Below are 43887 nucleotides of genomic sequence, written 5' to 3' on the forward strand. Positions count from 1 at the left end.
AATGGCGTTGATCAGCAGGTTGGTTATCGCCCGCTGAAACAACATCTTATCGGCGGTGAGGCTGCCCTGCGCATTCAGCTCGATCGCCATTTCACGCTCTTCCGCCAGCGGTTCGAGAAAATCGACCACCATCTCCAGCGCCTCACTGAGCGAGAAGGTTTCCTGATTGAGCCTGATATTGCGATGCGTGGCGCGCGCAAGGAAGAGAATGTTTTCCGTCAGCCGTGACAGCGCTTCCAGCTCCTCAATATTCCCTTCGAGCAGCGCCTGGTACTCGGCAACGGAACGCTGATGGCCCAGCGCCACCTGATTCTGGCCTAACATAACGTTGATCGGGGTGCGGATCTCATGGGCCAGATCGTCGGCAAACTGGGTGAGGCGGATAAAGTCTGTCGACAGGCTCTGGCGCATGGCGTTAAGCGCCTTGCCAAGGGGGAGCAACTCCTGCGGGATCGCCTGCAACGGCACCGGCTGATTTAACCGGTCACTGGCGGTCTCGGCCACAATCTGGCTTAGGCGGCCAATGGCCCGCAGCCCACGGCGAATCAGCAACGGGCTAAGGGCGGCGCAGAGCAGAATGGCCGCCAGTGACACCAGAATGCTTTGCTGGCGGTAGCGCTCAAGCATCATGGCCCGCTCGCGTGCCACACGGGCAAGCGTGACGGTGACCGGCCCGTGCGGGGAGTTGGCCTGCAGGCTGAGCGCCGAGGCGTCCATATCATCCGTGCTGCGCCAGCGGTGCAGCTGCTGCGCGCTGGGCGGGGTGTTAACCGGGGTTGGTGCGATATCCGGCAACGCGATGCCGGTATGGTTAATGGTGACGTTTTGCGCCTGCTGCGGGCGGATGCTGAGAATATCCTGGCGAATATCGACCATCCGGTTGAAGTAGAGCGGCAGCGACTCCGGCTGAGCGCCATCTTCCAGCAGTTGGCGCAGTTGCGCGGCGCGGTTGAGCAGCGTCTGGTCGTCGCGCCACACCAGCTCACTGCGCAAGGCGTTATAGAGGATCAGGCTGATGCCGCCGCAGGCCAGCGCCATGATCAGCGTAAAAATCGCCGTCAACCTGAGGGTCAGAGAGGGGCTATACATCGCCTGGCTCCTGCACGGAGAGGCAGTAACCCATGCCCCGGACGGTGGTGATCAACTTTTGCGCAAACGGGTCATCGACTTTGCGGCGCAGGCGGCGAATGGCGACATCAACAATGTTGGTTTCGCTGTCGAAATTGACACCCCAAATCTCACTTGCCAGCAGCGTGCGCGGCAGGATCTCACCGTGACGGCTGGCGAGCAGCCATAGCAGCATAAACTCTTTGCGCGTCAGCGCGATGGGCATGCCATCTCGTGTCACCTGAAAACGCGCCGAATCCATCACCAGATCGGCGACGCGCAGCGTAGTGCTGTGCGGCTGGTGCTGACGAAGCTGATTCTTGACGCGCGCCAGCAGTTCCGCAAAGGAGAAGGGTTTGACCAGGTAATCGTTCGCACCCAGCTCCAGCCCTTTGACCCGATCCTCTACCGAGTCGCGGGCGGTAAGGCAGATCACCGGCACCGGGCTTGCGGTACGCAGGGTTTTCAGCACCTGCCAGCCATCCATGCCCGGCAGCATAATATCGAGGATCATCAGGCTATACGGGTGCGCCAGCGCCAGATGCAGGCCATCGCGCCCGTCCGCTGCGTAATCGACGATATAGCCCGCCTCTTCAAGCCCTTTGCGCACCCAGGCGCTGACTTTCAGGTTGTCTTCAATCAGTAACAGTTTCATCGGCGCAGTGTGCCACGAAATTTTGAGCCGCCCCAGCCTTTCAGCGCCAGATGACAATATGGTCATCTTTCTGACAGGCAATTGCGGCAAGCGTGGAGGTATAAAAGCCGGGTCATCAACACAGGAGAATCCAACATGAAAAAGTCTATCGCTGCGTTAACCCTGGCTGCACTGCTTGCCGCGCCCGCTTTCACTTTCGCGGCCGATAAAAACCCGCTGAGCGTCCATGTGCTGAATCAGCAAACCGGGCTGCCAGCCGCCAATGTTACGGTGACGCTTGAGCAGAAGCAGGGGGATAACTGGACGGTGCTCAACACCGCCAGCACCAATCAGGACGGGCGCATCAGTGCTCTGTGGCCGGAAAAGCCGTTTGCTGCGGGCGACTATCGGGTGATCTTCAAAACCGGTAAATATTTTGCTGACCAGAAACAGCAAAGCTTCTTCCCGGAAATTCCGGTGGAGTTCCATATCGATAATACAAAGTCCACCTATCACGTTCCGCTGCTGCTGAGCCAGTATGGCTACTCCACCTACCGCGGGAGCTAAGGGCAGATGAAACGTCTTATGCTCGCGCTGCTGCTGGCAGCAGGACCCGCGACGACGCTGGCTGCGACGCCCGCCACTGTTTATGAGATGACGCAGGCGCTCGCTACGCAGCTGGCAACCGAAGCGTTATCGGTTTGTCATGATATGCATCGTCAGGGCGTGGTGGCGGTGGTCGATCGCGGCGGCAACCTGGTGACGCTGATGCGCGATGACAACGTCGGGCCGCACAATACGCAGGCCGCCTGGCGCAAAGCGTTTACGGCGCTGTCGACCAAAACGCCGACCCGGCAGTTTGCGAAGCAAGCGCAGGCTTCGCCAGAGACCGCCAACCTCAATACGGTGCATGAGTTATTGCTGCTCGGCGGTGGCGTGCCGGTGAAATATCACGGTCAGTGGATCGGTGCTATCGGCATGGCGGGCACCGGCGGTGCAGAGTCCGACGAACGTTGTGGGATGGAAGCGATCAATAAGCTTCCCGATCTCAGTGCCGCATTGGCAACGACTAAAACAGCCTCAGATGAAGGGACAGGAAAAATGCAGAGCCGTTGAAGTCGTCTGATGGCCGGATCGGCTCATGGCTGATTTAGTCGCCGCAAGCAGGAAACTAACTGTGGTTTTTACATACTGATTAAATGTCTGGCGAACGTCCCGGTCGCCAGACAGATTTTATTATTTTCGCCGCGCGTCAGATTTATTTATTCAGAATCTCGCGGCGAATAATATCCGCGCCTGCGCTTAAAGCATTAAGCTTGCCGGTGGCGACCTGACGCGACAACGGAGCCATTCCGCAGTTGGTGGAGGGATAGAGCTTATCGGCATCGACGAACTGCAGCGCCTTACGCAGCGTCTCAGCAACCTCCTCTGGGGTTTCAACCGTACTGGTCGCCACATCAATGGCCCCGACCATCACTTTTTTGCCACGGATCAGTTCAAGGAGATCCATCGGTACACGGGAGTTATGGCACTCCAGCGAGATAATATCGATACCGGAGGTTTGCAGTTTCGGGAACGCCTGTTCGTACTGACGCCATTCTGAACCCAGCGTCTTTTTCCAGTCAGTGTTGGCTTTGATCCCGTAGCCATAGCAGATGTGCACGGCGGTTTCGCACTTAAGCCCTTCGATAGCTCTTTCCAGAGCGGCAATACCCCAGTCGTTGACCTCATCGAAAAAGACATTAAACGCCGGTTCGTCAAACTGGATAATATCCACGCCTGCCGCCTCTAATTCACGGGCTTCTTGATTGAGAATTTTAGCAAACTCCCAGGCGAGCTTTTCACGGCTTTTATAGTGATTATCGTAAAGCGTATCGATCATCGTCATCGGTCCCGGTAGCGCCCATTTGATTGGCTGCTTCGTCAACTGACGTAAATAGCGGGCATCTTCAACAAATACCGGTTTCTGACGCTCCACGGCACCCACAACGGTCGGGACGCTGGCATCGTAACGGTTACGAATTCTCACGGTTTCGCGTTTCTCGAAATCGACGCCGCTCAGATGTTCGATAAAAGTGGTGACAAAGTGCTGACGGGTTTGCTCACCGTCGCTGACAATATCAATTCCGACCCGTAACTGTTCGTCGAGGGACAAGCGCAGCGCATCCTGTTTCCCGGCGATAAGTTCTGCGTCCTGCAGTTTCCATGGCGACCAGAGCGTTTCGGGCTGGGCCAGCCAGGATGGTTTAGGCAAGCTACCGGCGGTAGAAGTGGGGAGCAATGTTTTCATAGCAGGTGACCTTATATTTAATAAATCAAAGCGGATAGCGGGCAGACCATTGCTCAAGAATATCCCTGTAGGGTTCGATAAAATGTTTTTCCGTAAACTTCCCCTGCTCAATCGCCAGCTGGCTACGCTCTTCGCGATCGTAAATAATTTTGGTTAATGAGTGATCCTGATTATTCAGGTCGGGCTGATAATGCAGGCCCGCTGCGGCATTTGCGTTGTAAATCTCCGGGCGATAAATCTTCTGGAACGTCTCCATGGTGCTGATAGTACTAATAAGTTCCAGATTGCTGTAATCACTCAGCAGATCGCCAATAAAAAAGAAGGCGAACGGCGCAACGCTACCTGACGGCATGAAGTACCGGACCTGCAGGCCCATTTTTTTGAAATAGGTTTCAGTCAGCGATGTGCCATCCTGCTGGTATTCGAATCCTAAAACAGGGTGCTGATTGCCGGTGCGATAATAGGCGTTTTTATTGGACACACTCAGGCAGATCACCGGTGGTTTTTTAAACGCATTTTTGTATTCATCGGAGCGGACAAAATGCTTGAAAATATTGCCGTGCAGTTCGCCAAAATCATCCGGAATAGTGAATGCTGACTGGTTTTTATTGTGATCCAACAGACGCACGCTAAAGTCATAATCGCGCACGTATGAGGAGAAATTATTACCGGTAATTCCTGCGATGCGTCGATCGGTTTTTCTATCGATGATCGTGGTGTTTAATATTTCTATTGCCGGAAAGGTATTACCGCTGCCGTCGATATTCATCGTCACAGAAATAATATCCAGTTCAACGGCATAACGATCGCCTTGAGGATTATCCCAGCAGGCTAAGCTGTTGAAACGATTGTTGATCATCGCCAGAGTATTACGCAGATTCTGCTGGCGGTTCTGACCTCTTGCCAGATTGGCAAAGTTAGTGGTGATACGCGTACTTTCGGAGGGGTTATAATGTTCGTCAAAACGCCCGCTCTTAATCGTGAAGGTAAATTGTGTAGTCATAGAAACCGCATCCGACGTCTGATATAAAATTTTATCGCCTCTGTACTCTAAATAATTCGAGTTGCGCAAAGGCGGCAAGTAAGCGGATCCCCGGAGCGTACAGGAGTACGTGACCGGAGGGGAGCGAGCGCTGCTACTGCATGTGCAACCTGAAGTGTTACCGTTACAGTTCCGCTATAGTTTTGCCAGAAACGCGGAGCAAGAGGAAGTGACCATATCTCACGGTAATATGAATCCCTTTCATGATCGGATGCAGAGCAGGCCAGACGCTGAGGTCTATCCATGTCGAACATAATCTGATGAGCACTCTGGGCATGTTGTATGCGGCTGCGGATGAGACAGAAACCCCCCAGACTTTTCGCTACCCTGTGCCGCTTAATGGCGACTGTCTGACGGTAATCGGACAGCGGTCGATATCCGCTTTTCGCTCAAAGCGGATCTTCTTTGAGTTGTTATCTGCTTTCATTGCGTAAATCCTGCACCCGTTGTTTATGCGGGAAAATTACACCTCTTCTTCCGTGGCGCGCCGAGCGTCGTAAACCTCCTGTGCCTGCTCAATCGCCACACCGTATTGCCTTGCCCAGCTTACCAGCGCCACAAAAGGGTCCTGTAAAGAGCGGCCCAGCGGCGTGATGGAGTATTCGACCGCCACGGGTGATGAGGCGATAACACGGCGGTTAACCAGCCCGTTGCGCTCAAGGCGGCGCAGCGCCTCGGTCAGGGCTTTATGGGTGATAGGATCGAGCCGCCTTTTAATGGCGTTAAAGCGCGAGGGTTCGCTGCACAAAACGGTGAGGATCAACACCGACCATTTGTTGGCGACCTGTTCAAGGATCGGGCGTGTGCTGTTGATTTCAGCCAGCAGGGCAGGGATATCGGTCGACATAAGGTTACCTTCTCTATATCTGGTGTATATCAGGTGCGTAATTGACGGTAAATATACGAAATGTATCATCAGGCGTCCATCCCACGTTCTGGAGTAGCCATGTTGAAACTTGAAGGTAAGACCGCCCTGGTAACCGGCGGTAACAGCGGTATTGGCCTTGCGATTGCTCAGCGGTTTGCACAAGAGGGCGCGCATGTTTTCATCACCGGTCGACGCGAAGCGCAGCTGGCAGAAGCGGTGACGCTTATTGGCGGTAACGTTGAAGCGATTGCGGGCGATATCACTAATACCCAGGATCGTACCCGGTTGTTTGACACCATTCATACCAGGGCAGGAAAGCTCGACATCCTTGTCTATTCGTCAGGTATTTCCGAACCGGCGAGCCTTGAGGAGAGTACGGAAGAGCATATAGACCGCGCTTTTGGCCTGAACGTGCGCGCAATGGTGCTCACGGTGCAGCAGGCCATCACGCAGATGGGCGAGGGCGGCACCATCGTGCTGCTCGGCTCGATTGCCGGCAGCATGGCGGTTTCCGGGTATGGCACTTACGCGGCCAGTAAAGCCGCAGTGCGATCTTATGCACGAACCTGGACCAGCGAGCTGGCTCCGCGCGGCATCCGGGTCAACACCCTCAGCCCAGGGCCCACGGATACGCCGATGTTCAGCCAGGCGAGTGATGACGTCAGGCAGACGCTGAGCGCGCAGATTCCGGCGAAGCGGCTGGGACATCCCGACGAAGTGGCATCTGCGGCGCTGTTTCTCGCCTCCGACGAAAGCAGTTACGTCAGCGGAGCCGAACTGGTGATTGATGGCGGCATGTCTGCATAAGCAGGGCTTTTGATATCACCCGGCGCTGGCTTTACTGGCGTCCGGGTGCACGCGTCATAACAACTCATTGCGTGGTGAATTATTTCAGATGTGACATTGCAGTTCTGAATGAGTGGCACTATAGTAGCAACTTGTACAAGTTTGCATGGGTAAGTTGTACAACTTACCTCGCTACCAGGCTGCCGGCCCAACCATGCGTAATCCGGGCCCATTTAATGAGTGATAAAAATGAATAATCCGACCGCAACACTCCCGCAGACCCTTCAGTCAGTTTTTTCGGTCTTTGAGGCGGAAAAAGAGATCATTGATGAAGTGACACGCGAGCTTCAGGCCGTGAAAGCGACCGTGGCGAATAAAGACATCATGCTGGCGCTGATCGCCCGCGTAGAGACTGAAACGGATGTGATCCGTAAAGATGTCCTGCGTAACGCCCTTGAACTGGTAGTGCTTCGCACGCTGGACGTTTAATGTTTTACCCGCGCCTCTGCTCTGCCTGAGGCGCGGATGCTTCTGAAAAACCTGCGTTTATAACTGTGCAAATAATAGATCCAGAAAGGCACGCACGGCGGGATTCGCGCGGCGGCTCTCAGGCCACAGCACGGTGAGATTGTGCTTTTCAACGGCAAAATCTGCCAGTACAGGGACAAGCGCGCCCCGCTCAACCCATGACGCCGCCATAAAGCTTGCTGCCATGCCAATCCCTGCGCCCGCTGCTATTGTAGTCAACACGCCTTCGCTGGCGTCAACGACAATCGCAGCGGGGAGCACTAACTCCATCTCCCGCTCTCCTACGTTAAACGGCCAGCGAAACAGCTGCCCGCTGCTTTTATAGCGCAGGTTCACCGTCTCATGATCCACCAGCTCGTCCGGATGTTGCGGCATGCCGTGCTTGCTCAGGTAGTCAGGCGAGGCGTAACAACAGAGACGATAGGGCGAGAGGCGGCGCGACAACAGCCGCGAATCGGGCAGATCGCCAATGCGCAGCGCGACATCAATCCCCTCATCTATTATATTCACCCGTTCGTCGCCCAAGCGCAGATCGATGCGCACCTCGGGCTGACGCTGGCGAAATTGCGCCAGCAGGGGGGCGAGCATATAGAGCCCGACCGGCAGCGAGGCGGCAACCCGCACGGTGCCGCTGGATTCTGCGCGGGCTCTCTTTGCCGCCTGCTCAATCTCTTGCGCATCCTGTAACAGCCGCAGAACCCGCTCATGCAGATCGCGCCCTTCCGGCGTTAAAGCCAGCGAGCGCGTGGTGCGCGTGAAAAGCACCAGCCCCAGATGCTGCTCCAGCCGCTGAATGCTTTTACTGACCGCCGAAGGTGAAACCGACAGTGCCCGCGCGGCAGCGGTATAGCTGCCAAGGGATCCGGCGCGCGCGAAAGCAATCAGCCCCGTCAGGCTTTCAAAACCGATTTGTTCTTTCATGGCACAAGTAAAGCGAAAGGCAGGCCCATTATCAACCTGAAGTCGCTGTCATATTCTGCTGCTACTGAATACCAGGCAGAGGAAATAAGATGAGTGCAATGATGAAAGCTGTGCAACTGCATGAATTTGGCGGGCCGCAGGTATTGCGTTACGAAGATGCGCCGCGGCCAGTGCCGTGTGCTGGCGAGGTATTGGTGCGGGTGCAGGCGGCAAGCATTAACCCGCCCGATCTCTATCTGCGCGATGGCTACCGCACGTTACCGCCGCAATGGCAGCCCAACCCTGTTTTTCCGCTTATTCCCGGAACCGATATCGCCGGTGTTGCCGAGGCTATTGGTGAGGGTGCACAGGGTTTTCGCGCGGGTGATGATGTTTTTTCCATGGTGAGATTTCCGCAGGATGTGATGAAAGGCAGCGGAGCCTATGCCGAGTACATCGCGGTGCCTGCCGACGAACTGGCGTTAATGCCGCAGGGCATTGATTATTTGCAGGCCGCCGCAGCTCCGATGTCACTGCTGACGGCCTGGCAGTTCCTGATCGATCCCGGCCATCATGCAGCTAACCCTTTCCAGCCTTTTCCACATATCCCTGTTTCGCTTAAGGGCAAAACGGTTCTGGTTAACGGCGCTGGCGGCGGCGTAGGGCACTTCGCTGTACAACTTGCCCACTGGCAGGGCGCGCGGGTGATTGCCGTCGCTTCCGGTAAACATGAAGCGCTGCTGCGAGAACTGGGGGCGAGCGAGTTTATTGATTACACCCGACAAGCCGCAGAAACGGTCGCGCAGCCGGTTGATCTGGTGATGGATGCCGTGGGGGGCGTGAAAATGGAGCGCTTTCTGCCGCTGATTAAACCCGGTGGAGCGCTCTATCTGGTCAATCCGCTCGGCTTTGCCGGGCAACAAGAGGCTGCGCGCCGGGGGATCACGCTCTCTTCGACCCAGGTTCGCTCCAGCGGTCAGCAGCTTCAGCAAGCAGGCCAACTGCTGGCAAGCGGTGAAGTGCGCATCGTGACGGACAGCATTTATCCTCTTCGTGACGCCGCCGCCGCGCATCAGCGCGCTTCGCAGGGCGGTATTCAGGGCAAAATTGTGCTGCGCGTCAATTGAGGCGATTCATATTGCCAGCGCTTTTATGCTGACAGCGTTCGCCGGGCGCTTTATTGTGAACGCCGATAACTCAGGGCGGCGATGCGCATCCCGCTTTAATAAAAGGAATACCGATGATTACATTGCGCCCCATGCGTGAGGATGAATACCCGGCTTATCTGGACTATTTCATTGCGGACTATGCGCAAGAGATTGCCGCAAACTATCGCCTTTCTGAGGCAGAGGCGCAGGCCAGAGCCACCCAGGAGATCGCAGACGATCTCCCGGAAGGCGTTAATACGCCGGGCCACGTTCTGCTCTGCCTGTTGGCGGAGGGCGAGAAGCATGTCGGCTACCTCTGGTATAAACCCGATGCTTCGATGCAAACCGTTTTTATTTATGATTTTCATATCTTCGACGCCTGCCAGGGGCAGGGACTTGGCAAAGGCGCACTGCGAGCCTTTGAGGATGAGATGCGTGCGAAGGGCGTTGAGCAGATCCGCCTTCGCGTGGCGGGTGATAACGCGCGGGCGCGCCATGTTTATGAGGCCATCGGCTTTGGCGTAACCGGCATCAATATGAGTAAGAACTTAAAAGACGAGTAGGGGACGGTGCGTCAGCCGAAGGCAAAGAAAATCCACGCAAGCGCGTGGATTTTTAGAGAGTGGCTTTTCTTCTATTTACTCAGGTTTATCAGTCGGTTACTGTCACCACTGACGTGTTAGTTGTCACCTGGTTAGTCGTTACCGAGGAGTCCACTGCCCCAACTTGCCCTTTGATCACGCAGCGATACTGCCCCGCATCGCCCGAGGCGACGGCATCTTTACTGTATGTCGCCTTGTTCGCACCGGAGATATTGCTCCAGCTGGTGCCGTTGGTCGATTTCTGCCACTGATAGCTGGCGGCATCATTGGCTTCCACGGTCAGGTTCAGCGTAGCGCCTGTGGCGACAGAAACGGTTGCCGCCGGCTGTGTCTTAATCTGCGGCGTAAAGGCGTAGTAAGGCATCGCATACTCAATGCCGTTGATATTTACCCGCATCCACTGGCGCGGTTTGGATTGCTCAACCGGTACGCTGGATGAGGCCTGCGAACGGGTGCTGATTGCCACGACATCACTTTGCGCACCGAAGCCCGCTTTGCCGTTGTGCATCGAGGCGCGGGGTTCGGCGTCCACGCCGTTCGGTGCCTCAGCCTGCACCTGACCATCCGGCTTAAAGAGGGCCCATTCCCCTCTCTCCTGGCTGGTTTCACCGGTGCCGCGGACGTGCACCGCATACTCCCCAATGGTTGCCGGAAGTTTGATCCACAAGCCCGGCAGCAGCTTGTTGGAATCCTGAGCAATATACTTCACCTCGGTAATGCCCGGCGCACCTTCCATCCAGTAGGTTATGGCCGGAACGTCCGCAGCACCGCGCGCAACGTGAATATGCAGCGTTCCCGCAGAGCGATCGTTATTTACCGGCATCGGACCGCTTCCGCCCAGGCTGTAGTAAGTGCTGCGGCAATCGACCTCAATCTTCCAGTGCGTGCCCGTTTGCGGCATCTGGAACGAACCGATATTCAGCCACAGTTTTTTGCTGTCGATGGTGCCGCGCAGTATGCCACTCAACCACTTAGCGCGTAGCGGATTGTCCAGATAAGTAATGTTATTTTGAAACAGCGACATGCCCATTTCATAGCCGGAAACCATCGCGGTGATCGCACTGCCGTCCGGGTTTTTCGGGTAGCTGAACCACTTATCGCTGCCAGGCGCGGTGGTGCGGTCATAATTGACGCCGGTTGGGTTTGACCATTGCGACATGACAACGCGCGAGTTAAAGAACACGGCGTCATAAGTGGATGACTCAATGCTCAGCGCCTCAATCAGCCACTGGCCGTTGTTGATATCCATCGGCACCGCGCTGTGCTCGATCCAGCCGTTGCGGATCAGACCCTGGCCGTGACGCGGGATCCAGATTGCCGGGGCATAGCAGTACTGGAAGTTGAATTCAGAAAGCTCAATCGCCGTGGAGTGATCCCAGGAGCCTACTGGGCGGTTACTCCAGCCCACTTTGATCACCGGCCCCGCCACCTTGCTGCAGTAGATCTGGTTAAATTTACTGTCGAGGCTGTCGAGATAGTAAATCGTCGCCTCGCCGGTATTGCTGGCCTTGAAGTAGGAGACGTTAGCAAAGGTACCGCCCACGCATTCGTTGGTCAGAAACGGCTGCTTGTTGGAGGCGGTATCGTTGAACACCCCAAGCGTGGCGCCAATCAGCAGGTTACTCTTTTTATCCTGCTCGACGGTTTGCTGCCCCTCCCACTCAATGCCGTAAATGGAGAAATAGCGGTGGTTCAGCGCCAGCACGGCTGAATTCGATTTATCTGAGACAATGCGGGTCGCAATCTGTTTACCGAAACTGGTGGTCACACCGCGCAGGACAAAGTCACCCGCGGCAAAGTAACCGCTTGGGTTATAACGCAGTTCAGCGTCGTCGGCAGCGATCTTGTTGCCGTAACGGCGCATGTCGAGCGGCTTAATCAGATAGGTGCCTGCACCGAAACGGACGCCAACTTTGCTGGAGAGATTGTTGGTTGCGCCACGCGCAAAGGTACCGTTCATAAATTCATACATCGCTTTGACGGCAGGGGCGCAGTCAACGGTGCCGCCCGGTACAGCACCGAAATCGTGAACGGTGAGTGCGTCAATATCCGTATCGCGTCGCCAGTGGTATGCCCCACCGTTGCTGGCGATAAAACCGCCATCGTCACTGCCCGCCACCAGGTTCCCGATAAACCATCCGTCGCCATAATTGATGGAGCGATCGGAGGCTGACCGCGCATTCCATGAGGTCAGAAAAACACGTTCACCCTCAGCTGCAGGCTTACGTGCACGCAGTGCTGCAAATGAGGCGACTTCCGTAATGGCGGTGCTGTTTTCATTAGTAGCCATGATATGTGATGTCCTTTAAGTGATGTTTGATACTGTATTTATATACAGTGTTTTTACTGTACGCCGACAATCCAGGCTTTTCAATAGCGATTTTTACTTTTAAATCAGTTGCATTTTTGTAGTGGTTCGTACTAAGGAGATCGCGCTCCGCTCTATAAAACATAAGAAAAATTAATCTATTTTTTGTTAATGGAGAAAGGTAAACGAAGCGGGTGTTAACGCTTGAGAGAGGCAGAAACGCGCCAACGGAACCGTGCGCGCGATACAAAAAATGGCAACGTTAGCTCACCGAAGTGACATTGAATTTGTCACTGAAAGGGCGGGTATTCATAAGGCTGTCTCGTGATAGCTTTTTGCGAAAAGGTCGAGAAAGGGAGTGATAAAAAAGAGAATGGGTAGCGAATTTTTATCCCTCGTTAGATTCAGAGGGTGAGGAAGGAGAAGATAAATGCCTGGCGCAGCGGCATAACGTCCCTGTCCGCCAGCCAGGCAATCTACTTATTTTTCAGCGTAATCAATACGGTATCCACTCCCATCCCGGAGAATGCGGGCAAACCCTGCCTGATTTAAATGCATGCCTGCAATGAGCAGTTTCTCGCTGACCGCTTGTTCCATTATTTTTTTCCGGGTTTCCTCGGCCTGCGCGGGATCGACGTCGAACAGAATAGAAACAGCCGGTTGTGCTGACTGAATATGCGGGTAATGGACAATATCGCCCCATATTAATAAGCATTCATTCCCGGCATCGATGCGAAAACCGGTATGCCCGGGAGTATGGCCCGGTAGCCATACTGGCAGAATGTCTTCAGCTATCTTCTCGCCGTTGAAAAAACGGACTTTCGGGGCATAAGCCTCTAAGGTTTGCCGCGCCAGCAAAAAATTACGCTGCCCGCGCTCAGTCGCCATTTCGCGTTTTTTATCATCCCGCCAGTGCTGCGCTTCGAGAGGATGCAGAATAATTTCAGCACGTTTAAAAAGCGGCTCTTTATCAGCGTCGAGCAGGCCGCCAATATGATCCGGATGGCAGTGCGTTAATAAAACGGTATCGACGTCGTCAGGGCTGACGCCCGCTGCGGCAAGATTGGCGGTGAGTAGCCCCGGCGCGCCTGCGCCAGCGTCGACCAGAATAACCCGCCCCCGGCCGCGAATAAGGTAACAGTTGATATGGATATCGCCGGGCTTATCAATTCCGGCACTGCTTTGAATAACGTCTGCATCAGCTGTTGCTATGCCTGATAACAGCTCCAGACTGGCTGACATTGTGCCGTCACTCAACGCGGTTATCTGGAAATCGCCAATCTGGCGGAACGGAAAAGCGTGGCTCATCACGACCTCGGGGTTAGTTGCGGGCGAAAAGGTGTTCTGCTGGCGATCCAAAGCAGCGGATACGGGCCGTCAGACCAGAGGCCTGTTGCGTGGCAACATCCACTTCACGCATAAACTTCTCCATCACTTCGGGGATTCGTAATGGAGTGAGACGGTAAAAGAGCTCGGCATAGACCGGTTGCCCGCAGCCCGGCTTTACATCGATAAAAATGATATGCACATTTTTACGTTCTGCGCCGAGGATGTCACAGCACAGGGCGCTGCATTTGTCGGTAAAATCGTAGAGATTTTTGAACTTGTCAGCGTGATTTTCAGAAATATAAAAAGTCAGATTAGGCATGACGTTATGGCGTCCCTTTTTTAGTGCTCTGCAACTGCGGTGTAAGAGCCCCGTAGAGCCAGACACCGGGCATATCTGTAAAGGGCGAAGCAATTTCAGCAGGCAGAAAATAGGCAACGCGCCGGGCAGGGCTTTTATCCAGCGCCACCGCAGCCATTTTCAGTCCTTGATATCCCAGTTCTGATTCTAAAAAGCCGATTTGTGTTGCGCTCAATAGCAGAACTTCATTGGCAGAGAGCGCTGGCGCAAGACCCTCGCCGGCATAGAGGTTACGGTGCCAGTCAGTAATGCAGGCCTGCCAACGGGAGAAATTACCGCCTCCTTTTAAACGGTACTCCTCACTGCTGAGCACATCCGCATCATCGACAGTGTGAATGGCAAGATAAGTCGGGCAGCCAGATTGAAGAGCACGAAAGCGTTGAGAGGTGGTAAAGCCAGTAACAGATATTAATGCGGGTAGCTTTTGATGGCTGTAAAACGCATTCCATTCAGCCTCGCTTTCAGCATCGGTATACGAGCACTCCACGGTATAAAACATCAGCCCATCTCCACATGAGTCATAAACGCAAGCAAACAGGTTTGCTCAATGATTTTTCATCATGCTACAAGCTGGTTTAACCGCTTAAAATCGATACTATGTCATGCATCAGTGACATTTAGTCATTGAAGGTGAGAGCAAGGAGCCTCTTCTATGCGCAGAAAAATACCCAGCAGTGCATCGCTTCAGGCTTTTGATGCCGCAGCGCGGCACGGAAATTTTGCCCGGGCGGCAGAGGAGCTATCGTTAACGGAAGGGGCGATTAGCCGTCAGATTGCGCGCCTTGAAGCGCTGCTGAACTGTAAACTCTTTGACCGTGTGGGAAGCCGGGTAAAGCTTAATCCGCTTGGCGTGCGCTACGCACATCACGTGCGTGAAACCCTCGATCGGCTGGAAAGAGATACGCAATACATAATGGGCATGCCGCAAGGGAGTCAAAGCCTGGATATCGCTGTCCTGCCGACCTTTTCCAGCCGCTGGCTGATTCCCCGCCTGAACAGCTTTAACGCGTTCTTTCCAGATATCACTTTAAATATCGCCGCCAGAACGGATCCGTTTATTTTGCCGGGCAGCGGTTTTGACGCCGTTATTCATTTTGAACACTCCGCGTGGGCAGGCATGCGTATGCAATTTCTGTTTCAGGAAAATCTGCTGCCTGTTTGCCATCCTGCACTGTTAACCCATGATGACGTCAATCAGCAGTTAAACGCACTTCCGCGCATTCATCGCCGACAGAATCCCGATGCATGGCATCGCTATGCGCAGGAGAGCGGAATAGACCTCGATAACCCGGCGCAGGGCGCACGCTACGATCTGCATGAAATGGCCATCGCGGCCGTGATGGCGGGGCAGGGCGTCGCATTGGTTCCGCGTATGTATATCGAGAATGAGTTGCGCTGCGGCACGCTTGTTTCACCGTGGCCTGCATCAGAAAGCCTGAGCAAAAGATTCTGTTTAGTAAAACCGACGGAGACGGGAATCAATGAAGCCGCGCTGGAGAGCTTTGAAGGCTGGTTGCTGGCGGAAATGAATACGCTCGGCAGCAGCGATTGAGAGTGAGCTAAAACGTTACGTTTGTTGTTTTACTGAAATTAATTGCACTTTTGATTACCGGCGAAGATCCAACTGCCGAAACTCTGGAGAAGAGTATGCGCGAAGTTTTATCTGTTTTAGTGGGGCTGATTCCCCTCATTCTGCTTTTAACTCTGATGAGATATTTCTATAGATCGCTACGTCATCCGAAAAAAATCATTACGGAGAGCAACGGGCTAAAGAAAATTTCCACGCCACCGTCATTGTTCGGTTTATTCGCATCTCGCACGCTCTATTACTACGATGATGAGTTTTTTTATCAGATTAAGGAAACGGTGAAGCTTAAAGTTCCGCTTGCAAAAATAGTACGGGTGAAGCCGGGCTACATGAGGGTCAATAACAGACGAAACTGGGTGGTGACATGGCAGAGCGATGGCGCGGAAAAACAGGTCAGTTTTTATCACAACATTACCCTCTTCAACCATAATTTCGCTGATTTTTTACGCGCGGTTAAAGAAGCGAATCCGCAGGCAGAAGTGAAAGAAATCTCCTCTTCTTCTCTCTGAATAAATATCCGCTTTCTCTGTTCCTGGCGGGCATTACGCCCGCTTTGCTTGAGGCCCGACAGATTATTGCTTTGCAATGTTTGGTTCGGTTTCAGCCAGGTATTTCGCCAGCCCTGCCATTACCTCTGGGAAGTCGGCGCTGATGCCTTCGCCGAAAGCCTGCGCGTCCGGGCCTTCTGTGCTGATGGCATAGACCACTCTGCTCTGGTCGCTGCTTAAGGGTTCAATGCGGTGTTCCACAACGACGCGGGTTTGATCCACCCAGGTCTCATCAATAAAGTATTTTCCGTCGCAGACATCCACGAGCTGGCTGCGGATGCTGTCACCGTCCGGCAGCTCCATCGTGAACCAGGTTCCTGTTACAAATGGCCCCTCGGCGTGAATGGCTTTCACGCCTGCATTCCAGCGCTTCCAGTTCGCTGTGTCGGTAAATGCCTGCCATATCGCTTGCGGGCTGCTGTCGATGGTGAGCGTATAGGCGTGATTCCAGACGTTTTCGGCGCTCATATTTTTCTCGTTAGATTTAGGAAGTGAATAGTACCCGCTATACCTATAATCCAGTGCCGCTCACCAGGTCAAACCACCTGTCGCTGTTAGGCGCTATTACTACAAAAATCACCGCAGCGGAGTGAGGCTTTATGCCCGTCACGCTGCTGCGGTGTACGCCATTTATTCAGCAAACTTCAGCAGTGCGTCGCCATCAAGGCGGTAGCGTACCCATTCAGATTGCGGCAGCGCGCCGATGCTCAGGTAAAAATCAATGGCCGGCTGGTTCCAGTCGAGCACGCTCCACTCAAGGCGGCCGCAGCGGCGCTGCACGGCATATTGCGCAATCTGTTTCAGCATCGCTCTGCCCGCGCCCTGGCCGCGATAATCCGGGGAGATATAGAGATCTTCCATATAGATACCGTTGCGGCCAAGCCAGGTGGAGTAGCTGGTGAAGAAGACGGCATAACCGACGGTTTTACCCGCGATTTCACAGATTAACGCTTCGGTATTGCTGCCCGCGCCAAAAAGCGTCTCGCGGATCTCATCGGGGGTGGTGACCACCTCTTGCGGCGCTTTTTCATACACGGCCAGTTCATAAATCATGTCGTAAATAGCGGATGCGTCTTCCGGGCAGGCCGGGCGAATAGTGAGGCTCATCGGTTTTCCTGTTCGTTCAGTCAAGAGGTGAGATTGCTGGCGCTAAGCATAAGGGGTATTGTCTGAAGAATTAAGTGCAATGAAATCACACAATGATGAATATTATGCATCCGGCGCTGCGGCGTCTTGATCTCAATCTGCTGCCGGTTTTTGATGCTGTATACCGTTACCGCTCGGTGCGCCTTGCGGCTGATGAACTGGCGATGAGCACCTCGGCGCTGAGCCATGCGCTCTCACGGCTGCGGACCGCGCTCAACGATCCGCTCTTTTACCGGGAAGGGCACCGGATGTGCCCCAGCGTCTATGCCACCCAGCTCGCGCCTTCGATCGCCTCGGCACTGAAATTCCTCAACCAGGAGCTGACGCCGCAGCCGGAGTTCTCACCCGCTACCACGACGGAGCGTTTGCAGATCGCCATCACCGATTTCACCGCTTTTTGCATCTTCCCCGCGCTGATGGAGAAACTGCAATACGACGCGCCCGGTCTCGGTTTTGATCTGGTTTACTTGCCGCACAGCCCGGCGCTCACTGAATTACTGGCCGGCGAGATCGATCTGGCGCTGGGCTTCAGTACGCCGGATGAGGTTCGCCATCCGGAGCTGGATGAGATCGACTGGTTCAGGGATGAGTATGTCGTTATCAGCAACAAGAGCCGCTCCGCGCTGACGCTTGAGGATTATCTTGCTGCGCGGCATCTGGTGGTGACGCCGTGGAATGAGAAGCAGGGGGTGATTGATTTACAGCTTGAGCAGATGGGGTACACGCGGCAGATAGCAATCAAAACGCCGTCGATGCTGAGCGCGCCATTTATCGTCGCCCGGAGCGACTTGCTGATGGCGATCCCGCGTTTTGCCGCCGAGAAAGTGATGCCAGCCGTGGATATCACGCTCTTTGCCCTACCTTTCGACATCGCGCCGTTTGAAGTGAAGATTTACTCCCATAAACGCAGCGGCAAGCGAGGCGCGACAAGCTGGTTGCAGGCGACGCTGCAAACCCTGGCGCAGGAGATAAAAAGCGGGCGGTGAAACAGGGGGAGGAGAGGACGCCGCCTGGCGATGCGGGCGGCGTCGGAGTCGATTGCCCAGAACGGGTTCATTCTGAGCAGCAGCGGGTTACTGTGTTTTGAAGACGGCAACCAGCTGGCGCAGGCGCGCCGCGCGCTCGGCGAGATCGTCTGCCGAAGAGGCTGACTGCTGAACCAGCCCGGCGTTCTGCTGGGTCACCTGATCCATCTGGCTGACCGCGATATTAATCTGCGACACCCCGGAGCTCTGCTCGGCAGAGGAGGCGGAGACTTCGTTGATCAGCATTGAGGTCTGCTCGATTGCGCTGACGCTCTGCTTCACTTTGTCACCGGCGTTTTCCGCCATCTTAATGCCCGACTGCGCGTCGCTTACCGAGTTTTCAATCAACTCTTTGATCTCTTTCGCTGCCACAGCCGAACGCTGTGCCAGGGCTCTCACCTCAGAGGCGACAACGGCAAACCCTTTACCGTGCTCGCCCGCGCGGGCCGCTTCAACTGCGGCGTTCAGCGCCAGGATATTGGTCTGGAAGGCGATGCCATCAATCACCGCGATGATCTCTTCAATCTGACCGGCGCTGTTGCTGATCTTGTGCATCGAGGCCAGCACAGACTCCATCGCTTCACCGCCGAGCAGCGCGGCACTGGTTGCCGAGCCTGCCATCGACGCGGCATGGCGGGTATTGTCCGCATTCTGCTGAATAATTGAGGCGAGTTGCTCCATACTGGCGGCAGTCTGCGCCAGCGAAGCGGCCTGTTCCTCGGTGCGCGAGGAGAGATCGCTGTTGCCGTTGGCGATCTCTTCAGAGGAGGTCGCAATGGTCACGGCGTTGTTTTTAATATCATTCACCAGCGATGAGAGGTGTTCGCTCATCTTCATCAGGGACTGCAACAGCGCGCTCATCTCATTACTGCCGGTGACGGCAATACGGGAGGTGAGATCGCCAGTTGCCACTTCCTGCGCGATGCGCGCCGCTTCATTAACCGGGCCGGTAATCGAGCGAATGATAAATACCGTCAGGGTAATACCCAGCAGTGCGCTGAAGATCAGCACCGCCAGCAGGGTGATCTGTGCGCTACGCTGCGCCGAAATCTGTTTAGTTAACTGCTGCGAGAGCTCATCGCTCATGCCGTTACCCAGCACGGTGAAGTTGTTAATGGCTTCGGTAAAGATCGCCACATACTCCGTCGGTGCCATCGGCGGGCGCGAGTGGGTGATAAAGATCTCTCGGGCCGTAGAGAGCGCCTGCGTTGCGCCCTGAACAGCACCTTCCGTTTTACGACCAAACAGATTGCGGATCTCTTCGTTGCCGCCCAGATATTTCTTCATACCGACGTCAAACAGCTGCAGCGCTTTTTCGCCGTTGCCGATCTGAAACTCCATGCGGGCATTGTCGGTCTCGCTGATGCCATCTTTCTTCGCCAGCAGGGAGGTGCCGCTGGCGCGGATTTGGCCCAGGGTCTCGGTCAGCTCAGGCAGGTGAAAGAGCGCCGCCGTAATCAGTTGCGAGGTATCTAAATCGGGATCCAGCGACAGGCCATAAAAATCCAGCACGTCGATATTAAAGTCCAGCAGGCTGCGGATAAGCGCAGCATGGGAGACCAGGCTTTCCGGCGCGGTCAGGCTGCGGCTGTCGATCTGGTTTTGCAGCGCCTGCCACTGCTGATTAACCTTGTCGAGCTGCTGTAAAGGGTGCGCATCCGGGTTTTCAGCTACGATATCTTTTCTGATCTCATCAGCCAGTACGTTGATCTGATCGCGCAGCGCAATGCGCGGCGGATATGCAGGGTTACCTTGCGTAACAGCAATAGCGGATTCGGCGCGGTGGCGCTGAATCAGGTTAAGCAGCTTTAACAGCTTTTTCTCAACCGGAATCGCTTTCAGTTCAACCTGTTTGGCCTGCACTTTTTGGCTGCTTTCATTAACAAATAAAGCAGTCGGCAGTGCAAAGAGGAGAAGTGAAATGATACCCAGCACCATAAACTTCGTGGAGAGGTTAATTTTATTTAATAGGTTTTTCATTTTTACCCTGGTGATTGTAATGTTTTAAATGGCATCAATAAAATGGTTAATGCGCTCATGATAAAAATTACCCCCCCTGGATTCAGGAGGTTTTAATTTAAATAAAGCTGGCGACAAAAGAATTATAGATACGCATGGTGAATTGTCCATGAAGTAAATTGTTTAAATTTTCTAATTAAAATTTATAATTAATATTCATGTAAATCAATGATTTGTATTTGTTGCCTGGTAAGAGTGGGCCGAAATGGGTTACTTCGCTTAATGGTTTAAATTTATTTGGAAAAAAGCATAAAGTTTTAATTATTAGCGCCGATAACCACCCATTTAATTTAATTTTTCTGGATTTTAATAATTGAATAATAAGCCGGGTGGTTATTATATTTATGATAATGATTCGCAATTAGAAAATAAGCTTACGCAAAGTAATGCTATTTAATAATAGTTACTAAATTAATTTCTATATTAGCCACAATTGATTATTAACCCGTTATTAATGTGGTTATAGGATGTGGGCCAGGTTTTATAGCAGTAATTGAAGTAAACGCCGCGCGATGCGGCGTCTTTTAAATACGCTCAATAACTTCAAACTCTTCCGCCACCAGCTCCATCTCTTCAGAGAAGATCCCGGCTGCGGTAAAAAAGCGCTGATGCTCTTTGCGCCAGTAGTCGAGGCTTAAGTCGCCTTCACCCTCTTTACGGGCAAACGCGTCGGTGACATCACAAAAACGCGTCAGGCGCAGTGAGATGATGCGGATCACGCACACCGGCTCATCCCGGCCGTTAAGAATAATATTGTAACTGCCCAGTTTGGGCGCGGGATCTTCTGCCTGCCAGCAAGCGAATGCACCGCAGGAGGCGGTTTTGATGCCGCTGGCGACTAATGTTGCCAGCTCATCAGCCAGCGCCGGGCTGTCGCCGATCTGCCACGCCTGCGCGCCGGGGTACTTTGCTTTTAATTGTTCGAGCGTGCTCATCATAAAACCTTTTTTAACAGTCTGTTAACGGCTGACGATAGCACGTCTTGATGCGCAATGAATGCGCCGAAAATTGGGGGGAAGGGGCAGGGAACGCGCCGACGGATTAAGCCAGCGCGTCCCGGAAAGAGAGAAGAATGAAGTTATTTCAGTTCAGCCCAAGAAAATATTGCGCAATTTTGAAGTAGATAATCAGGCCGGTGCCGTCTATCAGCGTGGCAATAAACGGCGCGGAGACCACCGCCGGATCGATACCGACGCGTTTAATCACCATCGGGATCACGGAAGAGACCACTGCGCTCCAGAGCGTAATGCAGAGCAGCGTCAGGCTGACAATTAAGGTGATCTCCGGGCCGATGCCCATCATCCATGCGCGCAGGCATCCGGCAGCGGCAAGGGTGACGGCAATCATCAGCGCGGTGGTCATCTCTTTACGGATCACCCGGCCCAGATCGGCCATCCTGACTTCGCCCAGCGCCATCGCGCGCACCAGTGTAGAGGTGATTTGCGTCCCGCTATTGCCCCCCGTGCCGATCAGCAGTGGAATGAAGAAGGCCAGCGCAATGGCGGATTCCAGCGCCTCTTCAAAGTGCTGGATCACGCTGCTGGTATAGGCTTCTGCGACAAACAGCAGTAACAGCCAGAGCGCGCGTTTTTTCCATAACCCGACCGGGCTTATCTCCAGATACGACTTCTCCAGCGGTAAGGTTGCGCCCTGGCGCTGGGCATCCTCTGTTGCTTCATCGGCAAGCAGGTGGGCAATCTCTTTCTCTGCCAGGCAGCCGACAAGCCTGCCGTGCTCTGTGACCGGAATCAGCGTCATGCCCCGGTTTTCGATCAGCCGGGCAGTATCATGGCGCGTATCATCAGGCGCGGCGTGAACCAGATCGCTGGTCATTAAAGAGGTGATGGGCTTCGCGACATTCTCCTCCTGCAACAACGCCCTGATAGGCAGAGCGCCGCGCAGCATCGCACCGCATACGATAAAAACATATGTCGGAAAGTAGTCATCGCTAATCTGTTGCAGAAATGTCGAGCGGCCCTCCTCAACGGTCAGGTCGTCAGACAATGCAATAAAATCGGCAGACATATAGTGGGCAAGCTTATCGCCAGCCTGATGCGCCTCTGGATAGTGTGCGCCGTGAGTATAAATATGTGACATACAACGTTCCCTATAGAAAACTGCTTACAGGGCGAACAAAACAGGAAGATATAGAAGAAGATCCCTACGTCCCGGTTTTAGCACTGAGCAACGTATCCGCGATAAACACGCCGGAAGTTACCTTGGCAACACCTTGATTCGATGGATGCCTGTATTTCCCTGTGTGGTCTCTCTCGACACCATCAGGGCGGTAACTTGTTTTTGCTCAGGAGCCTCGCCATAACAAGATCGAACTGCGGGCGGAAGTATACCCCTGGTTTTAGGAGAGGATAATATGAACATGCAAATGATTGAGGGAGCGTTTAAGTTCGTAAAAACGTTCCTGAATGAGGCGATAAATACAAAAATTTTGCCGTTTGGCTTAAGCGGCTGAAGCCGCGCCGCTCAAGCCTTCAGGCTTTAGCAAGCAGCCGTCCAGGTGTGTAAGCGTTTAAAATAATTAAACTTAAACGTTGCCAAAAGAAATTTGCTGTGTCTTAATAGCGCCATCGGTTTGGAAGACAGACCTTATGAAAGCAGTTTTAGTAAAGCAGTCCTCAGTTCAAGAGTTATCCAAAGATACCCTTCTTCGTGAGCCTCCTCCTAAGTGCCAAATAAGATACTCTCTAATTACAGGCCATTATCGCCGCGCTAAGTGGCTCATCTATTAAGGAATTATCTATGTCTAATAAAATGACTGGTTTAGTAAAATGGTTCAACTCTGATAAAGGTTTTGGCTTTATCACTCCGGACGACGGCAGCAAAGATGTATTCGTACACTTCTCTGCAATCCAGAGCGACAGCTACAAAACCCTGGATGAAGGTCAGAAAGTTTCCTTCACCATCGAAAACGGCGCTAAAGGCCCAGCAGCTGGCAACGTTACTGCCCTGTAAGCCGCGCTGATTATCAGCAAGCCTTACAACCGCGATGACGGCGATAGCCTGAGCAGTAAGCGCAACTGATAATGAAAAAAAACCCGCCACGAGCGGGTTTTTTATTGCCTGAATTTCACGCAAACTTACTTCTTCTTGCCCAGCATCGACTTTAGATCCGCAAACGGGTTATAGGTCGCCGCGCCGACATCTTTTTGCGCATCCTCTCCCGCAATCACGTTCGTGCCGTACTGATCCGCTTCGGTATATTTCGAGTGCTCATGGTCATGGCAAAACAGGCACAATAGCTCCCAGTTGCTGCCATCTTCCGGGTTGTTGGTGTGATCGTGATCGATATGATGAACCGTCAATTCGCGCAGGTTTGAGTAAACAAATTCCCGCGAGCAGCGCCCGCAGACCCACGGATAAATTTTGAGTGCTTTCTCACGATAGCCGCTTTCCAGCCGCGCGTAGTTTTTAGGGATTAAAGCCATTGCCGACATTACCTGTGTTTTAGAAGAGGGTATTTGTTGACGCAGGCTAGCCTGCCAGGCCTGCGAGTTCAACCTATTCTCTTCGCCAGCGCGCGACAGCAGAATTCTCAGGCGAACAGCAGGGGCAGATAAGCGCCTTCCCGAAGGATGAGAAGGCGCTTGCCGTTACTTAAACACTTTCTGCACAAACTCGGCGTAGGCCGGGCGCCAGACATCCATCTCGTGATTGAGGCCCGGGTACATTTTGTAGTCGAAATGGACGCCCTTGCTCTCCAGCTCCGTTTTCAGCCCGGCGATATCCTTGCCGGTAACGGAGTCTTTTTCGCCGACCACCACGGTGAAGTTGTGCAACTGCTTATTCACCGCCTGGGCGTTATCGAGCTGGCGGGTAATTCCGGCATCCGGCACCGTTGCGGTAGTCACGCCGCTGAAGGTTGCCAGCCAGCCAAAGTGCTCAAGATGGTGCATACCGGAGTAGAGCGCCTGGAAGCCGCCCTGCGATAAGCCCGCCAGCGCGCGCCCGTCGGCATCTTTACGCACGTTAAAGCGGCTGTCGATGAGCGGAATAATGTCCTGCATCAGTTCGCGATCGGCGGCCTGCGCATTCAGCGGATAAAACTCTTTACGCCGCTCTTTCGGCGGGAAGTTCTCCGGGATCGCCTCAGTAATATCCGTCTCCGTATCCGGCACTACCACCAGCATCGGCTTGATTTTCCCCTCCGCCAGCAGGTTATCCATGATCTGCGGCAGGCGGCCCTGGTCAATCGCCGACAGGCCGGTATCGCCAAAGCCATGATAGAAGTAGAGCACCGGCAGCGGCTCGCCTTTGCCGTCATAACCCGGCGGCGTCCAGACATACATCCGGCGCTCGGCACCCAGCGCTTTCGCGTGGTAGGTGACCGTCAGCAGATCGCCATGCGCCACCGCGCGATCGTCAAGCAGCGAGCCCGGCACCAGAATCAAGCTGGTGTTCACCTGGCGCTGCGGTTTCTGGAAACGGCTGCCGGTATCCACCGAGCGGAAACCATCAATGTCGAAGTAATACTCATACAGATTAGGGGCCAGCACCTCGCTTTTCCACGACCAGACGCCGCGCTCATCTTTATGCATATCATGCGAGACATAGCTATCCGGGCTGGAGCCGGTTACCACCGAGACCCGCTTTGCGCCCGGTGCGAAAAGGCGGAAGGTGACGCTCTTATCGGCGTTGAGCTGGGTTATGTAGTGACTGACCGGCACCGATTGATCCGGCGTGACCGGCAGCGGCGCAGCCAACGCGGGCAGCGTCGAGGCGCTGAGCAGGGCGGAAATAGCGAGTGTCAGGCAGGCGAGGTTTCGTTGCATTGTTGTTCCTTTTTATCGTTATAGGAGGGTTAACCGGGCATCAGGCGATAAGCCCGGCAAACATCCGCTAAGGGATAAAAACAATACCATCTCCCGGGGCTGCGAACAGCCCGCTTAATCCGGAATACAAACCCGGATGCGATGGCCGTCCGGATCGCGGGCGACGAACGTCCGGCCGAAAACTGCCTGCGCAGGCGGCTGCTCGATCTCAACGCCCAGCGCCAGCCACTGCTGATAAAGCGCATCAACTGCCGCGCTATCCTGCACCATAAAACTCATCTCCATGCGGTTGCCTTCGCCGCCGGAGAGAAAATCGGCGGCGCGGGTGGACCACAATCCGAGGTTAAGCCCGTTGGCAAAAGAGAACGCCGCCCAGGTGGGCAGCACCACATCGGGCGTTTGCTGAAACAGCGTCTGGTAAAAATCGCTGCTGCGCTGTGGGTCGGAAACATAAAGGATGAATAAATTCGGTATCATTGGGCACTTCTCTCCTCAAGGTAATGGGGAAATGACTATCGCAGGGAGGAGTGTCAAAACATGTCAGCATCAGGACCCGCGCGTGCCGGAAGATTGCTCGCGCTTTTGCAAATCCTTGCCCGCCACCGCTATCCGGTGAGCGGCGCAAGCCTGGCGCAGGAGTTATCCATCAGCCTGCGCACGCTCTATCGCGATATCGCCTCGCTGCGCGCGCAGGGGGCAGATATCCAGGGCGAAGCGGGCACCGGTTATCTGCTTGCTCCGGGCTATCTTCTGCCGCCAATGATGTTTACCCCGGAGCAACTGGATGCGCTGGCGCTCGGTCTGCGCTGGGTGGCGACCTATGGCGATGCGGAGATTGGCAAGGCGGCCAACGAGGTGGCGGGCAAAGTGATGCAGAGCATCCCGCCGCCGATGCAGTCGCTGTTCGAACACGCCACGCTGCTGGTAGGCAGGGCAGAAACGGCGGTGGAAAGCGAGCACGTTGCCGGGCTGCGCGCCGCCATCCGGCGACAGTTGAAAGTGAGCATTCGCTATACCGACCGCCAGGGAAAAACGAGCGAGCGCGTGATCTGGCCTTTCGCCCTCGGCTACTTATCCCGCGATCTGCTGCTCGCCGCATGGTGCGAAACCCGCGGCGATTTTCGCCACTTCGCCGTCGCGCAGATCGAAAGCGTGCAGCAGCTTGCGTGCGCCGCTCCCCATTCGCGCCAGCGCCTGCTGCGCATGTGGCGCGAGGCGGGCCGCGATACGCTTGATGAGATCAGTGGCGCAGCGCCTGTGTTGCGTCTTGATAGTACGCCGTAAGCTTATCGAGAAACTGGCACAGGATATCGTTCATCTCGCGGTAATCATGGGCGCGCAGCGCTTCAGCCGTTTCGACAAAACGGAACTGTGCGGCGCGGCTCAGATCCGCCTCGGAGTGGGCGATAAGCCGCTCGACTACCTCAGGCGTTAACTCCATATGGCACTGGAAGCCAAACACGCGATCGCTGTAGGCGACAATCTGCCGCGGGCACCCTTCACTGAAGGCGAGCACCTGCGCATCGGCCGTCAGGCCCGGCATATCGTTATGCCAGTGCCCGACCGCCAGCGTTTCAGGGAAATGGGCAAACAGCGGATGACTTTTGCCCGCCGCGGTCAGCGTAATGGGGAATTTACCGATCTCCTTCTCAGGGCTGTGTGCAAAAGCAGCGCCCAGCGCCTCACCGATTAATTGCGACCCGAGGCAGATGCCGATCACCGCTTTTCCGCCCGCGATCGCCAAAGCGATAAGGGCCTGCTCGGCGCGGGCATCAAAATGGGGACACTCTGCCTGGGTGGTATGCGGATCCTGAGGGCCGCCCATAATAATGAGCAGATCAAAGGCATCAGCCGTGGCCGGAAGCGCATCGCCCGCATAGACGCGGGAGTGGCTGACCGGGTAACCGCGCTGCTGCGCCCAGCTTTCATACGCGCCGGGCGCTTCAAAACTTTCATGAACGATAAAATGAACCCGCATTGATGTTTGCTCCAGATTGCGATGGGGTGATATAACCCGGCCAATCATAAATGCAGGTTTTGAATCTCAAATGCCAAACAGCATAGATAAAGCGCCAAGACATGATGAGGCCATTGGCTGGTCAAACCTTGCCAGAGGTTATCGACGCGGAGAGGTCGATCCGCCCCATTACCATCTGGAAGGGCAGTTGCTGTTTGCCACCCGCGGCGTGTTGCTGGTGGAGACCGGCGAGCGCCGCTGGGTGATCCCGCCGCAGCGCGCGCTATGGCTGCCGCCGTTGCAGGAGCATAGCTATACGCTGCTTTCAGAAACCGACCTGCGCACCCTCTACTTCAGCCGCTCGCTGATCGCGGAATGCAGCAACTTCACCAAGAGCGAACTGGTGCATGTGATTGGCGCGACGCCACTGGTGAAAGAGTTGATTGCGGGGCTGTTCAACGATGAGTACAAAGCACCAAGCCAGCGGCGAATGGCGCTACTGTTGCTGGAAATCCTCAGCGAAACAGAACACCTTGCCGCTGAGCTTCCCCTGCCGCAGGACGAACGCCTCGCCCGCGCCGCCAATGAATTACTGCTCGGTCAGCGCTGGGACGCGTCGCTAAGCGATCTGGCCCATATTGCAGCGATGTCGGAACGCACCTTTTCGCGCCAGTTTATCCGCGACACCGGTTTCAGCTTCAGAAGCTGGAAGCAGCGGGCACGCATCTGCGCCTCGCTGGATCTGCTCTCTAACGGCATTCCGGTGAAGCAGGTCGCTTACCAGCTCGGCTTTTCCTGTCCCGCCGCTTTCACCGCGGCCTTCCGGGCGATTCTTGGCGCGACGCCGCACGAGTTTTTGCCCTGAACTGATTCCCGTTATTCGCTACCCGGCTTCTTGCTGGTGTTGGGCATAAACCACCAGCCGCAGGTGGCGATCTTCGTCGATAATCAACGTGGTGTGCTCGAATGGCACGGAACGCTCATCCATCCACAAATGGCGCACGCCGTTGCACGGGGCGTGAACATCATGCTGCCGCCACCAGCCGCTGAACTCTGGCGACACGCGCTCCAGCTCATCGACCAGTTCGACAATATCGGTGCTCTGGCTGGCGCGGGCGAAGTCGCGGCGAAAGCTCGACAGCATTAGCGGAGCCTGCTCATGCCAGGCGACAAAACGTTCCTGCAGCAGCGGATCGGTGAACAGCAGCCAGAGCAGATTACGCCGCTCGGGCGCGTGGCGACTGAAGCCGAAAAGCGTATCCGCCGGGGCGTTAAAGCCCAGCACATCCCAGCGCAGGTTGAGCACAAAGGCGGGGTGGGGGAGATCGTGCATCAGGCGGCGCACCAGCGGCGGCAGTACGCACCAGGTTTTGCCCGGTTCGGCGGGTGGGCGCGCGTGGGTGAGCATAAAGAGATGACGGCGCTCGGCCGCATCCAGTTTCAGCACCCGCGCGAGGTTGTCGAGAAACTGCGCCGAGACGCCAATATCGCGCCCCTGTTCAAGCCAGGTGTACCAGGTTAAACCGACCCCGGCGAGCGCTGCCACCTCTTCGCGCCGAAGCCCCGGCGTGCGGCGTCGGTTACTGCTCGGCAGGCCGACATCGGCGGGCGACAGGCGCTGGCGGTGCGCGCGTAAAAAGGCTGCCAGATCGGGGCGGGTTCGTTCCAGAGTTCGCATCTCGGCTCTCGTTGCTAAAAGTAATAGTATAAATGGTTAAATTGTAACGGCTTAATGAAGCAGGGAGAATCGTCGCACACTCCGCTGATAATGGAAATGCGCTATGAAATCTACCCCCTCTGCTGCGATCCCCTGCGATCGCTCAACCGCCGCCGCGCCGCCGTGGGCAGGCTTAGCCGTGCTGCTGCTGGCAGGCTTTGTCACCATTTTCGATCTCTTTGTGGTTAACGTCGCTATCCCGAGTATTCAGAGCGGGCTGGGTGCCAGCTTCGCGCAAATCAGTTTTATCGTCGCAGGCTACGAGTTGGCCTTCGGCGTGCTGCTGATCACCGGTGGGCGGCTCGGCGACCGCTTTGGTCGCCGTCGCCTCTTTATCTTTGGTATGGCTGGCTTTACCCTCGCCTCGGCGCTTTGTGGCCTGGCAACAAGCAGTGAAACGCTGATTGCCGCCCGCGTATTGCAGGGGCTCGCGGCGGCGCTGCTCTTCCCGCAGGTCTACGCCTCGATTCGCGTTAACTTTGACGGTAACGACCGACGCCGCGCGTTTGGCCTGCTCGGCATGACCCTCGGGCTGGCGGCGATTGCCGGGCAAGTGTTGGGTGGTGCGTTGATTCACGCCGATCTCTTTGGCCTGGGCTGGCGCACTATCTTTCTGATTAACGTCCCGGTTGGCGTGATTGCCATCGTTGCGGCTCGCGCTATTCCCGAATCTTTAGCGCCGCAAAAACCGCTGCTCGACGGGCGCGGCGTGCTGCTAATTAGCACCGCGCTCGCACTGTTACTGGTGCCGTTGATCGAAGGGCCAACGCAGGGCTGGCCCGCATGGACGCTCTGCTCACTGGGCGCGGCAGCAGTGCTGCTGGTGCTCTTTTATCGCCAGCAGGAGCGGCGTCGGATTGCAGGTTTATGGCCGCTGGTGGATATGCGCCTGCTGGCGCAACGCCATGTCGCACTCGGCGTGGTGCTGGTGCTGCTGGTCTACTCCACCTCCAGCTCCTTCTTTCTCTGCTTTGCCCTGCTGGTGCAAAAAGGGTTTGGACTGGACCCACTTCAGGCGGGGCTGATTTTTGCCCCCTGTAGCGTCGGTTTTGTGCTGGCGTCGCTCACCGCACCGAGACTGGTGGCGCGCTGGGGGATCCAGGCGATTATCGGCGGGGCGCTGATCTACGCGCTGTTTATTGCCGCGCTGATTGCGCAGGTGGCGATGGCGGGCGCACAGTTGAACCCCGTTACCCTGATCCCGGTGCTGGTGGTTGTCGGTGCCGGGCAGGGGGCGATCATGACGCCGCTACTCAATCTGGTGCTTGGCTACGTTGACGAAGCGCAATCCGGCATGGCGTCCGGCATCATCTCCACCGTCCAGCAGGTCGGTGCCGCGCTGGGCGTGGCGGTGGTGGCAATGCTGTTCAACAACGCCCTGAGCGATGCTGGGTCAGTTGCGCAGGCGGGGCAGTACGCGTCGGCGTTTGTCGCGGGCATGCTCTGCAATCTGGCAACCTCGATCGCCATCTGCCTGCTGTTACTGGCGCTGGCAACCCAGCGGCGGGCGGTGTAGGGCAGCCCGCCGGGGCGAGTGCATCACGCTTTCTCCTGCCGCTCTTTTTGCACTTTGCGCAGCAGCAGCCACATTCTCACGGTGCGCACCGCCACATTGCGCGCGGCGGCGCTCGGCGGTAGCGGATCGGGGGAGGGGGCGTTGTGGGAGAATTTAAACGGCGCGCTGCCGTTGAGGGTCAGGTTGGCGACAATCGCCGTCAGCGTGCCGATGGTGATGCCACTGTGCAGAAACAGCTGCACCGTTGGCGGAAACTGGGTAAAGAGCGTCGGCACCAGCACCGGCATCATCCCCAGCCCGAGCGTCAGCGCCACCACCATGCCGTTATTGTTATTGCGATAATCGACCTGCCCGAGGGTGCGAATGCCCGAGACGGCAACCATGCCGAACATCACAATCCCCGCGCCGCCCAGCACCGGTTTGGGGATTAACACCACCAGCGCCGCCAGTTTGGCAAACAGCCCCATCAGCATCAAAATCACTCCCGACATGGCAACGACATAACGGCTGCGCACACCGGTGAGGCCGATAAGCCCGACGTTTTGCGCAAAGGCGGCATAGGGGAAGAGGTTAAACAGCCCGCAGATCATGGTTGCCAGCCCACAGGTATTAACGCCGTTACGCAGCATCCGCGCATCGACATTTTTACCGACAATATCGCCGGTCGCCATCATCGACGACATGGTCTCTACCATCACGACCACCATCACCATCGACAGCAGCGCGACGGGCAGCAGGTGAAACTCCGGTTTCGCAAATGGCAACGCCTGCGGCAGATGCAGCCAGGGCGTCGCCTGCACCAGCTGAAAATCGAGCGGTTTAAATACGCTCCACAGCAGCGTGCCGACCACCAGCCCAATCAGCACCGAGGTGTTTTTAATCACCCCGGAGGCAAAGGTGTAGATATTGAGGATCACCACCAGCGTCACGGCGGCCATCAGGAGTGAAATCAGGTCGCCAAAGCCGTGCATATCGCTTGCGCCGCCGCCGACCCAGCCACCGGCGACAGGCAGAATCGATAAGCCAATAAGCGTGACGATACTGCCCATCACCACTTTGGGGAAAAAGCGGATCAGCTTACTGATCCACGGTGCGCAGCAGAGGATAAAGATCCCCGAGATAATCACCGCCCCGGAGATGCCGCCGAGGCCATACTCCTTACCAATCAGCACCATCGGGATGAGTGCTGCGAAGGTGCAGCCCTGAATCAGCGGCAGTCGACAGCCAAGCCACTGCGTCACCCCCAGCGACTGCATCAGCGTCGCGCCGCCGCAAATAAACAGATCGGCGCTGATAAGCAAAATAATCTGTTCCGCAGGCAGCCCGACCGCGTTGCCCACCACTAGCGGCACCGCCACCGCACCGGCATACATCACCAGCACATGTTGCAGGCCATAAAAAAACATCTGCGTTACCGGCAGAACCTCATCAACGGACGCGGCCGAAGCCGACATAGCACTCTCTTTCATGAGCTTTTCTCTCCTGTGCTGGCCGGGCGATTCACCCAACCCTACCGTGTAGCGCCTGCCAGCCCGGTTTGCTCTGCCGGACTGGCAGGCGGGGTCAGTTCAGGGCGTCCATCTTCGCCCATAGCCGTTTCGCCACCGCCTGCGCTTCGGCAAACAGCGGCGCGCAGTCGAGGGTGAAACGGCGATCCTGATAAATCATCCTGCCGTTCACCATCACGCTGTGCACGCTGTTGGAACTGAGGCCAAACACCAGATGCCCGGCGATGTTGGCATCAATCAGCGGCGTCGGCGGCAGATAGTCGCAGATGGTTAAATCCGCTTTATATCCCGCTTCGATACGGCCAAAGCGGGCGTTAAAGTTGCGGTTCAGCACCTCGTTGCCGTTATAGAGCGCGCGGGCAAAGCTGTCGGGCCACAGCGCGCCGCCCGCATCGCGGTGCTTGAAGAAGGTGAACTTTAGCTCTTCAAACATATCGGAGCCGATGCCGTCGGTGCCGAGCGCAAGATGGCGGAACTGCGACAGCCGGTGGTTATAGCCGACGTGGTTATTCATGTTTGAACGGGCGTTATGGATCAGAAAACCGTTGTGGTCATTGAGCAGCGAGATATCGATGTCGGAGAGATAGAGCCCGTGGGCGACAAGGGTTTTCTCATCAAGCAGGTCATACTCTGCCAGCCGCTCCAGCGGATCTTTTCCGTAATGATGATGGCTATGGGCGACATCATAACGATCCTCGGCGACATGGATATGCAGCCCGCGCCCGGTCGCTTTCCGCGCCTCGCTGAGCATCACCAGCCCTTCGTGCGGCACGGTGAAGGGCGCATGAGCGCCAATACAGGCTTCTACCAGGTAAGGCTCCTGCTCTTTTTGCCGTGCGGCGTCGATCTCTTTGGCAAAGCGAATATTCTCCTCCACGCCTTTACACACCTCGCGCAGCCCTTCGTTGCGATCGGTGGTCTCAAAGCAGGTCATACCGCGCAGCCCGACGATGAGAAAAGCGCGGCGCAGCTGGCTGAGTGAACCGGCGATATACCCCGGCGAAGCGTGATGATCGATAACCGCCGTGCAGCCGCTGCGCACTGCTTCCAGCGCACAAATCAGCGCGCTGTAGTAGAGCGACTCGGCGTCGATGGCCCGGTCGAGCCGCCACCAGAGGTTCTTCAGCGTCGAGATAAAATCGGGGCTGGGGGCGATTTTCGCCTGAATCCCGCGCGACAGACCGGAGTAGAAGTGGTTATGGGCGCAGACCAGGCCGGGCATCACCAGCCGACCCTGCATCTCAATCACCTGCGCGCCCATATAGCGCTGCTCCAGCCCGCTGTCGACCGCGAGGATCAGATCATCTTTAATCGCGATATCGACCTGTTGCCACACTTTCGCCGGGAAGAGCTGCGCGGCGGTGGCATTTTTCAGGATGGTGATACTCATTGTTCTACCTCGCTAAGCAGATAGTGGTGGTGCTGGTGAACGTGGCCGATAATGCGGCACATCTCCTCCAGTTGCGGCGGCACTTGGCCGAAATGGCCGTCCGCACTGATATCGAGCTGCCACTGCTGGTCATGCTGGCGGATATGCACGCGCTGGTTGTCGATGAAAAAGCCGGGATTGTGGCTGTTGAGGAAATCCTCTTCGAGGCTGAAGAGGGTCACTTTGTCCTGATAGGGCTTGCCCTGCCACGGGCAGAACTGCGCGCAGTTGCCACACTCGTTGCACCAGGCATCCAGATGCAGGGTCTGGAAACGGTTGTTGAAGCCGGGGATCGGCAGCGAGATATTCGCCCGGTTCGGGCAGACATCGACGCATTTGCTGCAAATGTAGTTGCAGGCCAGGCAGCGGCTCGCCTCCTGGGCGACAAACGCTTCGCGATCTGCCTCATCCACCTGCGCCGTGGCGATGTCGCCTTTGCGTCGGTAAATCTCCGCCGGGTCGACGTTGCTCCAGTATTTGCTCTGCTGATGGCTGGCGAGGCTTTCGCGCGCGAGGATCGCCTCCGTTGCCCGCCGGGCATTGCCGATGGCGGCAACAATCGACGCCGGGCCGTTTTGCACATCGCCAATTAAAAAGACGTTGGCGAGGCGCGTTTCACCCTCAATATTGACCGCCACGCGCCCCTGTTCATCAACAGGCAGGCCGAATGCCGCCAGCGCTGCGTTATTCTGCTGCTCGCCGATGGCAGTAATGACGCTATCGACCTGCATAGTGCGCGTTTTCTCTGTTGCCTGCGGCTGGCGACGCCCTGCGGCATCGGCCTCGCCCAGCTGCATCACGCGCAGGGTCAGCGTGCCGTCTGGCGCAAACTGCTCCGGGTTGCTCAGCCACGCAAACTCCACGCCTGCACGACGCGCCTCCTGATACTCTTCGCGCCAGGCGGGCATCTCTTTGCGCGAGCGGCGGTAAACCACGGTTGCCCGCTCAACGCCCGGTATGCGCAGCGCCGCGCGGGCGCAATCCATCGCCGTGTTACCCGCACCGATAATCGCCACATGCTTACCGGGCTGCAAAGGCTCGCCGCGATGAAAGGCGCGCAGAAACGCCAGCGAGGCGTGAATATTCGGGTTATCACCGCCCAGCGCCACTGCGCGGCTCTTATCCGCGCCGGTCGCCACCAGAACATAGTGAAAACCCTGCTTTTGCAGTTGTGCAACGGTCAGGTGTGGGTCGCAGCCGTAAACGATCTTCACGCCGTGCTGCACCACGAAATCAATATCGTGCTCAATCAGCTCTGCCGGGATACGAAACGGCGGAATGATGTTTTTCACTACGCCGCCAGCGCTCGCTTCGCGCTCAAACAGCGTCACCGGATGTCCGGCGCGGGCGAGAAAGTAGCCGGCCGCCAGACCGGCAGGCCCGGCACCCATCACCGCTACCGGATGACGCGAGCCGGAGCCCGTCGGTTTATGCCAGCGGCGTCGGTACTCTTGCCACCCCTTTTCCAGCGCCACCTTCTTCAGCTCACGGATATTCACCGCGCTCTCATAATCCAGACGCGTGCAGTTGTACTGACACTGGTGATCGCAGATATGCCCCGTCATCGCCGGGAGCGCGTTACGCTGGTAAATCAGCGCCAGCGCATCGGCGTAGCGCCCCTCGCCGAGCAGGCGAATATACTCGGGGATATCCTGCTTGATGGCACAGGCGCTGACGCACGGCGCAACATAACAGTCGGTGGCGGGCAGCGGGCTGGCGACGTCGATGCGATCGTCCGGCTTCCACGCTTTCTGCGTGTACTCCATGGTGATGGCGCGCTCCGCCAGCGCGTCGAGGCGCGCAACGTCAATAGTAGTCATCTCCCAACCCTGCGCCTGCTCCAGCTCGCGCAGGCAGGCGGTGAGGCGCAGATAACCGCCCGGTTTCAGCAGATCCGTTGCCAGCGTGATGGGGCGAATGCCGGTCTCGAAAATATCGCGGATGGTGAGCTGGCTGGCCCCGCCGGAGTAGGAGATAGGCAGCTTGCCGTCGAAGGCGCGCGACAGCCGGGCGGCAACATTGATGGCGAGCGGGAAGAGGGCGCGCCCGGACATATACATCTCGCCGCCCGGTAACACGCCGCGGGTATTGACCGTGCCGAGGGTGTTGGTGAGCTTGACGCCGAAGCCGCGCTGCTGCCCGGCCGCCAGCGCCATCAGCCGCGTCAGCATCGCCACCGCCGGGGCAAACTGTAAGTCGTGGGCGAAGGACTCCTCATTAAGCACGATCTCCTCAAAGCCGCAGCGGTCGAGGATCTCGCGTACGCGTCCGTAGCCCAGCAGGGTTGGGTTGAGTTTGACGAAGGTGTTGAGGCGCTTCTCCACCAGCATATAGCGGCAGATGGCTTCAATCTCATCCGGCGGGCAGCCGTGCATGGTGGAGAGCGTTACCCCCTGCACCAGCGTGGCGGGAATGCGCTCAGAGAGGGATTGCAGCCTGGCCGAGCGGGCATGATTAGGCAGGCGGGCGAGAAAGTCGGCGTTATTCAGGCAGTGATGCAGGGTGGTGCGATAGAGGTGAAATTTTGGCTCCGCTGAGGAGTCCATCATACGGGCGATAAAGGTCTGCATCGGCGCTTGCTTGATGCCGTCGAGGTTGTAACCGACGCTCATATTGAAAATAAAGGATTTCTCTTCTGTTCTCGGCGTCTGCGGGAATACCGCATCGAGCAGATGCAGCACAAACCAGGCTTTCAGGTACTCATCCCAGGCCTTGGCCAGGGTGAACTCCGTCGACCATTCGGTATTAAAACCGGCATCTTCGGCATCAATACAGGGTTTTTCAATCTCAAGGCGATCGAGGATCTGCACGGTTTTTAATTCGATAAAACGCCCGCCCGTCAGCCAGGCGGTAATAATATTTTGCGCCAGCTGCGTATGCGGCCCGGCGGCCGGGCCAAGCGGGGTGGCGCAGGTTTCGCCAAATACCGTGATGGGCCGCGAACGGATGGTTGAACAGAATTGCTGTTCGGGAATACCAAATATTGACCGCTGGCTCTGATACTCCTCAAAAATACGCGTCAGTAGCGCCTCAAACGGCACGGGGCGCATAATATCTCCCATAACCCTCTCCTCTGGCTTATTCAGATAAACGACATTGCCGCACTATTTTTCATCGCAGCGGCGGAGAGAGAGGAAGCAACAATCACACCACTCCTGGTTTAAGTGATTGAAAGAGCGCGAAAGTGTGAGGTGCCTCTAAAGTCCTGGCGGTTGGGTTTATTTCGAGGGTGAGTATCAGGCAATCCTTAGCCAGGCGTAATTTTCATTTTCTCAAAAAGCGCAGAGAAACTATCAGAGTGATAATTTCATGCCCGCCGCTGCGTATTAACGCGGTTATCGCTGATGACTCCTCAGGCAAATAACAGGCTCGTTTACGACGCGGCTCACGCTTTAAAAAATAAAACGGCAGACGAGTATAAATATTGCATTACTCAAAGGTGAAAAAGCGTGCCACGCGCGGACTAAATAACCTTGAGGATGTTATGACGATTTTTGCAGAAGCAGCAAAGCTTGAAGAGCAGAACCGGCCTTTTGCCCTGGCGCAGATTATTGACAGCCGTGGGTCAGCCCCCCGGCACACTGCGCAGATGTTGATTCGCGATGACGGCACGATCATCGGCACCATCGGCGGCGGCGTGATTGAGCGTCACGTTATCAACGAGGCGCTGGAGGCGCTGCGGGAGAAAACCGCCCGCGTCTTTCATGGCCGTATGGCGCGCAGCGGGCAGAATGCGGTCGGCGCGGACTGCGGTGGCGCGATGACCGTGCATATCAGCGTGCATGGCCTGCGTCCCAGGCTGGTGTTGGTTGGCGCAGGGCATGTTAACCGCGCGATGGCGCACGCCGCGGTGCCGCTCGGGTTTGATATCGCCGTTGGCGACACCTATTTACAGAGCCTCACCTCTGATGCCTTTCTCCCCTCCATTCGGCTGGTGTATGGGCAAAACTTTGTCGAGGTGATCGATAACCTTGCGATTCAGCCGCAGGACTACGTGCTGATCGCCACCCATAACCAGGATCGTGAGGCGCTGGAGTTGCTGATTGACCAGCCGGTTGCCTGGCTCGGGCTGCTGTCGAGCCGGCGTAAGGTGCAATCCTTTCTGCGCCAGCTGCGCGATGCGGGGGTCAGCGACAGCGCGCTTGCCCGCCTGCGCGCGCCGGTGGGGTATGACATTGGCGCCGAGACGCCGCAGGAGATCGCTATCAGCATACTGGCGGAGATCCTGCAGGTGAAAAACCGCGCGGCGGGCGGGCTGCTCGGCCTCAACGTGCCCGCACACCAACAGAGTGAAACGCCCATTGCGGTGAGCTGATCGGGCAAGCCCGGCCGCCAGTTACTGGCTAATCAGTGTGCCGGTTTTCCCCTCAATGCCCGCTTTCGCCTGGCGTAGCTCGGTGATCAGCGCCTGGCGGCCAGGCCGCGAGCGGGCAAAGGCGACGGCGGCCTCCACCTTCGGCAGCATTGAGCCTGCGGCGAAGTGGCCTTCGGCGATAAAACGCTCCGCATCCCTGACGGAGAGCCTGTCGAGCAGTTGTTGGTTGGGCTTGCCGAAGTGCAGCGCCACTTTCTCCACGGCGGTAAGAATGATCAACATATCGGCATCGATCATGGCGGCGAGCGTGGCGCTGACCCAGTCTTTATCGATCACCGCGCTGACGCCGCGCAGATGCTGCCCCTCACGCACCACCGGAATACCGCCACCGCCGCAGGTGATCACCACCTGATCGGCGGCCATCAGCGCTTTTACCGTCTCTTTTTCAATGATATCGACCGGTTTTGGCGAGGCGACAACCCGCCGGTAGCCGCGCCCGGCATCCTCCTTCATGGTGTAACCCTGGCGGATAAGCGCCTGCGCTTCAGCTTCGGAAAAGAAGGAGCCAATCGGTTTGTCGGGCTTGCTGAAGGCGGGATCGCCCGCCGCCACTTCCACCTGGGTTATCACCGTGGCGACGGGAATATCGAGGTTACGTGCGAGCAGGGCTTCGCGCAGGGTATTTTGCAGATCGTAGCCAATATAGCCCTGGCTCAGGGCGACGCAGACCGACATCGGCAGCATCGGCGTGTGCGCCTCGGTTCTGGCGGCGGCCTCGAAAGCGAGGGTGATCATGCCCACCTGCGGGCCGTTACCGTGGGTGATCACCACCTGGTGCCCCTGGGCGACCAGCTCCGCTATTGTTTGTGCAGTCTGCTGTAGCGCCTGCATCTGCCCGGCGAGATCGCACCCGAGCGCATTTCCGCCGAGGGCGAGAACAATCTTTTTCTTCATAGCACACTCTCTTGTAGTAACGGTTCCGCTGACGGCAGCGTAAGCGGCTGAAAGGGTTGGCGGCGTAAAAAGCGCCCCTGGCCGGCAACGCCGGTAAAGACGCCGTTATCGAAGATCACCCGCCCGCGCGACAGGGTCTGGCGGATCGCCCCCTGACAGATAAACCCCTCCCACGGCGAGTAGTCCGCATTGTCATGCAGCCGGTCGTGGCGAATGGTGGTGGTGCGCTGCGGATCGATAATCACCACATCGCCATCCGCGCCGGGAGCCAATAGCCCTTTTTGCGGCCACATGCCGAACAATTTCGCCGGGTTGGCGCTGGTGAGCGCCACAAAGCGCTCGGGCGAAATACGTCCGGTCATCACCCCATAGGAGAAGAGCAGCAGCAGGCGGTTTTCCACCCCTGGTAGCCCGTTCGGGCAGCGGCTGAAATCGCCGCCGGAGAGGGTCTGGCGCTGCGTCAGCGAAAAAGCGCAGTGATCGGTAGCGACGGTATCAATCGTGCCATCGGCAATGCCGCCCCACAGCGCATCATTGTGGCGGGCGTTACGTAGCGGCGGGCTGAGCAGATACTTCAGCGCGTCCTGGCGTTCGTAGCAGCGCTCGTCGAGCAGCAGATACTGCGGGCAGGTCTCCACCCACACCGGCTGCTGTTGCGCGCGGGCCAGACGCAGGTACTCCAGCCCCAGCTGATTGGAGAGGTGCACGATATAGAGCGGCGCGTCGCCGGCAAGCCGCGCGAGATTAATCACTCTGGCGATCGCCTCCGCTTCGCACTCCGGCGGGCGGCTCAGGGCGTGGTAGCGCGGCGCGGTTTTGCCGGCATTAAGAAACGCCGCGCGGCGCTGGGCGATGGCGGCATCGTTCTCCGGGTGGACGGTGGTCAGCGCGCCCGCCAGATGCAGATGGCGCATCGCCTGCAAAATCTCATCATCGTTCAGCTTGTACTGATAAGTGAGATAGAGCTTGAAACTGCTGATGCCGCTCTCCACCATCATCGGGATCTCATCCAGAATGCCGTGATTCACATGCTGGATCACGCCGTGAAAGCTGTAGTCAATCACCGCTTTATAGGCGGCATAGTTATGGTAAACCCCCAGCTGGTGGCGCAGATGGCAGCCGGGCGGGCCAAAGCCCATATGATCGACCACCGTGGTAGTGCCGCCGCAGGCCGCCGCGCGGGTGCCGGTAAAGAAGTCGTCGCAGCTGCGGGCAAGCCCGGTATCAATATTGAAATGGGTGTGAACATCGATGCCGCCGGGCATCACATAACAGCCCGTGGCATCAATCACCTTGCAGGAGGCATCGGCCTCAATCGTGCTGGCAATTTGCTTAACCCGCCCGGCATCGATCAGCAGATCCGCGCAGGCTCTCTTGTCAGCGTTGACAATAAGGCCATTTTTAATCAGTACGCGCATAGAGACTCCAGAACGCCCGCCGCGAAATCAAGCGGGCGTGACATCGACAAACTACGCCGTCGCCAGCCAGCTCAGCGGGATCGCGGCATACATCGCCGCGCAGGTGACCAGATGCGACTTCCAGGTCTTCTCATTCGGCGCATGGGCTTCCGGCTCTTTACCGGGGCCAAAACCGATAACCGGAATGCCGTGCCGCCCCATAATCGAGACGCCGTTGGTGGAGAAGGTCCACTTATCAACCACCGGCGCGCTGCCGAACAGCCCCTCATAGGCGTTGTAGAGCGCGCGCACGGTGAAGTGATCTTCCTCCACTTTCCACGTCGGGAAGTAGCACTCGGTAGGGTAGATAAGCCCGGTCCACGACGGGCGGTCGTAGCTGTACATCGATACCACCGCTTCGGCCTTTTTCACCGCGGGCAGCGCGCGGATCTCCTCCAGCGCGCCTTCCCAGCTTTCGCCCCAGGTGAGGCGGCGATCGATAGAGATGGCGCAGCTATCCGCCACCGCACAGCGGCTTGGTGAGGTGAAGAAGATCTCGGAGACGGTGAGCGTGCCTTTGCCGAGAAAATCGTCATGTCCCAGACGTTGCGACAGCTTCTCCAGCTCGCCGAGAATCGGGGCCATTTTGAAGATGGCGTTATCGCCGCGCTCCGGCGCGGAGCCATGACAGCTGACGCCATGCACATCGACGCGGATCTCCATGCGCCCGCGATGACCGCGATAGATCTGGCAATCGGTCGGTTCAGTGCTGACGACAAACTCCGGGCGAATGCCGGACTGCTCAATGATGTACTGCCAGCAAAGCCCGTCGCAATCCTCCTCCTGCACGGTGCCAGTCACCAGCAGGGTGTACTCATCCTCAAGGCCGAGATCTTTGATGATCTTCCCGGCGTAGACCATCGAGGCCATGCCGCCCTCCTGATCGGAAGCGCCGCGCCCGCCGATCAGCTCATCGGTTTCAATCCCGTGATAGGGATCAAAGCCCCAGTTTTTGATATTGCCGACGCCGACCGTATCAATATGCGCATCCATGGCGAGCAGCCGTGGGCCGTGGCCGATATAGCCGAGCACGTTGCCCATCGGGTCGATCTCCACTTTGTCGAAGCCAACGCGCTCCATCTCCTCTTTGATTCGGTGAACGACGCGCTTCTCATCGCAGCTTTCGCTGGGGATGGCGATCATATCGCGCAAGAAGCGTGTCATTTCCGCTTCGTAGTGGTGTGCTTTTTCAACAATCTGTTTAAAGGGGATAGCTTTACCCATTGTTCTCTTCTCCTGTTATGACGCTTGCCGCCTGGCGGTAACGTCGGGGAAATTATTCAGCCGCCGGATGCTTGCCTGCCCACACCACTTCGCGATAGTGCTGCGCATCGGTATCGCCTTCGGTACTGATCAGCAGCACTACCGAGTCGCGATTAAGCTGTAAGCTTTTTCTCAGCGACTCGCCCTGCGGGTGCAGCGGGATGGCGGCGAGCAGGCCCGCGCCGACGGCGCCGGATTCGCCGGAGATGATGCGCGGATCGTCGCCCAGTGGATGGCCAAGCACGCGCATGCCCAGCGCGGCGACGGCATCTTCACAGGCGATAAACTGGCTGGCGCAGTTGCGCAGGATCGTCCAGCCGAGCGGGTTGGGTTCGCCGCAGGCGAGGCCCGCCATAATGGTCTCCATCTCGCCGCCTACCTTGACGATCTCCCCCTTCACGGCGGAGCGGTAGAGGCAGTCGGCATGCTCCGGCTCAATAATCACGCTGTGCAGATGCCGGGCGTCAAAGGTTTCTGCCAGGTAGTTCAGGACGCTGGCTGCCATTGCGCCGACGCCCGCTTGCAGGAAAACGTGAGTGGGGCGAGGTGAGCCCATCGCGGCCATCTGTTCGATTGCCTCATCAATCAGTGTGGCGTAGCCCTGCATAATCCAGGTGGGGACTTTGGTGTAGCCGGGCCAGGCGGTATCCTGCACCACCTCCCAGCCATTTTTTTGCGCCCGTTGCAGGGTAAAGCGCACGGTATCGTCGTAATTCATATCGGTGACGATGCACTCCGCCCCGAGGCGCAGAATGGCATCGACCCGTGCCTGAGCGGATCCTTTCGGCATATAGATCACGGCGTTCTGCCCAAGCTGCTGCGCGGCCCAGGCGACGCCGCGCCCGTGGTTACCATCGGTGCAGGTGGCGAAAGTGAGCTTCTCTTTGCTGCTTGCTTTGAAGTGCTCAAACGAGAAGGCGTTGATATCAAGATGATATTTCTCGCATAACAGCTGGGCGATGGCGTAAACGCCGCCGAGCATTTTGAAGGCGTTAAGGCCGAAGCGCTGCGACTCATCTTTCACCAGAATCGTATCGACACCGACGCACGCCGCCAGTGCGTTCAGGGCATAGAGCGGGGTGGGCTGATAGCCCGCCAGTTTTTGATGGAACTGGCGCGCCTGCTGCGCCTGCTGGCGGGTGAAGCGCGGCGAGGCTTCGCCGGTAAAGAAGTGGTTTTCTGCAATATTGATACGCAATGGAAGTGCGGACATGTTCTAACCTTCTCCATAATGTCAGAAACAGTAAGTGGCCGACTGGCTAGCCGGTCGGTTACAAAATGCGTTTTTGCGCGTCGGTAAACAGCTGTTCCAGCAGCTGGCCCGGCTCGGCATATTTGCGACAGAGGATCATTGAGGCGATGATGTAGGGCTTCCAGCTCGCCTCTTTGTAGGTGGCAATGCGGTATTTTTCGAACACCTCAGCCGCGACTTCGCCTTCGTCGCAGGAGACGCCGCTGATATCCGCCGGCAGGCAGTGCATATAGAGCGCCTCGCCGTTGCGGGTGGTCGCCATCAGCGCTTCTGTACACTCCCACTCTTTATGGCGGGCGTTCTGCGCCAGGCAGTGCTGCTCCAGCGCTTTCAGCCCCTGATGATCGCTGGCGCGCAGTAACTCGGTGCGCTGCTCCATCACGGTGTAGGGCGCCCAGGATTTCGGGTAGACGATATCGGCATCCTTAAACGCTTCTGCCATATCATTGACCTGGCGGAAGCTGCCGCCCGAAGCTGCGGCATTGCTTTTTGCCACTTCAATGACATCCGGGATCAGGTCGTAGCCGTCGGGGTGCGCGAGGGTGACATCCATTCCAAAACGCGTCATCAGCCCGATGATCCCTTGCGGCACCGAGAGGGGTTTGCCGTAGCTTGGCGAGTAGGCCCAGGTCATGGCGATTTTTTTGCCCTTCAGCGCCTCCAGCGAGCCGAAGTGTTCACGCAGCCAGGCGAGATCCGCCATCGACTGGGTCGGGTGGTCAATGTCGCATTGCAGATTAATCAGCGCCGGACGCTGCGGCAGTACGCCCTGTTTATGACCATCATCCAGCGCTTCGCCCACTTCCCGCATCCAGGCGTTACCGGCTCCGAGATACATGTCGTCACGAATACCGATGGCATCCGCGCAGAAGGCGATCATATTGGCGGTTTCACGCACCGTTTCGCCGTGGGCAATCTGCGATTTTCCCTCATCAAGATCCTGCTGCGCGAGGCCGAGCAGATTCAGCGCCGAGGCATAGGAGAAGCGGGTGCGGGTCGAGTTATCGCGGAACACCGAAATGCCCAGCCCGCTGTTGAACACGCGGGTGGCAATATTCTCTGCACGCAGCGCCTTCAGTGCCGCAGCGACATCAAGCACCTGCTTCAGCTCATCCGGCGACTGCTCCCACGTCAGCAAAAAATCTTTCTCATGCAGATGCGAGTGAAGGGTGCGGATCTCCTTGATTAATTCATTAACAGTTTTCATTTTGCAATCCTGATTAAGAATGACGGGCTTACGCGTGGCGGTGCGGTTGCAGGGGGAGTGTGACGCGCGACGGCCAGCGTGTAGTGGCACCCTAACAATAAGCGTGCCACTTCCCGTCGGCTGCGCTGGTGGGCGGGTAAAGGGCTGAATCTTATACACATCTCCGAGCCCACGAGACTTCTCTACATATCGTATGCCGCTTTCTGCTTGAAAAAACTCTTATACACATCTCCGATCCCACGAGACCTCTCTACATCTCGTATGCCGTCTTCTGCTTGAAAAAAAAATACAAATGTACT

Annotated in this window: 41 protein-coding genes, 1 pseudogene and 1 riboswitch (1 of these 43 running past the window's edge); of the genes and pseudogenes, 14 read left to right on the top strand and 28 right to left on the bottom strand. The window is 56.7% G+C overall.

Annotation, left to right across the window (positions count from 1 at the left end; genetic code table 11):
* Both ACWPW2_RS21125 and hprR read right to left on the bottom strand, forming a co-directional pair.
* On the bottom strand, window positions 1–1089 hold the 5' portion of the coding sequence (locus tag ACWPW2_RS21125) for a heavy metal sensor histidine kinase (RefSeq protein ID WP_454125167.1). 267 nt of this gene lie to the left of the window's left edge; 1089 of the gene's 1356 nt are visible here — the first part of the coding sequence; the start codon lies at window positions 1087–1089; the stop codon falls past the left edge of the window.
* Window positions 1082–1762: a response regulator transcription factor HprR gene (gene hprR, locus ACWPW2_RS21130; RefSeq protein WP_454125169.1), complete on the bottom strand. Its 681-nt coding sequence runs from the start codon at window positions 1760–1762 to the stop codon at window positions 1082–1084. The genes ACWPW2_RS21125 and hprR overlap by 8 nt, the downstream gene beginning before the upstream one ends.
* A gap of 135 nt (window positions 1763–1897) precedes the next feature.
* Between hprR and uraH the strand changes: the two genes are divergently transcribed.
* Together uraH and ACWPW2_RS21140 are read left to right on the top strand one after the other, a co-directional pair.
* Window positions 1898–2308, top strand: coding sequence for a hydroxyisourate hydrolase (uraH, locus tag ACWPW2_RS21135; protein ID WP_438918792.1), 411 nt, complete (start codon window positions 1898–1900; stop codon window positions 2306–2308).
* A 6-nt stretch (window positions 2309–2314) separates the two neighbouring features.
* The gene (locus ACWPW2_RS21140; protein ID WP_139965189.1) at window positions 2315–2857 is read left to right on the top strand and encodes a GlcG/HbpS family heme-binding protein; all 543 of its coding nucleotides are present in this window, start codon (window positions 2315–2317) and stop codon (window positions 2855–2857) included.
* 142 nt (window positions 2858–2999) lie between these two features.
* Here the strand turns inward: ACWPW2_RS21140 and ACWPW2_RS21145 are convergent, their stop codons facing one another.
* The 3 genes from ACWPW2_RS21145 to ACWPW2_RS21155 form a co-directional block, all read right to left on the bottom strand.
* Window positions 3000–4031 (bottom strand): methionine synthase, encoded by a 1032-nt coding sequence (locus tag ACWPW2_RS21145; RefSeq protein ID WP_454125171.1) that lies wholly within the window; start codon window positions 4029–4031, stop codon window positions 3000–3002.
* Between the two features lie 25 nt (window positions 4032–4056).
* Entirely contained in the window at window positions 4057–5034 is a 978-nt protein-coding gene (locus tag ACWPW2_RS21150) for a DUF1852 domain-containing protein (RefSeq protein WP_454125173.1), read from the bottom strand.
* A gap of 502 nt (window positions 5035–5536) precedes the next feature.
* Window positions 5537–5920, bottom strand: a complete 384-nt coding sequence (locus tag ACWPW2_RS21155) for a winged helix-turn-helix transcriptional regulator (protein ID WP_023479848.1) — start codon at window positions 5918–5920, stop codon at window positions 5537–5539.
* 99 nt (window positions 5921–6019) lie between these two features.
* On the opposite strand from ACWPW2_RS21155, the gene ACWPW2_RS21160 reads away from it, so the two are divergent.
* Both ACWPW2_RS21160 and ACWPW2_RS21165 read left to right on the top strand, forming a co-directional pair.
* Window positions 6020–6748 carry an SDR family NAD(P)-dependent oxidoreductase gene (locus ACWPW2_RS21160; RefSeq protein ID WP_454125175.1) on the top strand — a complete coding sequence of 243 codons (729 nt, stop codon included), beginning with the start codon at window positions 6020–6022 and terminating at the stop codon, window positions 6746–6748.
* 228 nt (window positions 6749–6976) lie between these two features.
* The gene (locus tag ACWPW2_RS21165; protein ID WP_076770223.1) at window positions 6977–7216 is read left to right on the top strand and encodes a biofilm development regulator YmgB/AriR family protein; all 240 of its coding nucleotides are present in this window, start codon (window positions 6977–6979) and stop codon (window positions 7214–7216) included.
* Between the two features lie 57 nt (window positions 7217–7273).
* On the opposite strand, the gene ACWPW2_RS21170 is transcribed toward ACWPW2_RS21165, so the two are convergent.
* Complete coding sequence (locus tag ACWPW2_RS21170; protein WP_454125178.1) at window positions 7274–8176, bottom strand: LysR substrate-binding domain-containing protein; 903 nt, start codon at window positions 8174–8176, stop codon at window positions 7274–7276.
* 89 nt (window positions 8177–8265) lie between these two features.
* Between ACWPW2_RS21170 and ACWPW2_RS21175 the strand changes: the two genes are divergently transcribed.
* On the top strand, window positions 8266–9282 hold the full coding sequence (locus ACWPW2_RS21175; RefSeq protein WP_454125180.1) for an NADP-dependent oxidoreductase: 1017 nt from the start codon (window positions 8266–8268) through the stop codon (window positions 9280–9282).
* A 113-nt stretch (window positions 9283–9395) separates the two neighbouring features.
* A complete protein-coding gene (locus ACWPW2_RS21180; RefSeq protein WP_454125182.1) occupies window positions 9396–9866 on the top strand; it encodes an N-acetyltransferase family protein in 471 nt (156 codons plus the stop codon).
* An 88-nt stretch (window positions 9867–9954) separates the two neighbouring features.
* Here the strand turns inward: ACWPW2_RS21180 and ACWPW2_RS21185 are convergent, their stop codons facing one another.
* The 4 genes from ACWPW2_RS21185 to ACWPW2_RS21200 all read right to left on the bottom strand — a co-directional run bounded on the left by ACWPW2_RS21185 (window position 9955) and on the right by ACWPW2_RS21200 (window position 14399).
* Window positions 9955–12195 (bottom strand): hypothetical protein, encoded by a 2241-nt coding sequence (locus ACWPW2_RS21185; protein ID WP_454125183.1) that lies wholly within the window; start codon window positions 12193–12195, stop codon window positions 9955–9957.
* Window positions 12196–12693: 498 nt separating this feature from the next.
* Window positions 12694–13521 (bottom strand): MBL fold metallo-hydrolase, encoded by an 828-nt coding sequence (locus ACWPW2_RS21190; protein WP_454125185.1) that lies wholly within the window; start codon window positions 13519–13521, stop codon window positions 12694–12696.
* A gap of 13 nt (window positions 13522–13534) precedes the next feature.
* Entirely contained in the window at window positions 13535–13861 is a 327-nt protein-coding gene (locus tag ACWPW2_RS21195; protein ID WP_454125187.1) for a hypothetical protein, read from the bottom strand.
* 4 nt (window positions 13862–13865) lie between these two features.
* A complete protein-coding gene (locus ACWPW2_RS21200) occupies window positions 13866–14399 on the bottom strand; it encodes a sugar ABC transporter (RefSeq protein WP_454125189.1) in 534 nt (177 codons plus the stop codon).
* Window positions 14400–14552: 153 nt separating this feature from the next.
* On the opposite strand from ACWPW2_RS21200, the gene ACWPW2_RS21205 reads away from it, so the two are divergent.
* A complete protein-coding gene (locus tag ACWPW2_RS21205) occupies window positions 14553–15452 on the top strand; it encodes a LysR substrate-binding domain-containing protein (RefSeq protein ID WP_454125191.1) in 900 nt (299 codons plus the stop codon).
* 95 nt (window positions 15453–15547) lie between these two features.
* Window positions 15548–15997 (top strand): hypothetical protein, encoded by a 450-nt coding sequence (locus ACWPW2_RS21210; protein WP_454125192.1) that lies wholly within the window; start codon window positions 15548–15550, stop codon window positions 15995–15997.
* A 63-nt stretch (window positions 15998–16060) separates the two neighbouring features.
* Here ACWPW2_RS21210 and ACWPW2_RS21215 read toward each other — a convergent pair whose 3' ends face one another.
* The gene (locus ACWPW2_RS21215) at window positions 16061–16504 is read right to left on the bottom strand and encodes an SRPBCC family protein (protein WP_438918800.1); all 444 of its coding nucleotides are present in this window, start codon (window positions 16502–16504) and stop codon (window positions 16061–16063) included.
* Window positions 16505–16666: 162 nt separating this feature from the next.
* Window positions 16667–17143 (bottom strand): GNAT family N-acetyltransferase, encoded by a 477-nt coding sequence (locus tag ACWPW2_RS21220; protein ID WP_042716233.1) that lies wholly within the window; start codon window positions 17141–17143, stop codon window positions 16667–16669.
* A 92-nt stretch (window positions 17144–17235) separates the two neighbouring features.
* Here ACWPW2_RS21220 and ACWPW2_RS21225 point away from each other — a divergent pair, with 92 nt between their 5' ends.
* Window positions 17236–18168 carry a LysR family transcriptional regulator gene (locus ACWPW2_RS21225; protein ID WP_054803819.1) on the top strand — a complete coding sequence of 311 codons (933 nt, stop codon included), beginning with the start codon at window positions 17236–17238 and terminating at the stop codon, window positions 18166–18168.
* Window positions 18169–18255: 87 nt separating this feature from the next.
* On the opposite strand, the gene ACWPW2_RS21230 is transcribed toward ACWPW2_RS21225, so the two are convergent.
* The 3 genes from ACWPW2_RS21230 to ACWPW2_RS21240 all read right to left on the bottom strand — a co-directional run bounded on the left by ACWPW2_RS21230 (window position 18256) and on the right by ACWPW2_RS21240 (window position 22323).
* Window positions 18256–20187, bottom strand: coding sequence for a methyl-accepting chemotaxis protein (locus tag ACWPW2_RS21230; protein ID WP_454125194.1), 1932 nt, complete (start codon window positions 20185–20187; stop codon window positions 18256–18258).
* A gap of 563 nt (window positions 20188–20750) precedes the next feature.
* Complete coding sequence (locus ACWPW2_RS21235; RefSeq protein ID WP_454125306.1) at window positions 20751–21161, bottom strand: ASCH domain-containing protein; 411 nt, start codon at window positions 21159–21161, stop codon at window positions 20751–20753.
* 148 nt (window positions 21162–21309) lie between these two features.
* Window positions 21310–22323 carry a magnesium transporter gene (locus ACWPW2_RS21240; RefSeq protein WP_454125196.1) on the bottom strand — a complete coding sequence of 338 codons (1014 nt, stop codon included), beginning with the start codon at window positions 22321–22323 and terminating at the stop codon, window positions 21310–21312.
* Window positions 22324–22378: 55 nt separating this feature from the next.
* A riboswitch (M-box (ykoK) riboswitch) is annotated at window positions 22379–22557 on the bottom strand.
* A 426-nt stretch (window positions 22558–22983) separates the two neighbouring features.
* Between ACWPW2_RS21240 and cspE the strand changes: the two genes are divergently transcribed.
* Window positions 22984–23196: a transcription antiterminator/RNA stability regulator CspE gene (gene cspE, locus ACWPW2_RS21245; RefSeq protein ID WP_023479762.1), complete on the top strand. Its 213-nt coding sequence runs from the start codon at window positions 22984–22986 to the stop codon at window positions 23194–23196.
* 125 nt (window positions 23197–23321) lie between these two features.
* Here cspE and yajD read toward each other — a convergent pair whose 3' ends face one another.
* The 3 genes from yajD to ACWPW2_RS21260 all read right to left on the bottom strand — a co-directional run bounded on the left by yajD (window position 23322) and on the right by ACWPW2_RS21260 (window position 25490).
* Window positions 23322–23669 carry an HNH nuclease YajD gene (gene yajD / locus ACWPW2_RS21250; RefSeq protein ID WP_023479696.1) on the bottom strand — a complete coding sequence of 116 codons (348 nt, stop codon included), beginning with the start codon at window positions 23667–23669 and terminating at the stop codon, window positions 23322–23324.
* Window positions 23670–23834: 165 nt separating this feature from the next.
* Window positions 23835–25013, bottom strand: a complete 1179-nt coding sequence (locus ACWPW2_RS21255) for an esterase (protein WP_454125198.1) — start codon at window positions 25011–25013, stop codon at window positions 23835–23837.
* A gap of 114 nt (window positions 25014–25127) precedes the next feature.
* Window positions 25128–25490 carry a VOC family protein gene (locus ACWPW2_RS21260; RefSeq protein ID WP_454125200.1) on the bottom strand — a complete coding sequence of 121 codons (363 nt, stop codon included), beginning with the start codon at window positions 25488–25490 and terminating at the stop codon, window positions 25128–25130.
* 60 nt (window positions 25491–25550) lie between these two features.
* On the opposite strand from ACWPW2_RS21260, the gene ACWPW2_RS21265 reads away from it, so the two are divergent.
* Window positions 25551–26297, top strand: a complete 747-nt coding sequence (locus tag ACWPW2_RS21265) for a helix-turn-helix transcriptional regulator (RefSeq protein ID WP_454125202.1) — start codon at window positions 25551–25553, stop codon at window positions 26295–26297.
* Here the strand turns inward: ACWPW2_RS21265 and ACWPW2_RS21270 are convergent.
* Window positions 26254–26991: a type 1 glutamine amidotransferase gene (locus ACWPW2_RS21270; protein WP_454125204.1), complete on the bottom strand. Its 738-nt coding sequence runs from the start codon at window positions 26989–26991 to the stop codon at window positions 26254–26256. The genes ACWPW2_RS21265 and ACWPW2_RS21270 overlap by 44 nt on opposite strands.
* Before the next feature lie 70 nt (window positions 26992–27061).
* On the opposite strand from ACWPW2_RS21270, the gene ACWPW2_RS21275 reads away from it, so the two are divergent.
* Window positions 27062–27835 carry an AraC family transcriptional regulator gene (locus ACWPW2_RS21275; protein ID WP_454125206.1) on the top strand — a complete coding sequence of 258 codons (774 nt, stop codon included), beginning with the start codon at window positions 27062–27064 and terminating at the stop codon, window positions 27833–27835.
* An 18-nt stretch (window positions 27836–27853) separates the two neighbouring features.
* Here ACWPW2_RS21275 and ACWPW2_RS21280 read toward each other — a convergent pair whose 3' ends face one another.
* Window positions 27854–28648 carry a helix-turn-helix transcriptional regulator gene (locus ACWPW2_RS21280; protein ID WP_454125208.1) on the bottom strand — a complete coding sequence of 265 codons (795 nt, stop codon included), beginning with the start codon at window positions 28646–28648 and terminating at the stop codon, window positions 27854–27856.
* 103 nt (window positions 28649–28751) lie between these two features.
* Between ACWPW2_RS21280 and ACWPW2_RS21285 the strand changes: the two genes are divergently transcribed.
* On the top strand, window positions 28752–30203 hold the full coding sequence (locus tag ACWPW2_RS21285; RefSeq protein ID WP_454125210.1) for an MFS transporter: 1452 nt from the start codon (window positions 28752–28754) through the stop codon (window positions 30201–30203).
* A gap of 23 nt (window positions 30204–30226) precedes the next feature.
* Here the strand turns inward: ACWPW2_RS21285 and ACWPW2_RS21290 are convergent, their stop codons facing one another.
* From ACWPW2_RS21290 to ygfK, 3 genes are all read right to left on the bottom strand, one after another.
* Window positions 30227–31672 carry a nucleobase:cation symporter-2 family protein gene (locus tag ACWPW2_RS21290; protein WP_454125212.1) on the bottom strand — a complete coding sequence of 482 codons (1446 nt, stop codon included), beginning with the start codon at window positions 31670–31672 and terminating at the stop codon, window positions 30227–30229.
* Between the two features lie 94 nt (window positions 31673–31766).
* Window positions 31767–33101 (bottom strand): putative aminohydrolase SsnA, encoded by a 1335-nt coding sequence (ssnA, locus tag ACWPW2_RS21295; RefSeq protein WP_454125214.1) that lies wholly within the window; start codon window positions 33099–33101, stop codon window positions 31767–31769.
* On the bottom strand, window positions 33098–36202 hold the full coding sequence (ygfK, locus tag ACWPW2_RS21300) for a putative selenate reductase subunit YgfK (RefSeq protein ID WP_454125216.1): 3105 nt from the start codon (window positions 36200–36202) through the stop codon (window positions 33098–33100). Before ygfK ends, ssnA begins: the two co-directional genes overlap by 4 nt.
* 422 nt (window positions 36203–36624) lie before the next feature.
* On the opposite strand from ygfK, the pseudogene ACWPW2_RS21305 reads away from it, so the two are divergent.
* Window positions 36625–37401: pseudogene (locus ACWPW2_RS21305) on the top strand (XdhC family protein); the annotation flags it as partial.
* A 75-nt stretch (window positions 37402–37476) separates the two neighbouring features.
* Here ACWPW2_RS21305 and arcC read toward each other — a convergent pair.
* The 5 genes from arcC to ygeW are packed head-to-tail and all read right to left on the bottom strand — an operon-like array spanning window position 37477 to window position 43588.
* Window positions 37477–38409 carry a carbamate kinase gene (gene arcC, locus ACWPW2_RS21310; protein ID WP_454125218.1) on the bottom strand — a complete coding sequence of 311 codons (933 nt, stop codon included), beginning with the start codon at window positions 38407–38409 and terminating at the stop codon, window positions 37477–37479.
* Entirely contained in the window at window positions 38406–39827 is a 1422-nt protein-coding gene (gene hydA / locus ACWPW2_RS21315; RefSeq protein ID WP_454125220.1) for a dihydropyrimidinase, read from the bottom strand. Before hydA ends, arcC begins: the two co-directional genes overlap by 4 nt.
* Before the next feature lie 51 nt (window positions 39828–39878).
* Window positions 39879–41090 carry a YgeY family selenium metabolism-linked hydrolase gene (locus ACWPW2_RS21320; protein ID WP_454125222.1) on the bottom strand — a complete coding sequence of 404 codons (1212 nt, stop codon included), beginning with the start codon at window positions 41088–41090 and terminating at the stop codon, window positions 39879–39881.
* 52 nt (window positions 41091–41142) lie between these two features.
* Window positions 41143–42342: a diaminopropionate ammonia-lyase gene (gene dpaL, locus ACWPW2_RS21325; RefSeq protein WP_312278289.1), complete on the bottom strand. Its 1200-nt coding sequence runs from the start codon at window positions 42340–42342 to the stop codon at window positions 41143–41145.
* Between the two features lie 58 nt (window positions 42343–42400).
* Window positions 42401–43588: a knotted carbamoyltransferase YgeW gene (gene ygeW, locus ACWPW2_RS21330; protein ID WP_124967723.1), complete on the bottom strand. Its 1188-nt coding sequence runs from the start codon at window positions 43586–43588 to the stop codon at window positions 42401–42403.
* Between the last annotated feature and the right edge of the window lie 299 nt (window positions 43589–43887).

This window comes from Kosakonia sp. Marseille-Q7440 (assembly GCF_965119485.1).

What these genes read in the sequence shown, in the direction of transcription:
- hprR (WP_454125169.1), bottom strand. Translation starts at nt 1,762, where the DNA reads ATGAAACTGTTACTGATTGAAGACAACCTGAAAGTCAGCGCCTGGGTG.
- uraH (WP_438918792.1), top strand. Translation starts at nt 1,898, where the DNA reads ATGAAAAAGTCTATCGCTGCGTTAACCCTGGCTGCACTGCTTGCCGCG.
- ACWPW2_RS21140 (WP_139965189.1), top strand. Translation starts at nt 2,315, where the DNA reads ATGAAACGTCTTATGCTCGCGCTGCTGCTGGCAGCAGGACCCGCGACG.
- ACWPW2_RS21145 (WP_454125171.1), bottom strand. Translation starts at nt 4,031, where the DNA reads ATGAAAACATTGCTCCCCACTTCTACCGCCGGTAGCTTGCCTAAACCA.
- ACWPW2_RS21150 (WP_454125173.1), bottom strand. Translation starts at nt 5,034, where the DNA reads ATGACTACACAATTTACCTTCACGATTAAGAGCGGGCGTTTTGACGAA.
- ACWPW2_RS21155 (WP_023479848.1), bottom strand. Translation starts at nt 5,920, where the DNA reads ATGTCGACCGATATCCCTGCCCTGCTGGCTGAAATCAACAGCACACGC.
- ACWPW2_RS21160 (WP_454125175.1), top strand. Translation starts at nt 6,020, where the DNA reads ATGTTGAAACTTGAAGGTAAGACCGCCCTGGTAACCGGCGGTAACAGC.
- ACWPW2_RS21165 (WP_076770223.1), top strand. Translation starts at nt 6,977, where the DNA reads ATGAATAATCCGACCGCAACACTCCCGCAGACCCTTCAGTCAGTTTTT.
- ACWPW2_RS21170 (WP_454125178.1), bottom strand. Translation starts at nt 8,176, where the DNA reads ATGAAAGAACAAATCGGTTTTGAAAGCCTGACGGGGCTGATTGCTTTC.
- ACWPW2_RS21175 (WP_454125180.1), top strand. Translation starts at nt 8,266, where the DNA reads ATGAGTGCAATGATGAAAGCTGTGCAACTGCATGAATTTGGCGGGCCG.
- ACWPW2_RS21180 (WP_454125182.1), top strand. Translation starts at nt 9,396, where the DNA reads ATGATTACATTGCGCCCCATGCGTGAGGATGAATACCCGGCTTATCTG.
- ACWPW2_RS21185 (WP_454125183.1), bottom strand. Translation starts at nt 12,195, where the DNA reads ATGGCTACTAATGAAAACAGCACCGCCATTACGGAAGTCGCCTCATTT.
- ACWPW2_RS21190 (WP_454125185.1), bottom strand. Translation starts at nt 13,521, where the DNA reads ATGAGCCACGCTTTTCCGTTCCGCCAGATTGGCGATTTCCAGATAACC.
- ACWPW2_RS21195 (WP_454125187.1), bottom strand. Translation starts at nt 13,861, where the DNA reads ATGCCTAATCTGACTTTTTATATTTCTGAAAATCACGCTGACAAGTTC.
- ACWPW2_RS21200 (WP_454125189.1), bottom strand. Translation starts at nt 14,399, where the DNA reads ATGTTTTATACCGTGGAGTGCTCGTATACCGATGCTGAAAGCGAGGCT.
- ACWPW2_RS21205 (WP_454125191.1), top strand. Translation starts at nt 14,553, where the DNA reads ATGCGCAGAAAAATACCCAGCAGTGCATCGCTTCAGGCTTTTGATGCC.
- ACWPW2_RS21210 (WP_454125192.1), top strand. Translation starts at nt 15,548, where the DNA reads ATGCGCGAAGTTTTATCTGTTTTAGTGGGGCTGATTCCCCTCATTCTG.
- ACWPW2_RS21215 (WP_438918800.1), bottom strand. Translation starts at nt 16,504, where the DNA reads ATGAGCGCCGAAAACGTCTGGAATCACGCCTATACGCTCACCATCGAC.
- ACWPW2_RS21220 (WP_042716233.1), bottom strand. Translation starts at nt 17,143, where the DNA reads ATGAGCCTCACTATTCGCCCGGCCTGCCCGGAAGACGCATCCGCTATT.
- ACWPW2_RS21225 (WP_054803819.1), top strand. Translation starts at nt 17,236, where the DNA reads ATGATGAATATTATGCATCCGGCGCTGCGGCGTCTTGATCTCAATCTG.
- ACWPW2_RS21230 (WP_454125194.1), bottom strand. Translation starts at nt 20,187, where the DNA reads ATGAAAAACCTATTAAATAAAATTAACCTCTCCACGAAGTTTATGGTG.
- ACWPW2_RS21235 (WP_454125306.1), bottom strand. Translation starts at nt 21,161, where the DNA reads ATGAGCACGCTCGAACAATTAAAAGCAAAGTACCCCGGCGCGCAGGCG.
- ACWPW2_RS21240 (WP_454125196.1), bottom strand. Translation starts at nt 22,323, where the DNA reads ATGTCACATATTTATACTCACGGCGCACACTATCCAGAGGCGCATCAG.
- cspE (WP_023479762.1), top strand. Translation starts at nt 22,984, where the DNA reads ATGTCTAATAAAATGACTGGTTTAGTAAAATGGTTCAACTCTGATAAA.
- yajD (WP_023479696.1), bottom strand. Translation starts at nt 23,669, where the DNA reads ATGGCTTTAATCCCTAAAAACTACGCGCGGCTGGAAAGCGGCTATCGT.
- ACWPW2_RS21255 (WP_454125198.1), bottom strand. Translation starts at nt 25,013, where the DNA reads ATGCAACGAAACCTCGCCTGCCTGACACTCGCTATTTCCGCCCTGCTC.
- ACWPW2_RS21260 (WP_454125200.1), bottom strand. Translation starts at nt 25,490, where the DNA reads ATGATACCGAATTTATTCATCCTTTATGTTTCCGACCCACAGCGCAGC.
- ACWPW2_RS21265 (WP_454125202.1), top strand. Translation starts at nt 25,551, where the DNA reads ATGTCAGCATCAGGACCCGCGCGTGCCGGAAGATTGCTCGCGCTTTTG.
- ACWPW2_RS21270 (WP_454125204.1), bottom strand. Translation starts at nt 26,991, where the DNA reads ATGCGGGTTCATTTTATCGTTCATGAAAGTTTTGAAGCGCCCGGCGCG.
- ACWPW2_RS21275 (WP_454125206.1), top strand. Translation starts at nt 27,062, where the DNA reads ATGCCAAACAGCATAGATAAAGCGCCAAGACATGATGAGGCCATTGGC.
- ACWPW2_RS21280 (WP_454125208.1), bottom strand. Translation starts at nt 28,648, where the DNA reads ATGCGAACTCTGGAACGAACCCGCCCCGATCTGGCAGCCTTTTTACGC.
- ACWPW2_RS21285 (WP_454125210.1), top strand. Translation starts at nt 28,752, where the DNA reads ATGAAATCTACCCCCTCTGCTGCGATCCCCTGCGATCGCTCAACCGCC.
- ACWPW2_RS21290 (WP_454125212.1), bottom strand. Translation starts at nt 31,672, where the DNA reads ATGAAAGAGAGTGCTATGTCGGCTTCGGCCGCGTCCGTTGATGAGGTT.
- ssnA (WP_454125214.1), bottom strand. Translation starts at nt 33,101, where the DNA reads ATGAGTATCACCATCCTGAAAAATGCCACCGCCGCGCAGCTCTTCCCG.
- ygfK (WP_454125216.1), bottom strand. Translation starts at nt 36,202, where the DNA reads ATGGGAGATATTATGCGCCCCGTGCCGTTTGAGGCGCTACTGACGCGT.
- arcC (WP_454125218.1), bottom strand. Translation starts at nt 38,409, where the DNA reads ATGAAGAAAAAGATTGTTCTCGCCCTCGGCGGAAATGCGCTCGGGTGC.
- hydA (WP_454125220.1), bottom strand. Translation starts at nt 39,827, where the DNA reads ATGCGCGTACTGATTAAAAATGGCCTTATTGTCAACGCTGACAAGAGA.
- ACWPW2_RS21320 (WP_454125222.1), bottom strand. Translation starts at nt 41,090, where the DNA reads ATGGGTAAAGCTATCCCCTTTAAACAGATTGTTGAAAAAGCACACCAC.
- dpaL (WP_312278289.1), bottom strand. Translation starts at nt 42,342, where the DNA reads ATGTCCGCACTTCCATTGCGTATCAATATTGCAGAAAACCACTTCTTT.
- ygeW (WP_124967723.1), bottom strand. Translation starts at nt 43,588, where the DNA reads ATGAAAACTGTTAATGAATTAATCAAGGAGATCCGCACCCTTCACTCG.